This is a genomic window from Clostridium sp. AF35-15 (genome assembly GCF_003477745.1).
Lineage (GTDB): Bacteria > Bacillota > Clostridia > Lachnospirales > Lachnospiraceae > Otoolea > Otoolea fessa.
Window position 1 is genome coordinate 37681 of the sequence record NZ_QUDY01000010.1, and the last position, 57671, is coordinate 95351.

The 57671-nt window shown below is 51.0% G+C and carries 43 protein-coding genes, 1 tRNA gene, 1 riboswitch and 1 other annotated feature (1 of these 46 running past the window's edge); of the genes, 41 read left to right on the plus strand and 3 right to left on the minus strand.

Annotated features, from left to right (window positions below; all coding sequences use genetic code 11):
- Positions 1–467: 467 nt before the first annotated feature.
- The 9 genes from DWZ76_RS11550 (at position 468) to radA (ending at position 14205) form a co-directional block, all read left to right on the plus strand.
- Positions 468–1961, plus strand: a complete 1494-nt coding sequence (locus tag DWZ76_RS11550; protein WP_022358437.1) for an oxaloacetate decarboxylase subunit alpha — start codon at positions 468–470, stop codon at positions 1959–1961.
- A gap of 372 nt (positions 1962–2333) precedes the next feature.
- Complete coding sequence (locus tag DWZ76_RS11555; protein WP_118472747.1) at positions 2334–4868, plus strand: SH3 domain-containing protein; 2535 nt, start codon at positions 2334–2336, stop codon at positions 4866–4868.
- A 124-nt stretch (positions 4869–4992) separates the two neighbouring features.
- A complete protein-coding gene (locus DWZ76_RS11560; protein ID WP_118472748.1) occupies positions 4993–7374 on the plus strand; it encodes a cadherin-like beta sandwich domain-containing protein in 2382 nt (793 codons plus the stop codon).
- Positions 7375–7593: 219 nt separating this feature from the next.
- On the plus strand, positions 7594–7968 hold the full coding sequence (locus DWZ76_RS11565) for a GntR family transcriptional regulator (protein ID WP_022359631.1): 375 nt from the start codon (positions 7594–7596) through the stop codon (positions 7966–7968).
- A gap of 73 nt (positions 7969–8041) precedes the next feature.
- The gene (locus DWZ76_RS11570) at positions 8042–8608 is read left to right on the plus strand and encodes a UvrB/UvrC motif-containing protein (protein WP_107000012.1); all 567 of its coding nucleotides are present in this window, start codon (positions 8042–8044) and stop codon (positions 8606–8608) included.
- Complete coding sequence (locus tag DWZ76_RS11575) at positions 8592–9626, plus strand: ATP--guanido phosphotransferase (RefSeq protein WP_107000011.1); 1035 nt, start codon at positions 8592–8594, stop codon at positions 9624–9626. Before DWZ76_RS11570 ends, DWZ76_RS11575 begins: the two co-directional genes overlap by 17 nt.
- A gap of 28 nt (positions 9627–9654) precedes the next feature.
- Positions 9655–12102: an ATP-dependent Clp protease ATP-binding subunit gene (locus DWZ76_RS11580; protein WP_118472749.1), complete on the plus strand. Its 2448-nt coding sequence runs from the start codon at positions 9655–9657 to the stop codon at positions 12100–12102.
- 124 nt (positions 12103–12226) lie between these two features.
- Positions 12227–12640 carry a hypothetical protein gene (locus DWZ76_RS11585; RefSeq protein ID WP_022359635.1) on the plus strand — a complete coding sequence of 138 codons (414 nt, stop codon included), beginning with the start codon at positions 12227–12229 and terminating at the stop codon, positions 12638–12640.
- A 161-nt stretch (positions 12641–12801) separates the two neighbouring features.
- Positions 12802–14205, plus strand: coding sequence for a DNA repair protein RadA (gene radA / locus DWZ76_RS11590; protein WP_118472801.1), 1404 nt, complete (start codon positions 12802–12804; stop codon positions 14203–14205).
- Positions 14206–14456: 251 nt separating this feature from the next.
- Here radA and DWZ76_RS11595 read toward each other — a convergent pair.
- Positions 14457–14527 (minus strand) — tRNA-Trp (locus tag DWZ76_RS11595).
- A gap of 493 nt (positions 14528–15020) precedes the next feature.
- Here DWZ76_RS11595 and DWZ76_RS11600 point away from each other — a divergent pair.
- Complete coding sequence (locus tag DWZ76_RS11600) at positions 15021–15263, plus strand: HPr family phosphocarrier protein (protein ID WP_118472750.1); 243 nt, start codon at positions 15021–15023, stop codon at positions 15261–15263.
- Positions 15264–15618: 355 nt separating this feature from the next.
- Positions 15619–18003 (plus strand): ATP-dependent DNA helicase, encoded by a 2385-nt coding sequence (locus tag DWZ76_RS11605; protein WP_118472751.1) that lies wholly within the window; start codon positions 15619–15621, stop codon positions 18001–18003.
- Here the strand turns inward: DWZ76_RS11605 and DWZ76_RS11610 are convergent.
- Entirely contained in the window at positions 17939–18862 is a 924-nt protein-coding gene (locus DWZ76_RS11610; RefSeq protein WP_118472752.1) for a LysR family transcriptional regulator, read from the minus strand. The genes DWZ76_RS11605 and DWZ76_RS11610 overlap by 65 nt on opposite strands.
- Positions 18863–19001: 139 nt before the next feature.
- Between DWZ76_RS11610 and DWZ76_RS11615 the strand changes: the two genes are divergently transcribed.
- The 23 genes from DWZ76_RS11615 to DWZ76_RS11725 all read left to right on the plus strand — a co-directional run bounded on the left by DWZ76_RS11615 (position 19002) and on the right by DWZ76_RS11725 (position 48986).
- Positions 19002–19556, plus strand: a complete 555-nt coding sequence (locus DWZ76_RS11615) for a sigma-70 domain-containing protein (RefSeq protein ID WP_022359291.1) — start codon at positions 19002–19004, stop codon at positions 19554–19556.
- 6 nt (positions 19557–19562) lie between these two features.
- On the plus strand, positions 19563–20189 hold the full coding sequence (locus tag DWZ76_RS11620) for a histidine phosphatase family protein (protein WP_118472753.1): 627 nt from the start codon (positions 19563–19565) through the stop codon (positions 20187–20189).
- Positions 20190–20358: 169 nt separating this feature from the next.
- Positions 20359–24123 (plus strand): phosphoribosylformylglycinamidine synthase, encoded by a 3765-nt coding sequence (locus tag DWZ76_RS11625; RefSeq protein WP_118472754.1) that lies wholly within the window; start codon positions 20359–20361, stop codon positions 24121–24123.
- Positions 24124–24501: 378 nt separating this feature from the next.
- Positions 24502–25605 carry a hypothetical protein gene (locus DWZ76_RS11630; protein ID WP_118472755.1) on the plus strand — a complete coding sequence of 368 codons (1104 nt, stop codon included), beginning with the start codon at positions 24502–24504 and terminating at the stop codon, positions 25603–25605.
- Between the two features lie 263 nt (positions 25606–25868).
- Positions 25869–26369 carry a DUF3783 domain-containing protein gene (locus tag DWZ76_RS11635; RefSeq protein WP_118472756.1) on the plus strand — a complete coding sequence of 167 codons (501 nt, stop codon included), beginning with the start codon at positions 25869–25871 and terminating at the stop codon, positions 26367–26369.
- A 52-nt stretch (positions 26370–26421) separates the two neighbouring features.
- Positions 26422–27930, plus strand: coding sequence for a polyphosphate:AMP phosphotransferase (pap, locus tag DWZ76_RS11640; protein WP_118472757.1), 1509 nt, complete (start codon positions 26422–26424; stop codon positions 27928–27930).
- Positions 27931–28108: 178 nt separating this feature from the next.
- Entirely contained in the window at positions 28109–28525 is a 417-nt protein-coding gene (locus tag DWZ76_RS11645; RefSeq protein WP_227589675.1) for a VOC family protein, read from the plus strand.
- Positions 28526–28562: 37 nt separating this feature from the next.
- Positions 28563–29828, plus strand: a complete 1266-nt coding sequence (locus DWZ76_RS11650; protein WP_118472758.1) for an NAD(P)/FAD-dependent oxidoreductase — start codon at positions 28563–28565, stop codon at positions 29826–29828.
- A 23-nt stretch (positions 29829–29851) separates the two neighbouring features.
- On the plus strand, positions 29852–30529 hold the full coding sequence (gene cmk / locus DWZ76_RS11655; RefSeq protein WP_118472759.1) for a (d)CMP kinase: 678 nt from the start codon (positions 29852–29854) through the stop codon (positions 30527–30529).
- A 196-nt stretch (positions 30530–30725) separates the two neighbouring features.
- Positions 30726–31487 (plus strand): hypothetical protein, encoded by a 762-nt coding sequence (locus DWZ76_RS11660; RefSeq protein ID WP_147353137.1) that lies wholly within the window; start codon positions 30726–30728, stop codon positions 31485–31487.
- Between the two features lie 297 nt (positions 31488–31784).
- A riboswitch (cobalamin riboswitch) is annotated at positions 31785–31962 on the plus strand.
- A 41-nt stretch (positions 31963–32003) separates the two neighbouring features.
- Positions 32004–33233, plus strand: a complete 1230-nt coding sequence (locus DWZ76_RS11665; protein ID WP_118472761.1) for a sirohydrochlorin cobaltochelatase — start codon at positions 32004–32006, stop codon at positions 33231–33233.
- 5 nt (positions 33234–33238) lie between these two features.
- Positions 33239–34162 carry a hypothetical protein gene (locus DWZ76_RS11670; RefSeq protein WP_118472762.1) on the plus strand — a complete coding sequence of 308 codons (924 nt, stop codon included), beginning with the start codon at positions 33239–33241 and terminating at the stop codon, positions 34160–34162.
- A gap of 87 nt (positions 34163–34249) precedes the next feature.
- The gene (locus tag DWZ76_RS11675; protein WP_106999996.1) at positions 34250–34501 is read left to right on the plus strand and encodes a YlmC/YmxH family sporulation protein; all 252 of its coding nucleotides are present in this window, start codon (positions 34250–34252) and stop codon (positions 34499–34501) included.
- A 122-nt stretch (positions 34502–34623) separates the two neighbouring features.
- Positions 34624–35121: a transcriptional regulator NrdR gene (nrdR, locus tag DWZ76_RS11680; RefSeq protein WP_118472763.1), complete on the plus strand. Its 498-nt coding sequence runs from the start codon at positions 34624–34626 to the stop codon at positions 35119–35121.
- On the plus strand, positions 35121–35636 hold the full coding sequence (locus DWZ76_RS11685; protein ID WP_118472764.1) for a YqeG family HAD IIIA-type phosphatase: 516 nt from the start codon (positions 35121–35123) through the stop codon (positions 35634–35636). The genes nrdR and DWZ76_RS11685 overlap by 1 nt, the downstream gene beginning before the upstream one ends.
- A 238-nt stretch (positions 35637–35874) precedes the next feature.
- Positions 35875–36432 carry an elongation factor P gene (gene efp / locus DWZ76_RS11690; RefSeq protein WP_022358740.1) on the plus strand — a complete coding sequence of 186 codons (558 nt, stop codon included), beginning with the start codon at positions 35875–35877 and terminating at the stop codon, positions 36430–36432.
- 305 nt (positions 36433–36737) lie between these two features.
- Positions 36738–37502, plus strand: a complete 765-nt coding sequence (locus tag DWZ76_RS11695) for a peptidoglycan recognition family protein (RefSeq protein ID WP_118472765.1) — start codon at positions 36738–36740, stop codon at positions 37500–37502.
- Positions 37503–37534: 32 nt separating this feature from the next.
- Complete coding sequence (gene argS / locus DWZ76_RS11700) at positions 37535–39304, plus strand: arginine--tRNA ligase (RefSeq protein ID WP_022358738.1); 1770 nt, start codon at positions 37535–37537, stop codon at positions 39302–39304.
- A 22-nt stretch (positions 39305–39326) separates the two neighbouring features.
- Positions 39327–42554, plus strand: coding sequence for an SNF2 helicase associated domain-containing protein (locus tag DWZ76_RS11705; protein WP_118472766.1), 3228 nt, complete (start codon positions 39327–39329; stop codon positions 42552–42554).
- Between the two features lie 105 nt (positions 42555–42659).
- Entirely contained in the window at positions 42660–44342 is a 1683-nt protein-coding gene (locus tag DWZ76_RS11710; protein WP_118472802.1) for an ABC transporter ATP-binding protein, read from the plus strand.
- On the plus strand, positions 44339–46204 hold the full coding sequence (locus tag DWZ76_RS11715) for an ABC transporter ATP-binding protein (protein WP_118472767.1): 1866 nt from the start codon (positions 44339–44341) through the stop codon (positions 46202–46204). The genes DWZ76_RS11710 and DWZ76_RS11715 overlap by 4 nt, the downstream gene beginning before the upstream one ends.
- 181 nt (positions 46205–46385) lie before the next feature.
- Entirely contained in the window at positions 46386–47372 is a 987-nt protein-coding gene (locus DWZ76_RS11720; protein WP_118472768.1) for a diaminopimelate dehydrogenase, read from the plus strand.
- 195 nt (positions 47373–47567) lie between these two features.
- Positions 47568–48986, plus strand: coding sequence for a D-alanyl-D-alanine carboxypeptidase family protein (locus DWZ76_RS11725; RefSeq protein WP_118472769.1), 1419 nt, complete (start codon positions 47568–47570; stop codon positions 48984–48986).
- A gap of 113 nt (positions 48987–49099) precedes the next feature.
- On the opposite strand, the gene DWZ76_RS11730 is transcribed toward DWZ76_RS11725, so the two are convergent.
- Entirely contained in the window at positions 49100–50239 is a 1140-nt protein-coding gene (locus DWZ76_RS11730; protein WP_118472770.1) for a DUF362 domain-containing protein, read from the minus strand.
- Positions 50240–50547: 308 nt separating this feature from the next.
- Here DWZ76_RS11730 and DWZ76_RS11735 point away from each other — a divergent pair, with 308 nt between their 5' ends.
- The 7 genes from DWZ76_RS11735 to DWZ76_RS11770 form a co-directional block, all read left to right on the plus strand.
- Entirely contained in the window at positions 50548–51639 is a 1092-nt protein-coding gene (locus DWZ76_RS11735) for a glycosyltransferase family 2 protein (RefSeq protein WP_118472771.1), read from the plus strand.
- A 429-nt stretch (positions 51640–52068) separates the two neighbouring features.
- On the plus strand, positions 52069–53082 hold the full coding sequence (locus tag DWZ76_RS11740; protein ID WP_118472772.1) for an ATP-binding cassette domain-containing protein: 1014 nt from the start codon (positions 52069–52071) through the stop codon (positions 53080–53082).
- A 1-nt stretch (position 53083) separates the two neighbouring features.
- Entirely contained in the window at positions 53084–53749 is a 666-nt protein-coding gene (locus tag DWZ76_RS11745) for a methionine ABC transporter permease (RefSeq protein ID WP_118472773.1), read from the plus strand.
- Positions 53750–53860: 111 nt separating this feature from the next.
- On the plus strand, positions 53861–54742 hold the full coding sequence (locus DWZ76_RS11755) for a MetQ/NlpA family ABC transporter substrate-binding protein (protein ID WP_117795596.1): 882 nt from the start codon (positions 53861–53863) through the stop codon (positions 54740–54742).
- A 189-nt stretch (positions 54743–54931) separates the two neighbouring features.
- Complete coding sequence (locus DWZ76_RS11760; RefSeq protein WP_207663651.1) at positions 54932–55864, plus strand: type II secretion system protein; 933 nt, start codon at positions 54932–54934, stop codon at positions 55862–55864.
- Between the two features lie 270 nt (positions 55865–56134).
- Positions 56135–56431, plus strand: a binding site (T-box leader).
- A 186-nt stretch (positions 56432–56617) separates the two neighbouring features.
- The gene (locus DWZ76_RS11765) at positions 56618–56809 is read left to right on the plus strand and encodes a DUF6472 family protein (protein ID WP_118472774.1); all 192 of its coding nucleotides are present in this window, start codon (positions 56618–56620) and stop codon (positions 56807–56809) included.
- A 110-nt stretch (positions 56810–56919) separates the two neighbouring features.
- A protein-coding gene (locus DWZ76_RS11770) for a valine--tRNA ligase (protein ID WP_117795594.1) crosses the window boundary here: on the plus strand, positions 56920–57671 show its start. 1900 nt of this gene lie beyond the right edge of the window; the window shows 752 of its 2652 coding nt (coding positions 1–752); its start codon is at positions 56920–56922; its stop codon lies beyond the right edge, outside the window.

Sequence of the window (57671 nt, forward strand, 5' to 3'; positions counted from 1 at the left end):
GCTGTGTGTGGCTTCTTTTTTTCATAGGGCGAATGCCCGACAGCGAGGAAAAACGAAGTTTTTTCAAGCTGCTGCACTGCGGACTAGAAAGAGGTGACACACAGAAGCGTTGTGTTTACACAAAAGCAGCTGTGTGCGGCTTCTTTTTTTCATAGGGCGAATGCCCGACAGCGAGGAAAAACGAAGTTTTTTCGAGCTGCCGCACTGCGGACTAGAAAGAAGTGACCAAGAAATTTTTTTCCTCCAGCCGCCCCCACGCGGCGCAGAGGAAAGCTCCCTGACATCAGCAAAAATCACAACCCACATTTCCACGATATAGAATTTACTTATGAAATTATATTAAAAAAACTATCCAGAAATCGAGAAACTTGTGGTATAATGGATAAAAATATGGCTGTGAATTATTTAATCAGCCAGGTCGCAGATAGTTGACTCATAATAAAAGTGTATTGGGAGGTATCTTTAGAATGGCAAATGAAAAGAAAAAGCCGGTTAAGATCGTGGAAACTGTCCTTCGTGACGCGCACCAGTCTCTGATTGCAACCAGAATGACAACGGAGCAGATGCTTCCGATCATCGGAAAGATGGATGAGGTTGGATATCATGCAGTAGAATGCTGGGGCGGTGCGACATTCGATGCCAGCCTTCGTTTCCTGAAGGAAGATCCGTGGGAGCGCCTTAGAAAGCTGAGAGATGGTTTTAAGAAGACAAAACTTCAGATGCTGTTTCGCGGACAGAATATTCTGGGTTATAACCACTATGCAGATGATGTGGTAGAATATTTCGTACAGAAATCAGTTGCCAATGGTATTGATATTATCCGTATTTTTGACTGTTTAAATGATATCCGCAACCTGGAGACAGCGGTAAAGGCAGCCAACAAAGAAAAAGCACACGCACAGATAGCGCTGAGCTATACACTGGGTGATGCATATACACTGGATTATTGGAAAGACATTGCAAAGAGAATCGAGGATATGGGCGCTGATTCTCTGTGTATCAAGGATATGGCAGGTCTTCTGACCCCGTACAATGCAGAGATCCTCGTGAAAGCACTGAAAGAAGCAGTTGATCTTCCGATTGATATCCATACGCATTACACCTCCGGCGTTGCATCCATGACGTACCTAAAGGCAGTGGAAGCGGGCGCTGACATGATCGATACCGCGATGTCTCCGTTCTCGATGGGAACGAGCCAGCCGGCGACCGAGGTTATGGTTGAGACCTTCAAAGGTACTCCGTATGATACCGGACTGGATCAGGAAAAACTGGCGGAGATCGCAGATTACTTCCGCCCGATGCGTGAGGAAGCGTTAAAGAGTGGTCTGATGAATACCAAGGTTCTGGGCGTTGACATCAATACCCTGCGTTATCAGGTCCCGGGCGGTATGCTTTCCAACCTGGTTTCCCAGCTGAAAGAAGCGCGCGCAGAGGATAAATACTACGATGTTCTGAAAGAGATCCCGAGAGTCCGCAAAGACTTCGGTGAGCCGCCGTTAGTTACTCCGTCTTCCCAGATCGTTGGTACGCAGGCTGTATTAAATGTCCTGATGGGCGAGCGCTACAAGATGTTCACAAAGGAATCCAAGAAACTTCTGATGGGCGAGTTCGGACAGACTGTAAAGCCGTTCGACAAAGAAGTTCAGAAGAAAGCAATCGGCGATGCAAAACCGATTACCTGTCGTCCGGCAGATCTGATCGAGCCGCAGCTTGAGAAGATTGAGGCGGAGATGAAGCAGTGGAAGCAGCAGGATGAGGATGTCCTGACTTATGCACTGTTCCCACAGGTGGCAAAAGAGTTCTTCGAGTCCCGTCCGGCAAAGAAACCGCCGGTTGAGAAACGTGAGATCCTGAAAGCGGCTGCACCGGAAGTAAAGAAAGCACCGGTGTCCACTGAGGAGATGGATGGAAACGGCATCAATACCTGGGCTGGAAGAAAAAGCGAGTCTTACCAGATCTAAGCTAAAAAGAATTTAAGGATTTTGAGCCAAAAGGAGTGCCAGAATCGGTAGAGTGTACCGGGTTGGCACTCCTTTTTATGCTACTATGCATTCAAAAATCATATATCCGGAAAACATTTCAAAGCCAACTTATACTGCTTCTAAAAATTAAGGAAATCTTACAATTTCGCGCAAAGGCCCCAAATTTTGCGAAGTTTTTTCGGTAAGGTTGACACATATGGTCTTTTTTCATTATAATAGATACGATTGTAAAAACGTGAAAAAGATGGAAAACAGTCGAGCGGCTGTCTGGAAATACGGCGGCAGACAGAATAAGAATTCCGTTGCGGGGGATGAATTGCAGAAAACGCAGCAGAATGAGGAGATAGACGGATGAAAAAATGGAAGTTATTGGGGAAACGGGCGGCGGCGTTTCTGCTGGGTGCTGTGATGGCGGTCAACCCAGGGCTGGCAGGTACTGCAGCAGAGTCTTTGCTGGGGATCGTCAGCTATGCGGAAGAGAGAACCGCGTCGGTCAATGCGACAAACCTGAATGTCCGGAGTGGTCCGGGCACTTCGTATCAGGCACTAGCGAAGCTGTCCAAGGGCGCACCAGTTACAGTACTTGGTGAGCAGACGGGAACGGATGGCGTCGTATGGTATCAGATACGATATAGCGGAAGCGGCGGTGAGCAGACGGGTTATGTTTCGAGCAAATACATAAAGTTTCCGACTGCGATCAAATCGGATTCGGATTTTGAAAGCTATCTGACAAAGCAGGGATTTCCGGAGAGCTATAAACAGGGGCTCCGGGAATTGCATGCACAATATCCGAATTGGACGTTCACGGCGTTCCAGACAAATCTGGATTGGAACACAGCGTTGAAAAATGAAAGCGTGATCGGGCGGAACCTGGTTGCGAGCAGCAGCATTTCGTCCTGGAAATCGACCGAGACAGGTGCGTATGACTGGGGAACCGGAACCTGGCCGGGTTTTGACGGAAGCTCCTGGGTACAGGCGTCTTCGGATATTATCGCCTATTATATGGATCCGCGGAATTTCTTAAATGATAAATATATTTACCAGTTCATGAAACAGTCGTATGACAGTTCGCTTCACACGAAGACGGGGCTGCAGAACATGGTGAGCGGAACCTTCCTTTCCGGCACGGTGTCGGGCGGCTCGTCGGTATCGGCCGGTACGGGAAGTAGTTCAGGAAGCTCTTCTTCCGGTTCAGCGACGGGACCGGGAAGTTCGTCAGGTTCGAGCGGAAGCAGCGCCGGTCTGTCGTCTCCGATTGCTTCGATCAGCGATCATAAGACGGAGCGGGTGGCAGCGACCAATGGACCGGGCATGGCGGGAGATGGATTTTCTTCCAACAATGCAGACGGGGAGACGGCGCCGGTCAGCAGCGGCACATCGAATAAGTCATCGGGGACAACCAGCAGCACGGCTGGAACCACCAGTGGCAGTACAAGCGCACCGGGAAGCAGCACAACTGGAACAACTTCTGGTTCAACCAGCAGCGGAAGAACAAGTGCACCGGGAAGTGGCACTTCCAGCAGTTCGGGAACTTCCACGGGAGTGGCGCAGCAGTCTGCAATCGGCACTTCCTATGTAGATATCATCATGAATGCGGCATCCGAATCGGGAGTCAATCCATATATTCTGGCATCGATGATTCTGCAGGAACAGGGCAGCCAGGGAACCGGACGCAGTATTTCCGGAACGGTGTCCGGCTATCAGGGTTATTATAACTTCTTTAATATAGAGGCATATCAGTCCGGCTCGATGAGTGCGGTAGAACGCGGACTCTGGTGGGCATCCCAGTCGGGAACCTATCTGCGCCCGTGGAACAGCATCGAGAAATCGATCCGTGGCGGTTCGGTTTATTACGGCGAGAATTATGTAAAAAAAGGACAGGATACGCTGTACTTAAAGAAATTTAATGTGCAGGGCAGCAACCTTTATAAACACCAGTACATGACGAATGTGCAGGCGGCAGCTGCCGAAGGACTGACGCTTTCGAAGATCACGGCATTGGCAAATACAACACTTGAGTTCTCGATTCCGGTGTATAAAAATATGCCGGCGGGCGCCTGCGTCAAACCGACGCTGGACGGCAGCCCGAACAACAAGCTGTCGGCGCTGGGTGTCGATGGATTTGCACTGACACCGACCTTTAACCGAGATACAGAGTCCTACGATCTGATCGTGGATCCGTCGGTGGCAAGCGTGACGGTAGCGGCGAGCGCGATTGATTCCAAGGCAACGATTGCCGGAACGGGAACGGTCGATCTGCAGAGCGGTGTCAATGAGATCACCGTGACGGTCAAAGCGGCAAATGGAAATCTGCGAAATTACGTCCTTCACGTAGTGCGCCAGTCAGGCGGTCCGACCTACTCAAGCTCGATTGGAAGCGGCGTTTCCTCTGGAAGCAGCTCTAGCGGTCCGGCGACGGGACCGGGCATGTCTTCAGGAAGCAGTTCAGGAAATTCTTCCTCCGGCGGTTCGGATGTGCAGATTGTCGGTCCGACCTCTTCGGGAAGCAGTTCAGGAAGCTCTCCTTCCGGGCAGTCTGCACCGGGATCGAATGTGAATGGATTTGGGAGCGGCAGTTCCGGAACCCTGATTGCGCCAAATGGGGAGTCTGTCGGGAGCGCCGGCAGTCCGCAGGGGAGCCAGTCGCCGACCAGCGCGGCGGCACCATCCCAGTCCACATCGGGAACGCATGCGGCATCGTCGGTGCGCGGGGATGTCAACGGCGACGGTAAGCTGAACATCATGGATATCCTGCTGGCACAGCGGTCGATACTGGGACTTGGAAAGTTAAGAGCGGAGGAAATCGCGCGCGCCGACCTAAATGGAAATGGAAAAGTAGATATTTTGGATATTCTTCTGATGCAGAAGAAGATTCTGGGACTGTAGGGATATTTCACGTACCTGCGGCTGGTCTTGAGAGATGGCAGCGGGTACGTGAAAATTTGTAAAGAAAGGGAACGGTGCAGATATGGGACCGTTACCAATAAAGAATATAGGACAGGGCAGTTGAATGAAAAGGTTTAAAAATATCATATTAGGTATACTTGCGGCAGGTATGCTGACGGTGGCGGCGCCGGTTGGCGGGATCAGCGCCTATGCATCCAGCGCAAAAATTTCATTTTCCGATCCGAGTGCGACGGTGGGTCAGGAGTTCAGCGTCAATGTGAAGATCTCCTCTCAGGATGGAAATCTAGGGGCATCCGACGTGGTACTTTCCTATGATCCGTCGGTCATTGAGTTTGTGAGCGGAAATAACGCAAGCGGCGGTGCAGGTTCCGTCCGCCTAGTTGGAACGATGGATTCCAATTCGACGAAGGCATTTTCCTATACGCTGAAATTCAAGGCAGTGCAGGCGGGAAATACTTCGATCTCTGTGGGAAGTTATGAAGTCTATGACTCAGATGCACAGGCAGTCACAGTTTCTAAAACGGGGACGGCGAGCGTCAAAGTAAAAGCACCGGCAACCTCCTCGGCGGAAGCGGCGCTTTCGTCCTTGAAGATTTCTCCAGGAACACTTTCCCCTGCATTTTCGCCAAATGTGACTTCCTATACGGCGCAGGTAGGAGCCAGCGTCGATAAGCTGGCGGTCAGCGCGAGTGCGAAGGACAGCAAGGCGAAAGTCCTTGTCAGCGGTGATTCCGGCTTAAAGGTAGGTGCTAATACCGTTGTCTGCAAGGTGACGGCGGAGGATGGACAGACAACTAAGAGCTACACGATCACAGTCAATAAGCTCGATACGGTCGATGTGCCGTCAGAGGCGGAGACAGGGGCTGAAACAGAGGCAGTTGGGACAACGCCGGTTGTGAAAAACGGGCTGGATGTGGAAATAGACGGCGTTTCCTATACGGTGGCGACGGAATTTGATGCCTCCCTGCTTCCGGAAGGATATACGCAGTCTACCTGTACTTATGGCGGTTCAGAGGTCCAGTGTGGAAATGGCAATGACCTGACGCTTTTGTATTTGCAGGGTGCCGATGGAAATGGTGCATTTTATATTTATATACCGGAATCCGGTGTGTTATCGCCGTATGTGACGATCGATGTGACAGCAAAGTCGATTCTGGTGCTTCCACCGGATGAGTCGGTTCAGATTCCGGATGGATTTATGGAGACGACCATTCAGTTAAACGGCACGTATAAAGTGCAGGGCTGGGTGTGGAAGAGCGATGAACAGCAGAAGTATTGTGTCGTATATGGTATGAATGAGAGCGGCGAGAAGTCGCTGTATCGGTATGATATTGCAGAAAAGACCTTCCAGCGGTATTTTGAAGACCCGTCTCTGGCAACTAAATACGATGATGCACAAGTGGAAGAGATTGTAGATAAGTACAACGCACTTTGCAGGGATTATAATATCCGCTTTGTCATGCTTGCGGTTCTGGGCGTAGCGTGTGTAATCTTGTTCTTTATCGTGATCAATCTTCTGCTCAAGCGGAAAGAGTGGAGAGAGGAAGCGCAGGCAGCCGGAGGCAGACAGAGGTCCAAGCGTCGTCCGTCATCGCCGAATGCACGACCGGCGGCAGACGCACGGGTGAAACGAGGCACTGGGCGCGACAAGAGAGAAGATGGGGAAATGATGCCGGCAAGACCGGCAGCGCGGAGTGAGAAGGAGCGCATGGCAGCGGATGACAGACGCCGCCCGTCCGCAGAGCGGATGGAGGAAGGGCGTCGGAGTGCGCGCCGAACCCAAGAGACGCTGGAGACAAGACCGGTTCGCCGGGAGCGGGAAGAGGAGCGCGAGATGCAGCCGGTCCGCCGGACAAGGGAAGATGAGCGCGCGTCCCAGCCTGTTCGCCGAGAGCGGAGTATGGAGGCAGCATCGGCAGACCGCGCAAAACGGATGCCGGAGGAAAGACGTCGCCGGGAAGCAGGAAGCGAAAATCGTTCCGAACGCGTTCGTAGAGAAATGCCAGAAGAAAGCAGTCCGGCTTGTGTCCGCAGAGAGGCATCAGAAGAAGAACGTCTGCAGCGCACCCGCAGAGATGCGGCAGAGGAAAGCCATTCAGAGCGTCCGCGCAGAACTTCGGCAGACGGAAGCCGCGCAGAGCGGGAACGCCAGGCAGTGGCAGAAAGCCGACGCACAGAACGGGAACGTGCCGTTTCAGCAAAAGAAAGCCGCCTGCAGCGCGATTACACGCCTGCATCGGCGCATCGTGCGGCGAAAGAGTCTGCAGCATCGGGAGAACGCCGGAATGCGCGCCCGGCGATTTATGTGCGCCCGGCATCCCGCTCGGAGCTTTACTACACGCTGGAACGGGAGGAATACGGTGATCGCCCAACGAGATATGAGTCGGAATCAGAGCGATCCAGACGCGCCCGCGAGGCAAAAGCCCGGTTAGAGCGGGATCGGCGTGATGAGGATGGATTTGAGTATATCGATGATCCGAAGTAAATAAAAGAGGAAAAGATGGATATCTGTCCAGAAGATTTCTGGCGGGTATCTGTCTTTTCTTTTATATTGATTTTTTTTGTAACAAGTTCACACAATTAACACAGTTTTACAGTTGACGAAAACATCTGTTTGTTATACAATCTATATAACAAATGATAAAACAGGCGGCTGACTGTATTTAGAAACGGGGTCTGCCGTCAGAATGAAAGATGGTGGAGTATGATTGTAGAGATTGATTTTAACAGTGAGGAAGCGCTTTATATTCAGCTCATAAACCAGATCATCATCGGGATTGCGACCGACCAGATCCGGGAGGGCGATACGCTGCCATCCGTGCGCCAGTTAGCGGATAACATCGGAATTAACATGCACACGGTCAACAAGGCATATTCTGTACTGAAACAGGAAGGTTTTCTGCGTGTGGACCGCCGCCGCGGGGCAGTGATTGCACTTGACACGGATAAGATGCGGACGATCTCGGAGATGCGCCGGGATCTCAGTGTAATTCTGGCAAGAGGTGTCTGTAAAAATGTGAGCCGCGAGGAGGTTCACAATCTGGTGGATTCCATTTATGACGCATTTACAGCGGAATAGCAGGTTCCGGCTGCGGGCGATGGTTTTTGTGTATTGGAACCGTTGCGGGATGTGTATGTTGGGAGGATAAATTATGCTGTGTGAGAAATGTGGGATTCGCGAAGCGAATATTAAATATACAGAAGTGTTTAACGGCGTCAAGACAGAGCATAATCTCTGCGCCCAGTGCGCGAAAGAGATGGATCTGGGACCGTACTCGGCACTGATTGAGGGAGAATTTCCGCTTGGAAAACTGCTTTCGAGCCTTTTGGGACTGACGGATGCGTCTGCCAGCCAGGCACCGAAAGAGGATGTGGTATGCCCGACCTGCGGCACGACGTATGAAGAATTTATCAAGAACAGCCGTTTCGGATGCGCGGACTGTTATCATGTGTTTGATCCGTTGCTTGGAGAGAAAATTAAGAAATTGCAGGAAAATTCGAGCCATACCGGCAAACATCCGAAGATCCAGCCGCGCAGTCAGGCGGCTGCAGAGGTGACGAAGAAAGGAGAACTGGAATTCAGCCCGGAAGAGCAGATTAAGCAGCTGAAACGCAGGCTGGAAGCGGCGTTGCAGGAAGAAGACTATGAGACGGCTGCTGCCTGCCGGGATAAGATACACAGTCTGGAAGGAGAGATGAGACATGACGAAATGGTTTGAGGAAGTGGCGAATGATGCGTCCAATATCGTTTCCAGCCGGGTGCGTCTGTCTCGGAACTGGGAGGAATATAAATTTCCGAGCCGTCTGGAGCCGGATGAGGCGCGGACGATGATTGCCCGTTTAAAACAGAATTTCCGCGATCTGGGTGACCGGGACGGTCAGTTTTATGAATATGAAGATCTGGAATTGATGGAGAAGCTTGACCGCACCGCATTGCGGGAACGGCGGCTTTTAAACCGCACGCTGGCGGAGAAGACGACGCCGGGCGGGATCCTCTGTTCGGAGGATGAGCGGGTCAGCATGGTATTAAATGCGGACGATCATATCCGGTTACAGGTGCTGGCATCGGGACTCGATCTGCAAGAATGTTATGCAAAAGCGGATGCGCTGGATGATTATATCAACGAGAAGATTCCGTATGCATTTAATGAGAAATATGGATATCTGACGTCCTATCCGACGAATGTCGGAACAGCAATGAAGGCGTCCGTGGTCGTGCATCTGCCGTCTCTGACAATGAATAAGAAATTTCAGGAACTTCTGGGCGATATGGGACGTTTCGGCACGACCGTGCGCGGCGTTTATGGCAGAGGCAATGAAAACTACGGCGATTTGTACGAGGTAGTCAATCAGAAGACACTCGGCATCACCGAACAAGAGATTCTGGAGCTGGTAGCCAACGTGGCGGGGCAGCTCTCGGCGCAGGAAAATCAGTTCCGCGAGGTTTCTCTGTCGAGGCACCGCCTGGAGCGGGAGGATGAGGCGTACAAGTCCTACGGCGTTCTGAAATATGCGCGTCGGATGACGCTCAAGGAAGCGATGACATTTCTATCTCATGTCTGGGCGGGCATCGCGGACGGGCTGTTAAAACCGGCGGAATTTGTGAGCATTTACCGCCTGATGATCGGCATCCAGCCGGCAAACTTACAGAAACGTTCGAGCAAGCCGTTGGGACGTGAGGAATTGGAGGCAGAGCGGGCGCGGTATCTGCGGGAGGAACTGCCGAAGCTGGTGTAAAGTAAAAAGAAACAGGAGGAACAGTAAAATGATCGATCGTTTTACTCAGAAAGCCAGAGAAGCGATCCGTCTGGCAGTCGAGACAGCGCAGGAGCTGGAACACGGCTATGTGGGGACGGAGCATCTGCTTTTAGGACTGATAAAAGAGGAAACTGGCGTGGCGGCAGCGGTTCTGGCAGAACATGATGTGACAGAAGAGCGTGTCATGGAACTGATGGAGCGTCTGATAAGCCCGGCAGTGGCGACTCAGGTAGAGGGACAGATTGAGTATACGCCGGGGGCGCGCGCCGTGCTGCAGGCGAGTTATGATGAGGCGGTTTTTTTCAAAGCGCCTCTGATTGGAACGGAGCACATCCTGATTGCCATCATCAAGGATGGAAAATCAACTGCGTGCCGTTTACTCAATACAATGAATGTTAATATTCAGAAATTATATGTGGATCTGATGGGGGCTATGGGCGATGACGCGCCGTCCGAGGCAGCGGAAGATGCGGCAGCAGGACGGGTGCGTCCGGAGAAAGGCAATACACCGAATCTGGACAATTTCAGCCGGGATCTGACCCAGATGGCGCGGGACGGAAAGCTCGATCCAGTCATCGGCAGGGAACGGGAAATGAAACGTGTTATTCAGATTTTAAGCCGCCGGACGAAGAATAATCCGTGCCTGATCGGGGAACCAGGCGTCGGAAAGACGGCGGTTGTGGAAGGTCTGGCACAGTTCATTGTTTCCGGCAATGTACCGGAGACGATCGCGAAAAAGCGGGTTGTCAGTCTCGATTTGTCCGGCATGGTCGCAGGATCCAAGTACCGCGGTGAGTTCGAAGAGCGGATTAAGAAGGTACTTGCCGAGGTGCGGGAGAGTGGAAATGTGCTCTTGTTTATTGACGAGATTCACACGATCATCGGCGCAGGCGGCGCGGAGGGCGCGATCGATGCCTCTAATATCCTGAAACCGTCGCTGGCGAGGGGCGAGATTCAGCTCATTGGTGCGACGACGCTGGAAGAATACCGCAAATACATCGAAAAAGATGCGGCCTTGGAACGCCGGTTTCAGCCGGTTATGGTGGATGAGCCGACGGAGGCGGAATCCATTGAGATTTTGAAGGGGCTTCGCAGCCGCTATGAGGAACATCACAAGGTGACGATCCAGGATGAGGCACTGGTGGCAGCGGTGCGCCTGTCTGCCCGCTATATCAATGACCGTTTCCTGCCGGACAAGGCGATCGATCTGATCGATGAAGCATCCTCGAAGTTGCGTCTGACTGTATATACGGAGCCGGAGGAGATTAAAAAGCTCGAAGCGGAGATCAAAAAACTCGAAGGTCAGAAGGAAGAGGCGATCAAGGCTGAAGCCTATGAGAAAGCCGGTGAGATCAAGAAGAAGCAGCAGAAAAAGCAGGAAAAGATTGAAAAGATTCGTGAAAAATGGGAAAAAGAGAAAAATTCACGCAAGTTAGTGGTCGGTGAAAATGAGATTGCGGACATTGTTTCTGACTGGACGAAGATTCCGGTTCGCAAGCTGGCAGAAGAAGAGTCAGAGCGGCTGTTGAAACTGGAGTCCATTCTGCATGAGCGTGTGGTCGGACAGGAGGAAGCTGTATCCGCCGTGGCGCGTGCGATCCGCCGTGGTCGTGTGGGACTCAAGGATCCGAAGCGGCCGATCGGTTCGTTTCTGTTCCTGGGGCCGACGGGTGTCGGAAAAACAGAGCTTTCCAAGGCGCTCTCGGAGGCGATGTTTGGCACGGAAAATGCGATGATCCGCGTTGATATGTCGGAGTACATGGAGAAACACAGCGTTTCTAAGATGATCGGTTCGCCGCCAGGATATGTTGGCTACGAGGAGGGCGGACAGCTCAGCGAGAAGGTGCGTCGCAATCCATATTCGGTTATTCTCTTTGATGAGATTGAAAAAGCGCATCCGGATGTATTTAACATTCTGCTGCAGATCCTCGATGACGGGCACATTACGGACGCACAGGGACGGAAGGTGGATTTCAAGAACACGATTCTGATTATGACCTCCAATGCGGGCGCTGAAAATATTATTTCCCCGAAGCGGCTTGGATTCTCGTCGGAGAGCGGTGAGAAAGCGGATTATGCGTTTATGAAAGAGCGCGTGATGGAGGAAGTGCGCCGGATGTTTAAACCGGAGTTTTTAAACCGAATCGATGAGATTTTAGTATTCCATCCTCTGACGAAGGAGAATATCAAGACGATCGCGGGCATTCTGCTGCGCGGCATCAAGAAAAGGACGGAGGATCAGCTTGGAATGACGCTCACGATCACAGATGATGCGATCGATTTCCTGGCAGACAAGGGATATGATTCCAAATATGGTGCAAGACCGTTGCGCCGGACGATCCAGACGCAGATCGAGGATCAGCTTTCTGAGAAGATCCTGGAAGGCACGATCCGGAAAAAAACAGAGGTTCGGATTGAAAAAGATGGCGATCAGCTGAAATTTGAGACGGTCTAAAGGGCTGGAAGCGAAAAGACTGGTAAACCCGGTCGAAGTGTGTTAAAATGATACTACTGAGTAACTGTGTAAGTGCGGAGCAGTTGCGATATTGATTAAAAGGATACTAGGAGGATAAAGCATTATGCCAGTAGTTAGCGAGTTAATCCGCATCGAGGATGACGGAACCATCAGTTTTGGCAATTATATGTTAGCAGCAAAGTCCAAGCTGCAGGATTTTGAATTTCAGGGCGATCTTTATAAGGTAAAAACATTCGGCGAGATTACCAAGCTGGAGCGCAACGGAATGTTCGTATATGAGTCGGTACCGGGCACGGCAGTCAATCATTTCCAGGCGGGAGATACTTCCGTACAGTTTTCGGTTGAGGGCGAGAAGGATGCTCAGATTACCATTCAGTTAGAGGATGAGCGTGAGTATGAGGTATATGTAGACGGCGTATCGGTCGGTGGCATGAAGACCAACGTCAGCGGCAAACTGGTACTGAGCGTGGAGCTGAACCCGGGCAAGGCAACCGCAATCCGGATTGAAGCCAGATAAGGAAAAGAAAAACAAAACGTTACGTACAAGTTACAATGCATGAGATGAAAGCTGCTGCATGGCAGGAATGGCGGGCGTGTGCGCCGGAAGCCGGTTTCCGCCATGCAGCAGCTTTTTGTGTAATAAGAAATATGAGAAGAAGTGTTTGGAAAGGAATCAGCATGGCAAAGGCAAAATCAACGGGATTTTTCTGCAGGGAATGCGGTTATGAATCTTCCAAATGGATGGGGCAGTGCCCGGCGTGTAAGGCGTGGAATACGATGGTGGAAGCGCCGTCCGCATCGGCATCATCCGGTACGGCAGCAGGGCGGTATGCGGCAGCGGCTTCGCTGACGTCGGCACCGGGGAAACGGGTTGGCGCGCAGGCAAAGCCGGTCAGCTTAGATGAAATTGAGCTTTCCGATACGGATCGGACGAAAACTGGATTTGCAGAACTTGACCGGGTGCTTGGAAGCGGCGTGGTGCGTGGCTCCCTGGTGCTGGTCGGCGGAGATCCGGGAATCGGAAAATCAACCCTGCTTCTGCAGGTCTGCCGGAACCTGGCAGGACAGGAACAAAAGGTTTTATACGTCTCCGGCGAGGAGTCATTAAAACAGATTAAACTGCGGGCAAGCCGGATCGGGACGGTGCGCGGACCACTTTCGTTCTTGAGTGAGACGAACCTGGATACGATCGCGGAGGTGATCCGGGAGGTGCGCCCGGATGTGGTCGTGATCGACTCGATCCAGACCATGTTTATCGAGGCGGCAGGTTCCGCACCGGGCAGTGTCAGCCAGGTAAGAGAGTGCACCGGCGTCCTGATGCAGCTCGCAAAAGGACTGGGTGTGACAGTCTTTATCGTCGGTCATGTGACGAAAGAGGGTGTTGTGGCGGGACCGCGTATGCTGGAACATATGGTCGATACAGTGCTATATTTTGAGGGCGATCGCCATGCGTCCTACCGGATTCTGCGGGGAGTGAAGAATCGTTTCGGTTCGACCAATGAGATCGGCGTGTTTGAGATGCGGGAGGAAGGACTGGCGGAGGTGCCGAATCCATCCGAATTTATGCTGGAAGGGCGCCCGGCGGAGGCATCCGGTGCGGTGACTGCCTGCTCGATGGAGGGAACCCGCCCGATTCTTCTGGAAGTGCAGGCGCTGGTGTCAAAGACGAATTTCGGACTGCCGCGGCGGACGGCAGCGGGCGTCGATTACAACCGTGTGAACCTGCTCATGGCAGTGTTGGAAAAACGATGCCGTTATGCCCTGTCCGGGTACGATGCATATGTCAACATTGCAGGCGGCATGAAGATGAACGAGCCGGCGCTTGACCTTGCGATCGTGATGGCGCTGATTTCCAGCTATAAAGACCGTCCGCTGGATGAGAAAACGATCGTATTTGGCGAGGTCGGACTCTCCGGAGAGGTGCGCGCCGTCTCGATGGCAGAGCAGAGAGTCCATGAGGCAGTCAAGATGGGATTTACAAGATGCATTCTTCCGATGGTCAATGTCAGTAAATTGAAACCAAGGTCGGATATCCGGCTGGAAGGGGTGGCAAATGTGCGGGAGGCGATTGGGCTGCTGTAGGTTGCTTGGATTTTGGGAAAATTTAAGAAAAATAATATTAGCGTAATGTGAGTAACAGCAAATTTGTCTCAGTGGGAGTTGGGGCTCCGACTGAGATAAACGCTCCGTGAGGATGCGCAGTGATTCTGATAGGAATATGTCAGCTTCGCTGACCAGAATCACGCGTCAAGTCTCACGGACGTTCAACTTGAATGTTAAAAAAAACAAAAAACGCCAATGACTCATCTCTGAATCACTGACGCCTTTAGAAGCAGGGGAAGAGGGATTCGAACCCCCATTAACGGTTTTGGAGACCGTTGCTCTGCCATTGAACTATTCCCCTTCGTTGCTGACTCAGTTATAATATCATAGCCATAACGAAAAGTCAACAATTTTTTTGTGATTTTTCATTTTTTTTGATTTAATATATTTTTTTCCATTTATTAAGTATCATTCATCATTTTATATGGAAACTAGAGATCAGGATAATTTGGTAAAAGAGAATTTGTGTGCTCATGCTGGGTGGAAAATCACAATGAATATTTAGTTCAACTGCCCAAAACCAATCCGTTAAACCATTTGATGTATATAAATAATGACAATATATCATGAAATGAATACGACGATAGTTCTAGACGTCGGAATATTTTACTAAGAAACACTCTGCTTTTTTGGTAAAAATCATGTATTAAAAATATGCGGTATAAAAGAAATCAAATTGACATTCGACAAAAATCATGCTATAAACACTGAATAAATCTTTATGGTTTTAAATGTGCCTAAAAAACGGAGGAAAAAATTCTGTTGGTACATTCAGTAAAAAGGAGTTGTTTATTATGAAACAGAGAAAAATTATGCTGAAAACGATAGAAGATGCAAAGAAATTTGTCAATGCTTCTATGAAATGCGATTTTGATATTGATGTTTTTTATAACCGTGTTGTCATTGACGCCAAGTCGATTCTGGGAGTTATGAGCCTGGATCTGACACAGATTCTGACCGTTGAGTACATGGGCGAGGATGCAGAGTATGAGGCGTTTCTTGACACGATGGAAGCGAACAATGTGACAGCGGCATAAAAGGGCTGGAGGGCTGGTTCAAGCGGAACATAGATATCATAGATATTTTGGAAGGATATGTATGACCCGAATCGGTATGATGAAAGAAAAGTTGATAGTACGAAAATAAAGAAAGACTGCGGGTGCCGGAGAGAAGATGGTGTCTGCAGTCTTTTTGATAGACATATATATGTACTCTCGGAGTCTTTCTGCACGTGCTTTTGTGGCTGATTTTCCGCCAGCCGCACCCGAATTTCATCAACGTACGCGCCGCGTACGCCTCAGAAATTTGGGCACAACTGACAAAAAATCATTTCACAAAATCAAGCACAGAAAGATTCCGAGAGTACATGTATGGGGAAGGGAGGAACCACACATGGAGCTGACCGGCAGGCAGATACGGATCTCCGTCCGCAATCTGGTTGAGTTCGTTCTGCGTTCGGGGGATATTGATAACCGGCGCACGGCGGGTGCACAGAAAGAGGCGATGTTAGCTGGAGGACGGATGCACCGGAAGATACAGCGGCGGATGGGCTCAGGGTATCAGGCGGAGGTGTCGCTGCGCCATTCGGTGGAGGAGGACGGATTCCAAATCGTGGTCGAGGGGCGTGCGGATGGAATCATCCGGGATGGAAAAGATGTCACGATCGATGAGATCAAGTGTGTTTACCAGGATGTAAACTGTCTGGAAGAAGCGGTTGGCGTGCATATGGCGCAGGCGCGCTGTTATGGCTATATCTATGGATTACAGGAAGCGCTGGACGAAGTGACACTGCAGCTCAACTACTGTAATCTGGAGACGGAGGAGATCCGCCGCTTTCAGGAGATCCAGACGATGGACGAACTTTCTGAATGGTTTGCTGGTCTGATCCATGAATATGTCAAATGGGCGCGTTACCTCTATCACAACGGGCTGCGACGTGATGAATCAATCAAAGCGCTCGAATTTCCCTATCCATACCGAGCGGGACAGCGGGATCTGGCGGTGGCGGTTTACCGGACGCTGGAGCGCGGGCGCAGGCTGTTTGTCCAGGCCCCGACCGGGATTGGAAAGACTCTTTCGACGGTATTTCCGGCGCTTAAAGCGATCGGGGAAGGGCATGGGCAGAAACTCTTTTACCTGACGGCGAAGACGATCACGCGGACGGTGGCGGAAGAGGCGCTGGCGATTTTGCGGGAACGCGGGCTGTATTTTCGTTCGGTCACGATCACGGCAAAGGAAAAGTTGTGTATTTTGGAAAAACCGGTGTGCAATCCGGAAATGTGCCCGCGTGCGAAAGGGCATTTTGACCGTGTCAACGATGCGGTGTATGAAATTTTGCATCAGGAATTTGGAATCACGCGTTCGGTAATTTTAGAGTATGCGGAAAAATTTCAGGTCTGCCCGTTTGAGTTCTGCCTCGATATTTCTTCGTTTGTGGATGGGATCATCTGCGATTATAATTATGTCTTTGACCCGGATGTGCGCTTGAAACGTTATTTTGCGGATGGGGCGGAGGGAGACTATTTCTTCCTGATGGATGAAGCTCACAATCTGGTATCGCGCGCGCGGGAAATGTATAGTGCTTCTATTATAAAGGAAGAAGTGCTTTTGACGAAAAAGGTACTGGGACATCGTGCGCCGGCGCTGGGGCGGCAGCTTACAAGGTTAAATAAGGCGCTTCTGGAGATGAAGCGGGAGTGCGACGGCTACCAGGTGCTTAAGGATGCCGGACATCTGGTTTCAGTGTTAAACAGTGTTTTTGGAGAAATGGAAAAGTATCTGGAAAAGCCGGGTGGGGAAGATGGACGGGACACGATTCTGGATTTTTATTTTTCGGTGCGACATTTTTTAAATATGTATGAGCGGGTCGATGAGCATTACAGGATTTATACGGAACTTCTGCCGTCCGGCGAATTTGTCATCCGGCTTTATTGTGTCAATCCGATTGAAAATCTGGCGCAGTGCCTGTCGCAGGGGAAAGCGGCGGTCTTTTTCTCGGCAACGCTTCTGCCGCTCCGGTATTACCGGATGCTTCTGTCGGATCAGGAGGAGGACTATACGGTCTATGTGCCGTCCCCGTTTCCGCAGGAGCGGCGTCTTCTGCTGGCGGCGACGGATGTGACGAGCCGGTATACGCGGCGCAATGAGACGGAATACCGGCGGGTGCTGCACTACATTCAGGCGATGGCAAGTGCAAAAAAAGGCAATTATATTGTGTTCTTCCCGTCGTACCAGTATATGAACCGGGTGCGGGAAGTGGAAAAACGTTTTGGGAAAACCGGAAAAAGTATGGAAGTTTTGATCCAGGATTCTCACATGACCGAGGAGGAACGGGAAGCATTTTTACAGAAATTTTCTCCCGAACGAACAGCTGAACGTGATACCTCCCTGGTGGCGTTCTGCGTGATGGGCGGTCTGTTTTCGGAGGGAATCGATTTGACAGGCAACCGGCTGATCGGCGTGATCGTGGTCGGAACCGGGCTCCCGATGGTATGCACGGAGCAGAAAATTTTGCAGGGATATTTTGAAGAAGAGGGAAAAGATGGATTTGCATATGCCTACCAGTATCCGGGCATGAATAAGGTACTCCAGGCGGCAGGGCGGGTCATCCGGACCGCGTCCGATCAGGGCGTCATCCTTTTACTGGATGACCGGTTCTGGCGTCGGGAGTACCGGGAATTATTTCCAAGGGAATGGAGCGATGTCAAACGAGTCAGTCTTTCGTCTCTGGAGCAGGAGCTCCAGGCGTTTTGGAGCCGTTTTCCAGAAGTTCAATAAATTCACGCGATGCCTGTGAGATCGGCATTGTCTCATTGTGGACGACGACGAGCTGGCGCGGCGGCAGGGCTTCAGTCAGGGTCAGGGCATAAAGCTCCTTTTCGCCAGCCGGGAGACAGAAATCCGGGACAAATGCGATGCCGAGACCGATGCGCGCCAGATCGATGAGCAGATCGTTGCTGCTTAATTCAATCTCCGGTACGAGGTCGAGCTGGTGCTTCTGGAACATGTTGTGCAGAAATTCGCTGGTGGTACTCTTGCGATCCAGCATGAGGATTGGGAGCGCCTGCAGCTCGCGCAGTGTAACCGGGCGGTCTTTCATCGGAAAATAGGTCTCATTGGCGACGAATATATCGTTGAATTCGCGCAGCACATGGATATTCTGCGTTCCACCGAGCCCGGAGTTTGGATAGTTCGTCAGAATAAAATCGACCTGACCGTTGTCCAGAAGCCGCGCACATTCGATGGAGGTACGGTTGGTAACCTTGATGTGGATATTCGGGTAGCGCTTGTGAAATTCGCTTAAAAATGGCACCAGATAATAGCGGCAGATCGTATCGCTTGCGCCAATGCGGAGCTGACCGCCGTTTAAGCTGTTAGAGTCGAGCAGTTGGTTTTCGCCCTGACGGATCAGGTTCATTGCCGGTTCCACGTGCTTGAGTAGGATCTCGCCTTCAGGGGTAAGCTGTACTTTTTTTGTGCTGCGGATGAAAAGAGTCTGGTTCAGTTTCTTCTCCAGTACCTTGATCGACTGGCTGACCGCCGACTGGGAGATGAAAAGCTGCTTAGATGCCTCGGAGAAACTTAACGTCGAGGCTACGTGGTAAAATACTTTATATAATTCATAGTTGATATCCATTTATTAGTCCTCCTTATAGAACTGTATTCAGTGTAACATGATTGAAGGGCGGAGTCAATAATGATTGTATCTGTGTCTTGTTTGTGATAAAATGACGGAATCATCTTAGAAGTATGTATTTTTTAGGAGGGAATACCACATGGAATCTAATACATTTTATGATATTTACTTAGAGGAACTGAAAAATCTCCCGCAGGGCACGCCGGAGGAGGAAGCGGCGCTTCTGAAAAAACTGACGGAGGGGGACAAGACAGCGGCTTCCCGTCTGACGGAGTTAAAACTGGCGAAGGCGGTTCAGATCGCGGAGGAGTACCACGATCGGGGACTTCCGGCGGGCGATCTGGTGCAGGAGGCAAATATGGCGCTGTTTCTGTTCGCAAGTGAGTACGAAAACGGTGATTTCGACGCGCAGATGGAGAAAAAGGTGCGCGCGGCGATCGAGGATGCGCTGCAGATTCAGAACCGCGAGACGAAGATCGAGGAGGAGATGGCGGCGCGTGTTAATGTCCTCAAGGATATTTCTGCGAGCATGGCGCGGGAGCTGGGACGTGAAGCGACCCTTGCGGAATTGGCGGAGCGCATGAAGATGAGCGAGGATGAGATCCGTGACATCATGAAGCTGACGATGGACGCGATGAAGGTCAGCGGTCAGGCGGCAGAGATGGCTCAGAAAGAGATAGATGAACAGGAGTAATAGAAAATGCTGTTTTATTTGGTACGCCACGGTCAGACCGACTGGAACCGGGCGGGAAAGATACAGGGAACGACGGATATTCCGCTGAACGAAACAGGACGGCAGCAGGCGGAGCAGCTTGCCACTGTCCTGAAAGAAAGGAGCGGCTATCCGGCAAAAACGCGGATCGATGCGGTCTATGCCAGCCCGCTTGCGCGTGCATTCCAGACGGCGGAGATCCTGGCCAAGGAAGAAAAATTACCGCTCCGCCGACTGACGGGGCTGCGGGAGCGCGATTTTGGATGCTGGGAAGGCAAAAGCTGGCAGCAGGTGGAAGCAGAGTACCCGGATGAATTTCATCTGTGGAGGGAACAGCCGATGGTCGGCATCCCGTCCGGCGGAGAATCAAGAAAATCCTGCGAGGCGCGGAGTGAACGGGCGATCCGACAGATTTTGGAGGAGACAGCCGGGGATGCGGTGATCGTGGCGCACGGTGGGATCCTCGTCTTTTTGATGAATTATCTGCTCCGTTTCCATCGGGAGCCGCAGGAGATCATTGTGGCGAATGCCAGTCTGTCGGTTGTTTCGTATGACCGTTCGACGGGGATGGGAAAGCTGCTTGCACTGAATGAGACAGGGACGTTGGAACAGTAACCAATAAGATATGTTAATAAAAAATATTAAATATATTAATTTTACTAATCTATAAAAATTGTGTATGATAAAGGCAGATGCTAGAAGAAGGCATTTGCCTTTTATGCTAAAAAATGAATGTATTTTACAGAACATGAAACATTAAAATACGAAAAAACAGGAGGAAAACATGAGCGTAAGACGTATTTTCGTTGAGAAAAAACCGGAATTTGCCGTATTGGCTCACGATCTGAAAGAGGAGATCGCAAGCTATCTGGGGATCGACACGATCACCGATGTCCGCGTACTGATCCGCTATGATATTGAGGATGTATCGGAGGATGCATATCAGAAAGCGCTGATTACTATCTTCTCTGAGCCGCCGGTTGATTTTGTCTATGAGGAGGCATTCCCGTCCAAGGAAGGCGATACGATCTTTTCCGTTGAGTTCCTGCCGGGACAGTTCGATCAGAGAGCCGATTCCGCAGAACAGTGTGTGAAACTTCTGAATGAAGAGGAAAATCCGGTGATCCGTTCCGCGACAACTTATGTTATTTCCGGAACACTGACCGCGGAGCAGATCGAGGGCATCAAGTCCCTGTGCATTAACCCGGTGGATTCCCGTGAGAATAACAACGCAAAGCCGGAAACGCTGGTAACGGTATTTGAGCAGCCGGAGGATGTCAAGATTTTCGATGGTTTCTGCGGTTATGGCGAGGCAGAGTTAAAAGAACTCTACGATTCCCTGAACCTTGCGATGACGTTCAAGGATTTCGAGCATATCCACAACTACTTTAAAAACGAAGAGAAGAGAGATCCGTCTGTGACCGAGATCCGCGTGCTGGATACATATTGGTCCGATCACTGCCGTCATACGACCTTCCAGACTGAGTTAAAGGACGTTACCTTTACAAAGGGCGATTACAATGAGCCGATGGAAGCTTCCTACAAACAGTATCTGGCAGATCGCGAGGTTCTCTACAAAGATCGCGATGACAAGTTTGTCTGCCTGATGGATCTGGCTGTTCTCGCTATGAAGAAGCTTCGCCGTGAAGGCAAGCTGGAGGATCTGGAGGAGTCTGAGGAGATCAATGCCTGCAGTATCGTAGTTCCGGTTACCATCGACGGCAAGGAAGAAGAGTGGCTGGTAAACTTTAAGAATGAGACCCACAACCATCCGACCGAGATTGAGCCGTTTGGCGGCGCTGCCACCTGCTTAGGCGGTGCTATCCGTGACCCGCTTTCCGGACGTACCTATGTATATCAGGCTATGCGTGTGACCGGTGCGGCTGATCCGACCCGTCCGATGTCGGAGACACTGCACGGCAAACTTCCGCAGAAGCGCATCGTAAAGGATGCAGCACATGGCTACAGCTCCTACGGTAACCAGATCGGTCTTGCTACCGGCTATGTAAAAGAGATTTATCATCCAAATTATGTGGCAAAACGTATGGAGATCGGTGCTGTTATGGCAGCAGCTCCGCGCAAAAACGTCATCCGTGAGACTTCCGATCCGGGCGATGTAATCATCCTGATGGGTGGACGTACCGGCCGTGATGGTATTGGCGGCGCAACCGGTTCTTCCAAGGTACATACCGAGGAGTCCATCGAGGTCTGCGGCGCAGAGGTTCAGAAGGGCAATGCACCGACCGAGCGTAAATTACAGAGACTGTTCCGCCGCCCGGAGGTCAGCCGTCTGATCAAGAAGTGTAACGACTTTGGCGCCGGCGGCGTGTCGGTAGCGATCGGTGAGTTAGCTGACGGACTTCAGATTGACCTTGATAAGGTTCCGAAGAAATATGCAGGTCTGGACGGAACGGAGATTGCGATTTCCGAGTCACAGGAGCGTATGGCTCTGGTGGTAGACCCGAAAGATGTTGATAAGATGCTTGCTTATGCAGCAGAAGAGAACCTGGAGGCAGTTCCGGTTGCCGTTGTTACCGAGTCCCCGCGCCTGGTTCTGAACTGGAGAGGCAAGACGATCGTAGATTTAAGCCGTGCATTCCTGGATACCAACGGTGCTCATCAGGAGACAACCGTTACCGTTGAGGTTCCGACCAGGGAAGGCAATGTATTTGATAAACAGGAAGTAAAGGATGTCAAAGGAAAATGGCTGTCCATGCTTTCTTCCTTAAATGTATGCTCCCAGAAGGGTCTGGTTGAGATGTTCGACAGCACCGTGGGCGCAAGCAGTGTATTCCTGCCATACGGCGGTGTCCACCAGATGACCGAGACACAGGCGATGGTGGCAAAACTGCCGATGAGCGAGGGCAAATGCGATACTGTTACCATGATGAGCTACGGCTATGATCCGTACCTGTCCAGCTGGAGCCCGTACCACGGCGCTACTTACGCAGTGCTGGATTCTGTTGCTAAGATCGTGGCAAACGGCGGTGATTTCCACAAGATCCGCTTTACCTTCCAGGAGTACTTCAAACGTATGACGGAAGATCCGAAGAGATGGGGCACACCGTTCTCCGCTCTGCTCGGTGCTTACAGTGCGCAGCTCGGATTTGGACTTCCGTCCATCGGCGGCAAGGACAGCATGTCCGGCAGCTTCTATGATGAAGAGCACGGCGAAATCGATGTACCGCCGACACTGGTTTCCTTTGCAGTTGATATTTCCGATACCAAACACGTGGTATCTCCGGAATTTAAGAAAGCGGGCAGCAAGATTGTTCTCTTTACCATCGAGAAAGATGCACATGACCTGCCGGTATACAGCCAGATCATGGATGGTTACGAGAAAATCTACCGCGATATGGAGTCTGGAAAGATTATTTCCGCATATGCGGTTGAGGGTGCAGGTGTGGCAGAGGCTGTCAGCAAGATGGCATTTGGTAACCGCCTGGGCGTAAAGATTGAGCACAATGTAGATCCGAGAGACTTCTTCGCTGCTGGCTGGGGCAATATTGTCTGCGAGGTTCCGGACGGCAAGGTAGGCGAGCTGTCCATTCCGTACACCGTGATCGGTGAGGTAACCGACAAGGGAACCTTCGAGTATGGCAGTACCGTGATCTCCATGGAAGAGGCTCTGAAAGCATGGACCGGAACCCTGGAGAAAGTGTTCCCGACCGCTTCCGGCGCACCGATGAAGGCAGCAGAAGAGACACTTTACAATACCGATAAGGTATATGTATGTAAACATAAAGTGGCAAAACCAACTGTATTTATTCCGGCAATGCCGGGTACCAACTGCGAGCTGGACAGCGCGAAAGCGTTTGAGGCAGCCGGAGCGGAGACGATTGTGCGTGTATTCCGCAACCAGAATGCATCCGATATCCGTTCTTCCATCGAGCAGTACAAAGAGGATATCAAGAAATCCCAGATCATCATGTTCCCGGGTGGATTCTCCGCAGGTGATGAGCCGGATGGTTCGGCTAAATTCTTCGCTACGGTATTCCGCAACGAGGCGATGATGGAGGAGATCGACAAACTGCTTCATGACCGGGATGGCCTGGTACTGGGTATCTGCAATGGCTTCCAGACATTAATCAAACTGGGACTTTTAACCGGAGGCAAGATTGAGCCTCAGAAAGCAGATTCCCCGACTCTGACAACCAACAACATTGGACGCCACATTTCCCGCATGGCATACTTAAAGGTTGTATCTAACCTGTCCCCGTGGCTCAGAAAAGCAGAGCTGGGAGGCGTATACTGCAACCCGATGTCCCATGGTGAAGGACGTTTCGTAGCCAACGAGGAGTGGCTTGCAAAACTTCGCGCAAATGGTCAGATCGCGATCCAGTACAGCGATCCGAACGGAAACTTATCCGTCAGCGAGGAGTGGAACCCGAACGGTTCCTACCAGTGCATCGAGGGTATCACAAGCCCGGATGGACGTATTCTTGGTAAGATGGGTCACAACGAGCGCTGCTGGAGCGATACAGGCATGAATATCTATGGAAATCAGGATATGCAGCTGTTTGCTTCAGGTGTGGAGTATTTCAAATAAAATGAACACCTGCTTTTAAGTAAGGTAGAAATAGACCGGATCGCAGAAATCTGCCCCGGTCTATTTTTTGTGTGATAGAAAATTCCTTGGAATTCCCCATCACACAAAAAGGTACATTCTTTTTTATGTCACAGGAAATATCAATTATGATATAAATTCTACCATTGACGAAAATGTCAGAAAACCTTAAACAAAAAGTTATTCTCAGGTAATAAAAGTGTGGTATCCTGTCAATAACAGAAAGCAGACATCTACTTCAAAAAAACAAGGGGAAAATTTTGAAAATACCGACAGTTTATTTTGACGCAGGCGGATATGTTTGTTATAATGAAAACAAGATTTTGTACGCGAGAGTACATTAAAAAAGGAGGATGGGATATGAGACATAACCTGAAGGCAGCGGCGGTTTCCGTTCTTGCTATCATGGCGGCACTGGCTATGAGTATTCCGGCATACGCGGCTGACAAAAAGATCTCGGAAGTTAAGTTCCGTGTCAATGCGAAACCGGAAGCGGGCGACAGCATCGGGGATCCGGATGTACAAGTTACGAAGGGTAATGTTGAGATTACCGAGCAGGAGTTTGACAATGACGACAGCGAGTGGGAGAGAGGTGATAAGCCGGTCATCTACCTGACGATCGAGGCAAAGGACGGTTATCAGTTATCCGGCACAAAGCTTTCTGCAACCAAGTCGGCTTACAAAGTTACGAAGCGATCTGGCGATAAGAGCGAGTGGAAAGTTAAGATTACGATGTCAGCTGTTGACGGCGATTTGGATACGGTCGAAGATCTTAGCTGGAGCAATCGTACCGCAACCTGGGACAGCGTATCGGATGCAAGCAAGTATGAAGTTAAACTGTACCGCAACAGTTCTACCGTAACGACTGTTACAACTACAGGCACAAGCTACAATTTCTACCCATACATGACGAAATCCGGCGATTATACCTTTAAGGTGCGCGCGGTTGACGGAAGCGATAAGGGTGAGTGGAGTGACGAGTCCGATGAATATTATATGAATTCTTCAGATGTGTATACAGGTACACCTCCGACCGATAATTCTTCTGGTGGTTCCACTCCGGCAAATGCGAATGGTCAGTGGGTAAACAGCATTTACGGCTGGTCTTACTACATCAATGGTGTACCGGTTAAGAACAACTGGGTATATGTTGATAATGAGTGGTATCATCTGAATGCAAACGGATTCATGGATACAGACTGGATCTATACTGATAATAACTGGTTCTATTTAAACCCGGTATCCGATGGTACGAGAGGCAAGATGCTGACCGGCTGGCAGCAGATTGGACCGTATAAGTATTATCTGAATCCGGTATCCGACGGTACCCGTGGTGCAAGAAAGACAGGCTATCAGTTCATCGATGGCGCATGGTATCTGTTTGACCTGAATAGCGGAGCACTCTGGACTAACATGGTAGCTCCGAACGGTATGATAGCGGATGCAAATGGTGTTCTTCACTAAGGAGATATCTGGCTGCAGATCCAACTCCCACTGAGACAAATTTGCTATTAATCACCACCTGAAGAGGTGGGAGTCTTCTCGACTGAGATAAAAATCAGACAGCGGCAGACAGCGGACGAGCGAAAGCAAGTGGCTGATGCCGCTGCTTTTTTGTTTTTCTTGCACAGAAGGGGGGAAAAAGGATATAATAGAGAATCATATTGAGAAGCCGGAGAATTGATGAGGCGGGAATAAGAAACAGAGAGGAGAATCGATAAATTACGATGAAACCAACTGTATTATTGTATAGTTTTACTGATTCCAAAAGAAAAATGAAGGTGCAGCAGGCGCTTATGCCGCTGGGATTCCGTTTAAGGGCAGTGAAAAAGGAGGAGTACGGGCTGCCGGTGGGCGTGCTGGCTGGTGTGAAAGGACTGAATGAGGATGTCCTCAAGGAAGCCGGACAAGCAATAGAGGCTGGGGAGGAAACGCAAAAAGAAGAGTCCGCTCAGAAACAGGCAGACGGGAGGCTGCAGCGAGAAGTGCCGGAGAACGATTCTTCCAGGAAAATGGATTTCTCAGATGAGATGGCGATCATGGCAGGCTTTTCTTCCGCCCAGATCGATGCATTTATCCATGCACTCCGAAAAAAGGGAGTCGGACGGATTGATTATAAAGCAGTCCTGACACCGTATAATATGAAGTGGGATTCGGTACAATTATACGAAGAGATCAAAAAAGAGCATGAGATGATGACGGGGAAAGGTAAAGACGAAGCATTGTGATGCCAGGAGATTGGTGAAAGGTCATTTTACTGCTTGATGTGGAGGTGGAAAGATGCTGGAAAAAGTAGATTTGAATAAATCAGTGGATAAGGAAAACTACAAGAAGCTTCGGGAAGAGATGGATGTGAAGCTGGGAGAATTGCAGCGCGCCTGTAAGGCGGAAAAGATCCCGGTTGTCATCGTATTTGACGGCTTCGGGGCAGGCGGTAAGGGAACGCAGATCAACCGCCTGATCCAGCCGCTGGATCCGCGCGGCTTTGATGTTTATGCGAGCCGGGAGACGGGAGAAGAGGAACGGATGCGTCCATTTCTCTGGCGGTATTGGACGAAGACACCGGAAGATGGACGAATGATGATCTTTGACAAGAGTTGGTACGATAAGGTTACCGTTGACCGGTTTGACAAAGAGACGAAGCGGCAGGAGCTAAACGGGGCGTTCCGGGATATCCTTTCATTTGAAAAGCAGCTGGCAGATTCCGGCATGATTCTGATCAAATTGTTTCTGTATATTTCCAGGGACGAGCAGAAAAAGCGCTTTAAACGGCTGGAAGAAAGCAAAGAGACTGCGTGGCGTGTGACGGAGGCGGACTGGAAGCGCAACAAGGATTACGATACATTTCTGGAGATGAATGAGGAAATGCTGCAGCGGACGGATACCGGGTACGCGCCGTGGACGATCGTGGAAGCGACTGATAAAAATTATGCGGCGGTCAAGATTTTATCCACCGTCACAGACCGGCTGGAGTATGAGCTGAACCGTCGCCGAATGGAACGCGAGGAAGGGGCGGTGCATCCGCCGGTCAAACTTCCAGATGAGCGGTTTAAAAATGGCGTGCTTTCCGGCGTGGATCTGACGAAAACGCTGACACGCGAGGAATATAAGGAACGTCTGGATAAGCTGCAGAAAAAGCTGGAGGTGCTGCACGGCGAGCTGTACCGGCTGCGGATTCCGGTGGTGATCGGCTTTGAAGGCTGGGATGCGGCGGGAAAAGGCGGTGCGATCCGGCGCCTGACAAGCCACCTGGATCCACGCGGCTACAAGGTCAATCCGACGGCGGCACCGAATGATGTGGAGAAGGTACACCATTATCTGTGGCGTTTCTGGCGGGAGATGCCGAAAGCGGGGCATATTGCGATCTTCGACCGCACCTGGTACGGGCGTGTGATGGTGGAGCGGATCGAGGGTTTCTGCGGTGAGGCGGACTGGAAACGGGCATATCAGGAAATCAACGAGATGGAAGAGCACATGGCGAATTTTGGCGCGGTGATCGTGAAATTCTGGATTCATATTGATAAAGATGAGCAGGAACGCCGCTTTAAGGAGCGCATGGAGGATCCGGCAAAACAGTGGAAAATCACGGACGAAGACTGGCGCAACCGTGAAAAATGGGACGCATACGAGCAGGCAGTCAATGAGATGCTGGTGCGGACCTCTACTACCTATGCCCCGTGGACGATCATAGAAGGAAATTCCAAATATTTCGCGCGCGTCAAGGTGCTGGAAACGGTTGTGGAGGCGATGGAGGAGAAGATCCGTGAGGTAAAAAAGCTGCGTAAGTGATAGAAAGAAGCGGACGGCCGATTTGGTAATCATGTGTGGAAATATGAAGAAGCGCGGTTGCAATTCTTCGTAAGATACAGTAAAATCAATATTTAAAGAAAAAGACGGCAATTTTGAAAAATACAAACATTTGTGTAAACTTTGCGTTAAATGTAGCGATAGAAAGGAAGCGGACAAAATGGAGCAGACAGCAAAAGAGCGCACACTAGCATTTATGGCAGAGCATGCGGGGGATCCAACCCCGATGGAACTATTTCATATGCACGTAAAACACGTGGGAATCAATACAAAATCGGAAGACGAGGCCTGGGAGGTTGCTGAGACACTGGCGCGCCTGATGGGGCTGATGCCGCGCGAGACGGAGAAAGCGGTGTTCAGCGGTGACCTGACGGAAAATATGAAGGTGGAGAGCCACGGAACCTACGGTCATATTGGCTTTGGCGTAAATGATTGCGAGGCGGCGATCCGATACTTTGTGAACCGCGGTATGACGCTTCGGGAAGAGACGAAGCGCTTTGATGAGCAGGGTCGCTGTATTTTCGCCTATTTTAAAGAAGAAGTCGGCGGATTTGCGATCCACCTGGTACAGGATTGATAGCACCAGGAGATATAAAAACGAAAAGGATAGCAATATGAAAAAAATAATCGTGATCGGCGGCGGGGCAGCCGGCATGGCAGCTGCGATTGCGGCGGCGGAAAATGGCTGCGCGGCAACGATCTATGAAAAGAATGAGAAACTGGGAAAAAAGATCTATATCACGGGAAAAGGGCGCTGCAATGTGACGAATGACTGTGATATGGAAGGTCTGTTTGACAGTGTTGTGACAAACAGCCGCTTTTTATACAGTGCATTTTACGGTTTTAGTAACCAGGATATGAAGGATTTTCTGGAGGCGAACGGCTGTCATGTTAAGGTGGAGCGCGGCAACCGTGTCTTTCCGGTGTCTGACCGGGCATCGGATGTGACATCGGCGTTTGCAAGACGGCTGCGGGAACTGCGCGTGAAAGTAGAATTGAATCAGGGAGTTCGGGAACTGTGGCTGGAGGATGGTGTATTAAAAGGTGTGATTCTGGCGCAGGGCGGTAATGAGCGTGGGAAAAAGGACTCCTACATAGCTGCGGATGCAGTGATCGTGGCGACGGGCGGTCTGTCCTACCCAACGACCGGCTCAACCGGCGATGGTTACCGGTTTGCGGAGGCAGCAGGGCACAAGGTGACGGAACTTTCGCCGGCGCTTGTTCCGTTTGAGACGAAGGAAGATGTGAAAGAGCTGCAGGGGCTCTCCCTGCGGAACGTGGAAGCTGCTGTTTTAAATGGAAAGAAAGAGGTTTACCGTGAATTTGGTGAGATGCTGTTTACCCATTACGGCGTTTCGGGTCCGGTACTCTTGAGTGCCAGCAGTTATGCGGCGAAAAAACTGAAAAAGGGTCCGCTGACTCTGATGATCGATCTGAAACCGGCGCTTTCCATGGAACAGCTCGATGCGCGGATTCTGCGCGATTTTGAGGCGGAGAAGAATAAACAGTTTAAAAATGCGCTGAACCATCTGTACCCATCAAAACTGATACCGGTCATAATTCGCCGCAGCGGCATTGAGCCGGACAAGCAGGTCAACGCCGTGACGAAGGAAGAGCGGAGACGGCTGGCGGAGGTGACAAAGCATTTTACCCTGACGCTGACCGGGCTGCGAGGTTTCAATGAGGCGATCATTACCCAGGGCGGTGTGACGGTAAAAGAAGTGAATCCATCCACGATGGAGTCGAAGAAGCTTCCAGGGCTTTATTTTGCAGGGGAAGTGCTGGATCTCGATGCAGTCACCGGCGGCTACAACTTACAAATTGCGTGGTCGACTGGCATGCTGGCGGGACGGAGCGCAGCGGAAAATCATGAATTATAACGATATGAAAAAGGGGAAACGAAATGCCGATTAATATAGCGATTGATGGACCAGCCGGGGCTGGAAAGAGCACAGTGGCAAAGAAGCTGGCGGAAGATTATGGATATATTTATGTTGATACGGGGGCGATGTACCGGGCGATGGCATTGTATTTTCTGCGCCAGGGCATCGACAGCCATGATGAGGCGGCGATCGGACGCGCCTGTGAGACGGTTTCCATTTCACTGGAATATGAAAATGGGATCCAGCAGGTTTATTTAAATGGGGAGAATGTCAGCAGCGAGCTTCGGACGGAGGCGGTTGGAAATATGGCTTCGAATACCTCTGTCTATGCGCCGGTCCGCAAAAAACTGGTGGAGCTGCAGCGTGAATTAGCCGGACGCCGGGATGTCGTGATGGATGGCCGGGATATCGGAACGGCGGTTCTGCCGGATGCGACCCTGAAAGTATATCTGACCGCGAGCAGCCGTGTGAGAGCTGGACGCCGTTATAAAGAGCTGACCGAACGCGGGGAAAGCTGTTCCCTGGAGGCGATCGAGCAGGATATTATCGAGCGCGATTACCGCGATATGCACCGGGAATTGTCGCCTCTCAAGCAGGCGGAGGACGCCATTTTACTGGATACTTCTGCGTTGGATTTTGAAGAGGTAATGCGGGAGATGGAGAAGTTGGTTGAGGCGGCGAAGAAAAAGCAGGCATAAGACTTTGCTGAAAATGTGTAACAGTTTAGTAGGTCTGCGCATTTACTGCGCTGACCGTACGAAAACATGGGCCAGCAGGCAAAAATCCCATTGCCGTAGGCAATTTTTGATGGATTTTTGTGCGTGACTGTGAAGGTACTGAACAGTTACGAAAATGCCAGGAAAAAGGAGAAGCCGAAAAGGGGCGGCAGCAAACATGAGACGATTGAAACAAACATGGATCGCCGCAGCACTTGGGATGAGTGTATGGATGACTGCCTGTGCGGGCGCGGCATCGGAGACAGCCACACAGGAAGGGGCTGTCGATGAGGAGAGCCAGGGGGCGATCCGTGAGGCTGTGGCTGAAAATGATCAGGCGCAGGAGCAGCCCGAACGGGATAAAATGCAGGAAACTGAGCGGACGGAACCGCTCACGGTTGAACCAGTCCGGGAAACCCTCAATATGACGCATTTTGACAACTGTACCTTTGCAGCTGGGTTCAAACCGCAGCAGATCCATCAGGATGAAAGCAATGTTATCATCACATTGACGGTCTATGACTATGAGCATTTTCATAAGGCAGATATCGATGAACTGCAGGCGGGAGATACGCTGCTCATCGATGGGAAAGAATGTCTCATTACTTCGATTGACCGACAGGAGTCTGGGCGGATCGAGATCAATGGCGGTCCGGCACAGGGGGGAGAAGAGCTGAGAATGGTAGAGGAGGATTCCTTTTATGGCTCGGAGATGGCAGTCGGGAGAAGTTACCATAAGCTGGGAGAGGTTACGCTGCAGATGGATGAGAACTTTGTCTTGACAGATGATTCTGACCCGGATACACCGCCGCAGGTGTATACCGCGGAAGAATTATTCGCGATCCGTGATCGGCTGATCGGGGAGTTTAAGCCATACAACACGGCTGTGACGGTGAAGAATGAGAAAATTATTTCGATTTACCGGAAATTTATGCCATAAAAAATATAAAATCATTAAGAGGTAGAGAGCACCTTTTATCCGGAGGAGAGGTGCTTTTTTGTGTAACAGGAAATTCCTTGGAACTCCCTGTTACACAAAAAGGCACTAACGTGCCAATGATGCGCACTCGCGCGAAGCAGAAACATGTCGCAAGCGACCGCGCTCGGCGCGAGAATGTGCCAAGGCACATTCTTTTTCAATATAATTTCCGGGATAAATTGACTTTTAAACATACCCCATCTATAATGAAACAAGCTGATATGGGCAGTGGGTGCCGCTGTTTGTGCCAGATCAGTCAGATTGCTCGGATTGGCAGGCGTGGACAGGGGGTAAAAGGGAAACAGGTGCAAAACCTGTGCGATCTCGTCACTGTGAACCGGAGAGTGGCGCCGCAGATGCCATTGCGAAAGTGAGAAGGCGCGGCGTGCATGATGACCCGAAAGCCAGGAAACCTGCCGGCTGTCGTGAACATATCGGTTAAAACTATTTTTGTGCGAGTCACACAAGGAGGAAAACATGAGAAAAAACAAAAAAGTAGTTGTAAGTGCAGCGGCAGTTACGATGTCCGTATTGCTTGGAGCCTGCGGCGGCAGTACATCCAGCCAGGCAACCTCGACGGAGGCGGCTTCTGAGGCAGAGACCGAGGCAGCTGAGAGCGCCGATTCCGATCAGGAAGCGGCAGATAAGGTGGCAAAGCTGATCGATGACATCTATGTACAGGAGCGCACCGATGACACGGATGAGCAATGCAAGGCAGCCAAAGAGGCATGGGATGCCCTGACTGACGAGCAGAAGGAGCTGGTAGAAGGCGAGAACGCAGATCCAGATTATTTTGGTCGTGATACCGGCGACGCGAGCCTGGACGATCCGCGCAATCAGGATGAGATTGGCGACAAGGAGATCCTGGTAGTCAGCTTTGGTACTTCCTTCAACGACAGCCGTGTGAAAGATATCAAGAGTATCGAGGATTCCATCCAGGATGCATTCCCGGATTGGGCAGTCCGCCGTGCATTTACCGCACAGATCATTATAAACCACGTTGAGGCTCGTGACGGCGAGTGCATCGACAATATGGATCAGGCACTGGAGCGAGCCGTGGAGAACGGAGTTAAAGAGCTGGTTGTCCAGCCGACCCACCTCATGCACGGTGCTGAGTACGACGAGATGGTTGAGGCGATCGAGAAGTATCAGGATAAATTCGAGCAGGTAGCTGTCGCAGAGCCGCTGTTAGGTGAGGTTGGCGACGATGCAGCCGTTATCAATGCAGATAAAGAGGCAGTTGCAAAAGCAGTTGTAGCAGAAGAAGCTTCGGAAGCTGGTTTTAAAGATGCAGCTGACGCAGCCGATCAGGGAACCGCATTCGTTCTGATGGGTCATGGTACCGCACACGTTGCAAAGGTAACCTACAGCCAGATGCAGACCCAGATGCAGAATCTTGGATATAGCAACGTATTTATCGGTACCGTAGAGGGCGAGCCGGAAGAGACTTCCTGTGAGTCTGTTATCGAGGCGGTGAAGGCAGCTGGTTATAAGAACGTCGTTCTTCGTCCGCTGATGGTAGTTGCAGGTGATCACGCAAACAACGATATGGCAGGCGATGATGATGATTCCTGGAAGAGCCAGTTTGAGGCATCAGGTGCGTTTGACAAGGTAGATACTCAGATTTCCGGTCTGGGCAGAATTAAAGCGGTAGAATCATTCTATGTTGCTCATACACGGACAGCCATTGAGTCTATTTCGGAATAATGTATATGAAAAAGAAATTAAATTTAGCGGCGCTTCTGCTTGCTGCCGCTCTTCTCGGAGCGTGCGGAGGACAGAAACAGGACGCAGCCGACACCGTGGCGCAGACAGAGAGCGCAGAAACCGAGAATGCCGAACAGAAAAGCAGCATTGACCTTGCAGACGGCGTCTACACCGTCGATTTTAAGACGGACAGCAGTATGTTCAAGGTCAATGAATCGAAAAATGGAAAAGGTGTCCTGACGGTCAAGGATGGCGAGGCGACACTTCATATCAGCCTGACCTCGAAAAACATCGTGAATCTGTATCTGGGTACTGCGGACGAGGCAAAGGAAGATGAAGCCGGTTGGTTGCAGCCAACCGTAGACACGGTTACTTACAGCGACGGTCTGAGCGAGGAGGTCAACGGCTTCGATGTGCCGGTTCCGGCGCTCGGAGAAGAATTTGACCTGGCTCTGATTGGTAAGAAGGGCACCTGGTACGACCACAAAGTAAGGGTAGAAAATCCGGTTTCCGGAGAGGCAGAGGACGCGGAAGCGGCATCATCCGAGACGGAGAATAGCGATGATGCGGCAGATGCCCAGAAACCGGCAGGGCAGACTGCAGATGTGGCAGACGGCACTTATACCTGTGAGGTAACCCTGCAGGGAGGTTCCGGCAGAGCATCGGTGGACAGCCCGGCGATCATTATCGTCAAGGATGGAAAGGTGACTGCCGATATTGTCTGGAGCAGCCCGAACTATGAGTATATGCTGGTGGATGACGCGCAGTATGATCCGATCCAGACCGAGGGCAATTCCGAGTTCCAGATTCCGGTAACGCTGGATGAGGATGTGGCGGTCAGTGCCTTGACGGTGGCGATGAGCCAGCCGCATCTGATAGATTATACGCTGCATTTTGACAGCGTGACGTTATCAGAAGTTACGAAATAAAAGTAGATAGAAATACCTGTCCAGGAAGAACCTCCCGGTCCTTTTGTACATATTTTGATTACAGAAGGATCCGGGAGGTTTATGTCTATGCGTATCTGTGAACTCAAACAGCGGGAAGTTATAAATGTAAAAGATTGCAAGCGCCTTGGTTTTGTGGGCGACGTCGATTTTGACATCAGCACGGGAAAAATGCTTGCGATCATCGTGCCGGGACCGGGCTGTGTCTGGGGCTTTCTGGGGCGGGAAAAAGAGTACATAATTCCATTCTGCGACATCTGCCAGATAGGGGATGACATTATTCTGGTGAGGCTGAAAGAAGAGAGAGAAAAGAAGGAATAAAGAAGGAATAGCGGAAAACTTCTGCTTGCAGAAGCGCACTTCCTGCGATATTATAATAAGTATGATATGTTATGAAAACCTGGCGGGGGCATATCAATAAAACCAGAAAAGGGGAAGAGCGATTGAAGTGTCCATTTTGCAACGCGGCTGACACGAAAGTAATCGATTCACGGCCTGCGGATGACAACAGTTCTATCAGACGCCGGAGACAGTGCGAGACTTGTGGAAAGCGTTTTACCACATATGAAAAACTTGAGACGATCCCTCTGATGGTTGTCAAAAAGGATAATACCCGGGAGATGTACGACCGGGCGAAGATAGAGGCGGGAATCCTGCATTCCTGCCACAAGCGCCCAGTCTCTCAGGGACAGATTTCGGCGTTGATCGACGATGTGGAAAACAATTTATTTAACCGGGAAGAACGGGAGATCTCGACCGCGGTGATCGGGGAACTTGTGATGGAGCGGTTAAAGGATCTGGATGTGGTTACCTATGTGCGGTTTGCATCGGTATACCGGGAGTTTAAAGACGTCGATACATTTATGGAGGAACTGCAGAAGATACAGCAGCGGAATGTGCCGTCGTATGAGTCTGGAAAGAACGGGGAAGAGACCAGATGATGGGAAATGCGTTTTATCCGGATGAATGGCTGGATTCTGCGTATGATATCCCGTATGAGCAGTTTTACCAGAAGGGAATGCGGGGTATCATATTTGATATTGACAATACGCTGGTGCCGCACGGTGCCCCGGCGGACGAGCGGGCAGTACAGCTGTTTGAACGTTTGCGGGCGATAGGGTTCCACACCTGTCTGCTCTCGAATAATAAGGAGGCGCGGGTCGCCCCGTTTGCCGGACAGGTAGGTTCGGATTATATTTACAAGGGCAGAAAACCGAAGCGCAGCGGATACAGACAGGCGATGCGCCGGATGGGAACGGGCGAGCGCTCGACGATGTTTGTCGGGGATCAGCTCTTTACGGATGTGTACGGGGCGAGGCGGACAGGCATCTATTCGATTCTTGTAAAGCCGATCAATCCGAAGGAAGAGATCCAGATTGTGTTAAAGCGGTATCTGGAGAAAATTGTCCTGTGGTTCTATGTGAGAAGACAGGAAAAAAATAGCGGAAGGTTGTAGCCGGGTGTTTTTGAACGGTTTGAAAGAGCTTGCCAGGCGGCAGAACCGGATGCTGACAGGAGTGCCGGAAACGGTGGAAAATCAGTTGTTTTCAGAAAAAATATCGGCAATTTTAGAAAAATAAGGGGCGGAATTGACATGATGTGCCCTGCGTTTTCAAAAAAGTAGTTGAAAAAGAAGATTTTATAGTATAAAATAAAAAAGATAAAGCGAGTATTTTCAAGGAGGAGCATCATTTATGATATCAGCGGGCGATTTTAGAAACGGCATCACACTGGAGATTGATGGCAACGTATACCAGATCATGGAATTTCAGCACGTAAAACCGGGAAAGGGAGCTGCGTTCGTTCGTACTAAAATTAAGAACGTAATGAATGGCGGCGTTGTAGAGAAAACCTTCCGTCCGACCGAGAAGTTCCCGTCTGCCAGAATCGACAGAGTTGATATGCAGTATCTGTATTCCGATGGCGACTTATACAACTTCATGGATGTAAACACATATGAGCAGGTAGCTTTAAACCAGGAGACAATCGGCGACGCACTCAAGTTCGTAAAAGAGAACGAGATGTGCAAGATCTGTTCTTACAACGGCAAGGTATTCTCCGTAGAACCGCCGCTGTTCGTAGAGCTTGAGATCACAGATACAGAGCCGGGCTTCAAGGGCGATACTGCTACAGGCGCTACCAAACCGGCAGTTGTAGAGACTGGCGCTACTGTATATGTACCGTTATTCGTAAACCAGGGCGATAAGATCAAGATCGATACACGTACTGGTGAATATCTGTCCAGAGTCTAAGTTATAACATATACGTCAGAAAGGTCTTCACGATACCGTTTGTACCCTTGTGGGGAGGCAGTCGTGTCACTGACAGGTTTCTGACTGGAAACAGAGATTACTGTTTGTGGCAGGCATTTTCCTTTGCTGGTTATGCAGCGCATGAACAGTAGCAAGCAGAGAAACTGTTGTAAGATCCGGAGGAAACGTCGAGATTTTACAACAGTTTTTTTGCTTAACATATCGGGGAGGCGTCTATGACGCGTCCGTTGGTTCATCTCAGAGAGCAGGTTCGGAGTGAGCGGTGCTCATGGGGAGTGATAAATATGGAGAACGGAAGAGAAGACCGTCTGCGTCTGGGGGAAGAGGATGAGCCGGGGCGCAGATCTGGTGGCAGGAAGAGGCGTACATCCGGCAGGCAGACGGCAATCCGCCGGGAGCGGACGAGGCAGCAGAAGAAGCGCCGTGTGATGATGCGGCTGTTTTTGTGTCTGCTTATTTTCCTCCTGGGTGCGGGAACAGGCTGGACGCTGCGCGGGAAAATGATCCGCAAGCTGATCGATCCGTCCACGATCGAGATGCCAAACTGGGTTGATGAGCAGCTTCTCACGGTCAACCGATATTCCAGACCGGGGACGAATATCCCGGTCATCAACGGGATCGTGATTCACTATGTGGCAAATCCTGGGACGACGGCACAGCAGAACCATGATTATTTTGAGGGGTTGAAAGATCAGAGCGGCAGTAACACTGTTTCCGTCAGCAGCAATTTCGTGATCGGTCTGGACGGCGAGATCATTGAGTGCGTTCCGGTCGGGGAGAAGGCATATGCCTCCAATGAGAGGAATGCGGACACCGTTTCGATTGAGTGCTGCCATCCGGCGGCAGACGGAAAGTTCACAGACGAGACGTATGACTCGCTGGTAAAACTGACTGCATGGCTGTGCAAGCAGCTCGATTTAAGTACGAAAGACGTGATCCGTCATTATGATGTGACTGGAAAGGCGTGCCCGAAGTATTTCGTGGATCATGAGGATGCCTGGAAGCAGTTCCGCAAGGATGTGAAAAAGGCAATGCGGAAGGATATATAATATACGATATAAATTATGAAAGGGAATCTAGTATGAAAACGATTTTAGATTTGATCGTGGAAGAACTGAAACCGGCGTTTACCGGCTGCGGGTACGATGAGAAGTATATCCGCGTGACGGTATCAAACCGCCCGGATCTCTGCGAGTATCAGTGTAACGGCGCGATGGCAGCTGCCAAAGCGTATAAAAAGAAACCGATCGATATTGCCAATGAGGTGGTGGAAAAGACAGCCGGAAGCAAGATGTTTTCTGAGATCAACGCCGTGATGCCTGGATTTATCAATATCCGCCTGAATCCGTGCTACCTGGCATCCTATGTACAGCAGGTGGCAGAGGATGAAAAGCTGGGACTCAACGCAGCTAAGAAGCCGGAGACGATCATCATCGATTACGGCGGAGCCAATGTAGCAAAACCACTGCATGTTGGACACTTACGTTCCGCGGTCATCGGAGAGAGCATCAAGCGCATCAGCCGCTATATGGGACACCATGTCATCAGCGATGTGCATCTGGGTGACTGGGGATTGCAGATGGGACTGATCATCGAGGAGCTGCATGACCGTCAGCCGGATCTGGTATATTTTGACCCGGATTATACCGGCGAGTATCCGTCGGAGCCGCCGTTTACGATTTCCGAGCTGGAGGATATTTATCCGGCAGCGAGCGCGAAATCCAAGGTAGATGCGGCATTCCGTGAGCGGGCACAGCAAGCAACCTTCAAACTGCAGAGTGGCTATGCACCGTTCCATGCGATCTGGAAGCACATCATGAACGTGTCCTTGAAGGATCTGAAAAAAAACTATGGCAATTTAAATGTATCGTTCGACCTCTGGAAGGGCGAGAGCGATGCGCAGCCATATATTCCGGGACTGATCGAGGATTTACAGAAAAAAGGTCTCGCCTATGAGAGCGATGGCGCGCTGGTTGTCGATATCGCACAGGAAGGGGATGCGAAGGAATATCCGCCTTGTATCGTCCGCAAATCCGATGGTGCGGCGCTGTATGCGACTTCCGATCTGGCGACGATCATCGAACGTGAGCAGGATTTCCATCCGGACCGCTATATTTACGTCGTAGACAAGCGCCAGGAGCTTCATTTTATCCAGGTATTCCGTGTGGCGAAGAAGGCGGGCATCGTCAAAGAAGATACGCCGATGATCTTCTTGGGCTTCGGTACGATGAACGGCAAGGACGGTGGTCCGTTCAAGACACGTGAGGGCGGTGTTATGCGTCTGGAGCACCTGATCAAGAATATCGATGAGAAGGTATATGAGAAGATTCAGGAGAAGCAGAAAGTTCCGGCGGACGAGATGACACGCACGGCGGAGATTGTCGGTCTGGCGGCACTTAAATATGCCGATCTTTCGAATCAGGCGACCAAAGATTACATTTTCGATGTAGACCGCTTTATTTCCTTCGAGGGAAATACAGGTCCACATATCCAGTATATGATCGTCCGCATCAAGTCCATTCTGGAGAAATACAAGGAACTGCGCGGTGCGGATGCTAAAGTGGTTCCGATCCGTCCGGCTGAGAGCGAGACAGAGAAAGCACTTCAGATGGCGCTCTGCCGTTTCGGTGAGGTGACAGAATCTGCATTCTACGAGACGGCGCCGCATAAGCTCTGCCAATACATGGCGGCAGTGGCGGATGCGTTTAATGCATTTTATCTGGAAAATAAGATCCTCTCCGAGGAGGACGCAGCGAAGCAGGCAGCCTTTATCAGTCTGATCACGCTGACCAAGCGGGTGCTGGATACCTGTATGGATCTGCTCGGAATGGAATCGCCGGAACACATGTAATCTGTAATATGGAGGAATCCTCATGAAAATAATAAAAATGTCCGTAGATACCTTCTGGAAGGGCGAAGTACGGGTACAGGGACAGATTGAGGATGAGACAAAGGTATATCAGACAAGAATTTTTATCAAGGGTAGTCAGATCTATGACTACTCTTGTTCTTGTGCGGAGGGAAATTCATTCCGGGGTCCCTGCGTGCATGCAAAAGCGCTTCAGGAGGCGTTTGCCCGCCAGCAGAAAGCCGAGCATACACCGCCGGTTTCGACTTCGCCGGAGATCCGGATGATGATCCGGGAGTACACGAACCGGGAAGTAGCGCGGATTCTGGGCGAGGAAGAGCGGGAACCGGTCTATCTGCATCCCTATTTACAGATCCGGCGCGGCGAAGTGCTTTTGGAGGCACGGATCGGACGGGAAAAACGGTATATTGTGAAAAACCTGCTGGAATTTGCACAGGCGGTTCACAGCGGAAAACGGGTGGAATACGGAAAAGGCATGGCGTTTGAACACGTCCCGTCTGCCTTTGCGCCGGAAAGCCGCCCATTTTTAGATCTTCTGCTGGAGGAGGCGGACGCCTACATACGCCATTATGAGGAGATGCGCGGTCATGCGGGGCTGCCGCTTCCGGTGATGCGGGCGTTAACGCTGGGATCTGCAGCGAGGGATCGGCTGTTTGATCTTTTAGAGGGAAAAGAAGTCCAAACGGAGGACGAGAAAGGTGCTGAACGTGTGTGCCGGGTTGAGCGTAAGGATCCGCGTTTCCCGGTGGAGGTGGAAGCAAGGGGCGATGGAATTGCGGTTACGGTTCCATCGGCTCTAACTTCGTTCCGGGGAGAACAGCGTCTGTATGTGGCAGATGGATTGCATCTGTTTGGATGCAGTGAACTGTATACAGAAACGATGGGCGTTTTTCTGGAGCAGATGGAACAGGGCGGAAGAGAGTGCGGAAGCCGGAAAGAGAAGCGGGAGCTGCTGGTTGGAAGCCGGGATATTCCGCTCTTTTATGCGCGGGTGCTGGAAGGCATGGAGGCACTTGGGATCTTGCAGAGCCCGGAGATCGATTGGGAGAAATACCGCCCAGAGGCGTTGAAAGCCCGGTTTGAGTTTGACAGTGATTCGCCGGACGAGCTGCGTCTGCGTCCGACGCTTTCCTACGGAGATTTTACGTTTTCGCCGCTGGCGGACGAGCATGTTCCGCGGGAGATCTGCCGGGATGTACCGGCGGAATTTTATATCAGCCGCCTGATCACGCGGTACTTCTCTTACTGGGAGGATGAGAGCGGCGAGCTGGTGATCCGCGGGGATGAAGAAGCGCTGTACCAGGTTCTGAGCGAGGGAATGCCGCAGTTTCAGGAGGTGGGCGAGGTATGGCTGTCAGAGTCTGTTCGCCATCTGCGCGTCCTGCCCCCGCCGGAAGTGTCGATGGGGGTTTCTCTTGGAGGCGGCTGGCTGGATCTGAAGATTGAGACGGCGGGAATCGACCCGGCGGAGCTTTTGCAGGTACTCAGTGAATACCGCCAAAAAAAGAAATATTACCGCATGAAAAATGGCGAATTTTTGCAGCTTTCGGGCGGCGGCCTGCAGGCGCTTGACAGTCTGACTGCGGATCTGGGACTGACAAAGAGTGAATTTCAGGCGGGGGAGGCGAAGATACCTGCCTACCGTGCTTTTTATCTGGACAGTCTCTCGGGCGACGGCAGGATGAAACTGTTTCAGCGGGATGAAGCCTACGGGATGATGGTGCGCGATCTAAAAACGGCGCAGAGTGTCAGCTATGCGGTTCCGGCGGTTCTGGAAAAGACGTTGCGGGAATACCAGAAGATCGGATATACGTGGATGCGGACGCTGGCGCGGTATCATTTCGGCGGGATCCTGGCAGATGATATGGGACTGGGAAAAACGCTGCAGGTGATTGCGCTTCTGACGGCATTTTATCAGGAAAAAACCGAGCAGAAAGCGGCTGGAAATGAAGGCAGTGGGTCAGAATTACCTCTTCCGTCTTTGATCGTCTGCCCGGCGTCGCTCGTCTACAACTGGGGACAGGAATTTGCCCGGTTTTCGCCGGAGATCCGCGTGCTTTTGATTGCCGGGACGGCGAAAGAACGGCAGGAACAGCTGGAGGAGCAGATGCGGATGGAGGCGTCTGAGGGGGCGCAGGTGATCATCACGTCCTATGATCTGTTGAAACGGGATCGGGCAGCGTATCTGGGACGCACGTTTGAATATGAGATTATTGACGAGGCGCAGGTCATTAAAAATGCAAAGACACAGGGAGCGAAGGCGGTAAAGGAGATTTCGGCGAATGTCCGTTTCGCCCTGACGGGAACGCCGGTGGAAAACCGGCTCAGCGAGCTTTGGAGCATTTTTGATTTCCTGATGCCGGGATTTTTATACGGTTACCGGAAGTTCCGTGAGCGGTATGAGCTGCCAATCGTGAAAAATCAGGATCCGGAAGCATTGACGGCATTGCGGCGGATGACGGGACCGTTTGTCCTGCGCCGCTTGAAAAAGGATGTGCTGCGGGAGCTTCCGGGCAAGGAAGAGAGGATCGTTTATTCGGCGGCGTCGGGGCGGCAGCAGAAGCTTTATACGGCGTCGGCGTTGAAACTAAAAGAGGCGCTGGCTGGTGGCGCGTGGTCGGGTAATGGAAAATTGGAAGTGCTTTCCCAGCTCATGCGGCTGCGCCAGATCTGCTGCGATCCGGCACTCTGTTTTGAAGATTATACGGGGGAATCGGCGAAGCTGGAGACCTGTGTTTCGCTGATCGCATCGGCGTCTGCGGCGGGACATAAGATCCTGCTCTTTTCCCAGTTTGCCTCGATGCTGGAGCGGATTCAGGAACGCCTTTTACAGGAGGGTATTTCGTCCCATCTTCTGGTCGGCGCGACCCCGAAGGAAGAACGCAGCCGGATGGTGCAGGCGTTTGCCTCGGATGAGGTCCCGGTGTTCCTTATTTCCCTGAAAGCCGGGGGAACGGGACTCAACCTGACGGCGGCGGATATCGTGATTCATTACGATCCGTGGTGGAATGTGGCAGCGCAGAACCAGGCGACCGACCGCGCGTACCGGATCGGGCAGGAAAAGCCGGTCACGGTATACAAACTGATCTTAAAGGATACGATAGAAGAAAATCTTTTGAAGCTGCAGAATGCGAAACTTGCGCTGGCGGCGCAGGTGGTTTCAGAGGGAATGGTTTCACTGGGCGATTTGAGCCAGAATGAACTGATGGAGCTGTTTGAACAGAATCCATAAAAAAATTTGCAGAAATAACGGGCAGGAGGAAAAAGCGTGAAGCAATGGAAACGATACAAATCATATATACTGCCATATAAGAGCGCCTTTATTCTGGGACCGCTCATGATGGTAACGGAGGTGCTGGGTGAGATTTTGCTGCCCAAATTTATGTCGATGATTATTAACCATGGCGTGGCGCAGAAAGACGGCGGATACATTCTCAAAATGGGACTTGTGATGGCGATTACCTCCTTTTTGATGGCGGCAGGCGGCATTCTGGGGGCATATTTTGCAGCGAAGGCGTCGATTTCCTTTACCAGTGATCTGCGCCGCGACTTATTTGCCAGAGTGCAGCAGTTTTCATTTAAAAATATCGATACGTTCAGCACGGGATCGCTGGTAACCCGTCTGACGAACGATATCCAGCAGGTACAGAACCTGATTATGATGGGACTTCGGATGATGCTGCGCGCGCCGGGCATGTTCCTGGGGGCGCTTGTGATGGCATTCTGGATGAATGCGGAACTGGCAGCTGTCATCCTGGTGGTGATTCCGCTTCTGACGGCGGCGATCGTCTGGATCCTACGGACTGCCTACCCGCGGTTTACAGCCATGCAGAAAGCGCTGGATACGCTCAATAGCGGCATCCAGGAGGTGCTGACGAACGTGCGGGTGGTGAAATCCTTTGTGCGGGAAGACTACGAGGAAAAGCGGTTTGCCGACACGAACCGGGAGCTCAAGGAGGCAGGGCTGCGGGCGCTGAAGATCGTAATTGCGACGATGCCGGTCATGATGTTCGCGATGAATGTGACGACACTGGCAGTTGTCTGGTTCGGCGGAAACCTGATTATCGGCGGACGGATGGCGGTCGGGGATCTGACGGCATTTACGACCTACATTGTACAGATTCTGATGTCACTTATGATGCTCTCAATGGTATTTTTGCAGAGTTCCCGCGCGATGGCGTCCATCCGGCGAATCGATGAGGTGCTGGATGAGCCGATTGATCTGAGCGATGAAAATGCATCACAGAAGGACCGGAAGGTTGAGAAAGGACGCGTGGAATTTAAGGATGTTTCCTTTTCCTACCGCGAAGGCGGTGAGCCGGTTCTATCCCACATCAGCCTGACGGCAGAGCCGGGAGAGACGATCGGCATCCTCGGTGCGACCGGAAGCGGAAAAACGTCGCTGGTACAGCTGATTCCCCGCCTCTATGATGTGACAGAGGGGAGTGTGCGGGTGGATGGTATCGATGTGCGGGAGTATTCCCTGAAAAATCTCCGGGACGGCGTTGGCATGGTTTTACAGAAAAACGTCCTGTTTTCCGGCACGATCGAGGAAAACCTGCGCTGGGGTGATGAGACGGCGACGGAGGAAGAAGTGCGGCGGGCAGCAGTGTATGCGCAGGCAGATTCCTTTGTGAATTCGTTTGCCGAAGGCTACAAAACGGAGATGGGACAGGGCGGCGTCAATGTATCCGGCGGTCAGAAACAACGGCTGTGCATCGCAAGGGCACTCTTAAAGAAGCCGAAGATCCTGATTCTCGACGACAGCACCAGTGCGGTCGATACGGCAACGGAGGCGGCGATCCGGACGGCATTCCGGGAAGATTTGAAAGATACGACGAAATTTATTATCGCACAGCGGCTGAGTTCGCTGGAATACGCGGATCGGATTCTCGTCCTTGAGGATGGCAGGATTATCGGAGAGGGAACGCAGGAGAAGCTGCTGGCATCCTGTGAGGCGTACCGGGAGATCTATGAGACGCAATATGGAAAACGGGCAGCCGGGGAGGGGATGGCATGATGGATGAAAAACAGATTGAAAGCCTGAAACGCCGATATGGCAGCCGCATAGCCGACGCGCCGAAACGCCGCCGGGGACCGGAACGGATGGCGGTCATGAAGGGCGGAAAGCCCAAGGCGGGCGGTCAGACGATGCTGCGCCTGCTTTCATACTTAAAACGCGACCGGATGGCGATGACAGTCGCCTTTTTCTGTGTGATCCTGGGGACGGTGACGAATCTGGCGGGCGCCTATATGCTGCGCCCGATCATCAACCGGTATATTGTGCCTTTAGATGGCAGCCGGGGCGATGTGGCGGGGCTGTTCCGTTCCCTGTGCGTGATGGGAGCGGTTTATTTAGCCAGCGTTGCCGCTTCCTATATGCAGTCGCGCATCATGCTGCAGGTGGCGCAGAACGCGCTGCAGCGGCTGCGGGAAGAGCTGTTTAACCATATGCAGACGCTTCCGCTCCGGTTTTATGATACCGGCAGCAACGGCGATCTGATGAGCCGTTTTACAAACGATGTGGATACGATCGGCATGATGCTCAGCAGTACGCTGGTGCAGCTTTTATCCGGCGCACTCAGTATTGTGGGAACGCTGGTGCTGATGATTTACACGAACGTGTGGCTGACGGTGATTACGCTTGCCATGATGCCGGTGATGCTGAGTGCCGGTAAATTTGTTGCCGGACGGAGCCAGAAATATTTCTCTGCCCAGCAGGCGGCGCTTGGCGCGATGAACGGCTATATTGAGGAGACCGTGCAGGGGCAGAAGGTCGTCAAGGTATTCTGCCATGAGGAGATCGCAGAGGAAGAATTTGGATGGCTCAATGCGGATCTGAAAGAAAAACAGATCCGGGCACAGTTTTTCGGCGGTGTGATGGGACCGGTCATGAACAATTTAAGCCAGTTAAATTATGGACTGACAGCCTGCATTGGCGGTCTGCTCTGTGTGTTCCGGAATTTTGATGTTGGTGGACTGACCGTATTTTTAGGTTTTTCGCGGCAATTTTCCAGACCGATCAACGAGCTTTCCATGCAGGTTGGAAACGTATTTTCGGCGCTGGCAGGCGCGGAGCGCGTGTTTGCTGTGCTGGATGCGGAACCGGAGGCGGCAGATGCGCCGGATGCGGTTTCGATCGCGCCGATCCGCGGTGAGGTGGTGCTTGACCATGTGACGTTCGGCTATGAGCCGGGGCAGGTGATTTTGAAGGATATTTCGCTCTATGCGAAGCCGGGACAGAAGATCGCCTTTGTCGGTTCGACGGGAGCCGGAAAAACGACGATCACGAATCTGATCAACCGTTTTTATGATATACAGGGCGGCTCGATCACGGTGGACGGCGTCGATGTCCGCCGGATGCACCGGAAGGAGCTGCGGGAAAATATCGCGATGGTTCTGCAGGATACGCATCTTTTTACCGGCACGGTACGGGAAAATATTCGATACGGGCGGCTGGATGCCACGGATGAAGAAGTTGTTGAGGCGGCAAAAACGGCATCGGCGCATTCCTTTATCATGCGTCTGCCGGATGGGTATGACACGATGCTGGAGGGCGACGGTGCAAACTTAAGCCAGGGACAGCGCCAGCTATTAAACATTGCGCGGGCAGCAGTTTCTAAAGCACCGATCCTGATTCTGGATGAGGCGACGAGTTCGGTCGATACGCGGACGGAGAAGCACATCGAGCACGGCATGGACCGGCTGATGGCGGACCGGACGACCTTTGTCATCGCCCACCGGCTTTCGACAGTCCGCAACGCCAATGCGATCATGGTGCTGGAGCACGGGCAGATCATTGAGCGCGGCGACCATGAAGATCTGCTGGCGCAGAAAGGGCGGTATTTTGAGCTGTATACCGGAATGAAGGAGCTGGAATAAGGCTTTCGTTGAGAATTAAATGAGAATTTGTTTCCTGTACGCGTGAACTCACCTATATTGAAAAACGGATGGATCTAGTGTATAATGGGAACACTTGAAATTTTTAAGTAAAATCGGATCGCGTAAGCTGGAAAATAGAGCCGGATCCGTGGCAAATTTTGTACCGTTAGGAGGAATATCTATGAGTATCCGAGTTGGAATTTTAGGATATGGAAATCTGGGACGCGGCGTGGAGTGTGCGATCCGCCAGAATCCGGATATGGAACTGAAAGCAGTATTTACACGGCGTGCGCCGGAAACGGTCAAGATCCTGACCGAGGGCGTACCGGTTTATCATGTAAATGAGGCAGAGGCGAAGAAAGACGAGATCGACGTTTTGATTCTCTGCGGCGGTTCGGCTACGGATCTGCCGGTTCAGACCCCGAAATATGCACAGTGGTTTAACGTAGTGGACAGCTTCGATACCCATGCAAAGATTCCAGAGCATTTCGCAGCAGTCGATGAGTCCGCACAGAAATCCGGAAAGGTTGGCATCATCTCCGTTGGCTGGGATCCGGGTATGTTCTCCCTGAACCGTCTCTATGCAGCTGCATGCCTGCCGGAGGGCGAAAATTATACATTCTGGGGCAAGGGCGTCAGCCAGGGACATTCCGATGCGATCCGCCGGATCGAGGGCGTCAAGGATGCCAGACAGTACACAATCCCAGTTGAAAGTGCACTGGAGGCAGTCAGAAGCGGCAGCAGCCCAGAGCTGACCACCCTCGAAAAACACACCAGAGAGTGCTTTGTTGTGGCAGAAGAGGGAGCGGATCAGGCAAAGATCGAGAATGAGATCAAGACCATGCCGAACTACTTTTCTGATTATGACACAACGGTTCATTTCATCACCGAAGAAGAACTGAAACGCGATCACAACCGTCTCCCGCACGGTGGTTTCGTACTCCGCAGCGGTAAGACCGGCTGGAACAAAGAGAACCACCATATCATCGAGTACAGCTTAAAGCTGGATTCCAACCCGGAATTTACTTCCTCCATCATCGTGGCATACGCACGCGCGGCATACAAGATGAACCAGGAAGGCCAGAAGGGCTGCAAGACCGTCTTTGATGTGGCACCGGCGTATCTGTCGGCAGAGAGTGGGGCAGATCTGCGGAAGAAGTATCTGTAATAATTTCAAATTTTCCTTTCAACTTGTATTGTCGCTTAAAATGAAGTAAAATGTAAGACAGATTTGCATGATTTGTACCTGCGCAGCACTGGCAAAATCCGTTAAAGTCCGCGCAATGAGTGAACGTAACTTTACGTTTGCGGGAGCTGGCGGGTAGCAGAAAAGCGAAAATACATACAGGAAGGACAATATACGATGAATAAATGGAAAAAATCCGTGCGTTCCCTCTGCCTGGGAATGGCACTTATGATGTCTGTGTCATGGACTGCATTTGCTGCGACAGACGGGGCGACCGGTCCGGGACAGGCGGCAGGAGGCACGGTCTCCGGCGCAGTTCCTTCGGGAGCAACGGTTACTTCACAGAATGCAGCTCAGCCGACGGTGGCAGCGCAGGGCGCAGTGCTCTATGATGCGACGCACAACCAGTTCCTGTTTTCCAAGAATGCGGATACGCAGTATTATCCAGCCAGCATCACGAAGCTGATGACGGCGCTTCTGGTAGCGGAAAACTGTAATCTGAGTGATACGGTAACCTTTTCCCAGACGGCAGTTTCGAATCTGGAATCGGGCGCGGTGACGCTGCAGGTCAAGGCGGGTGATACCTTTACGGTTAAGGACTGTCTCTATGGTCTGCTTTTAAAATCGGCAAATGAGGTGGCAAACGGACTGGCGGAGCATGTGTCCGGCAGTGTCAGCGCGTTTGCGGATAAGATGAATGAGAAGGCAGCGTCCTTAGGATGCACGCATACGCATTTTGCAAATCCGAATGGTCTGAACAATGCGAACCATTTTACAACCGCACATGATATGGCGCTGATTGCAAATGCTGCATTCAATAATGCGACGGTGCGTCAGGTTGCATCGACCCTGCATTACGATTTCCCGGCGACTGCCAGCGTGCCGACGGTGCGGACGCTTACGATGGGACATAAGATGCTCAATCCGGCAAATTCCCAGTACTATGAGGGAATCATAGGCGGAAAGACCGGTTATACCTCCCTGGCAGGCAACACGCTGGTAACGTGTGCAGAGCGAAATGGCGTGCGCCTGATTGCAGTTATTTTAAAGAGTTCGCAGACCCATTATGACGATACGAAAAAGCTGCTGGACTATGGTTTTGCAGTGGCGGGAAGCGCATCCGGCACACCGGCTGGCACGAACACCTCGGTATCGGATGCGGCGAACAACAGTACGTCAAATTCCAGCAAGCCGTCCGGCAATACGACCAGTACAAATACCTCGTCTTCCGGCAGCCAGGGTGGACCGGGTAGCTCTGGAGCTGGCAATACAGCTGCTCAGGGCGACGGTGCGTGGCAGCAGTTTGGAAATGAATGGAAATACCTGAAAGCAAACGGAACCTACGCGGCAAATGAGAGTCTACTGATCAAGGGAGAGACATACTATTTCCATGCAGATGCGTGGATGGCGCGTGACTGGCAGATGGTAAACGGCTCCTGGCATTATTATACCGAAAGCGGGGCTATGGCGAAGAGCCGCTGGATTCAGACGAATGGATACTGGTATTATGTGAGTGCTGACGGAGCATTGTTTGTCAATGGAACGACACCGGACGGATATAGAGTCGATGCGAATGGTGTCTGGATTCAGAAATAAAGAAGAGCATAAAACGGAGCCGACCGGCAGAAAAGACCGGGGCGGCTCCGTTTTTCACAGCTCTGCGGTCGCAAAAAGACCGGCGGCACAGCTGGCAGATGGGGGTGATGTTATTATAGTGTGATCAATTCATACTCCCGGCTTCCCAGACCGATCTTCTCCGCGTGTGCCAGGCAGCTTTTCCACTCAGATTCTGGTGTGGAATTTGTGAAATGGTCATGGTGATCGTGGAAATCCGGATCGGCAAGATGTTTTGCAAGCTGGCTGCCCGGCATCGGAGCAGCGGCCAGACAGGCGTCCACACAGGCCTGATCGAGTGCCAGCGGATCGAAAGAAGCAAACATACCAAGATTTGGAAGGATCGGTACGTCATTTTCACCGTGGCAGTCGCAGTTCGGGGAGACGTCAACGACCAGGGAAATATGGAAGTTTGGACGTCCATCCACAACGGCTTTTGTGTATTCCGCCATACGGCAGTTTAACAGCTCGTTGGCTGCGTTGTTGTCAAATTCGATTGCGTCAAAATTGCAGGCGCCGAGACACCGTCCGCAGCCGACGCAGTGCTCAGAATCCACGTGCATTTTTCTGGAGGCTTCATCGAAAACGAGACCGCCGTTGGCACATTCCCTCTGACAGCGGCGGCAGCCCCGGCAGAGCTTTTCCTTGACGTGTGGTTTTCCACTGCTGTGCTGATCGGTCTTACCGGCGCGAGAACCGCAGCCCATGCCGATATTTTTGATCGTACCGCCGAAGCCGGTCATCTCATGTCCCTTGAAATGGGTCAGGCTGATAAAGACATCGGCGTCCATGACGGCGCGGCCGATCTTAGCTTCTTTGATGTATTCGCCTCCGGCCACCGGAACAGCGATGTCATCGGTGCCTTTTAATCCATCACCGATGATGATTGGACATCCAACAGTCAACGGGGTAAATCCGTTTTCCCAGGCGCATTCCAGGTGCTCGAGCGCATTCTTGCGGCTGCCTGGATACATCGTATTGCAGTCTGTTAAAAATGGTTTGCCGCCCAGCTCTTTGATGACATCAACAACGGCTTTGGCATAATTCGGACGCAGATAACTGATATTTCCAAGTTCACCAAAGTGCATCTTGATAGCGACAAATTTACCGTCCATATCGATGGAACCGATCCCGGCTTTACGGATCAGTTTTTTTAATTTGGCAGGGAGACCGTCGCCAAATGCAATGGTGTGGAAATCTGTAAAATATACCTTTGCTTTTTCGCTTTTTGACATATGAATACCTCCTGATAGATGGCTTTTTTTGATTTTTTTCTCAGTCGAGAAGACGCCCACCTCTTTAGGTGGCGAGTAATGGTAAAGTGATAAAAATATCAATTCTATTATACCGGAATCGGGTGGATGTGTCAAAAATTTACTTTTCTTTTTAATGTGGTTCCTATATAATAAAACAATATGGAAAAAGCAGATTTCAGCTGCAGGGAGGATTCTGGCAAGATACCTGTATCTGGAAACCTGCTTTTGAAAATACGAGGGGACTTGTCTGCATAGAAGGGACAGTGACCCGGGCAGGAGATGACAGTATGAGAAATGCACCGGTTATCTATATCGTGGTGCCTTGTTACAACGAAGAGGAAGTTCTGCCATTGACGGCAGAATTTTTAGGAAAAAAATTAGATGATTTAACCCGCAGCCGCCGGATTCATCCGGGAAGCCGGGTGCTGATGGTAGATGACGGTTCGAGGGATAAAACGTGGAAGATGATCGAAGAATTCCATGAGAAGGATGAACGGTTTGCAGGTGTGAAGCTGAGCCGCAACCGCGGGCATCAGAATGCGCTTTTAGCAGGACTTTTTGAGGCGGCGAGACGGCGGTGTGATGCGGCGATCTCGATGGATGCCGATCTGCAGGATGATGTGGACGCATGCGACGCGATGATCGAGCGGTATATGGCTGGCTGTGACATCGTGTACGGTGTGCGTCGCCACAGGACGACGGATACATTTTTTAAGCGTACAACCGCACTGGGATTTTATAAGATTATGAATGCGTTGGGAGCGAACACCGTGTATAATCATGCGGATTACCGACTGATGAGCCGGAGGGCGCTGGAAGGACTGGCGGAATTTTCGGAGGTCAATCTGTTTCTGCGCGGGATTGTCCCGATGATCGGCTATCCGTCCGATGTGGTATATTATGACCGTAAAGAGCGGGCAGCAGGGGAGAGCAAATATCCGCTGAAAAAGATGCTGGCTTTTGCCATCGAGGGCATCACTTCGCTGAGTACAAAGCCGATCCGGATGATTACGTTCATGGGAATTGCGGCATTTTTTGTCAGTATTGGATTCCTTATCTGGGCAGTGGTTGATTTCTTCCGGGGCAATACGATCACCGGCTGGGCGAGCATGATGGTGTCGCTCTGGTTTATCGGCGGACTGCTCCTTCTCTCGGTCGGAATCGTCGGAGAGTATGTCGGAAAGATTTATCTGGAGTCGAAGCACCGCCCGCGCTATATCATTGAGAGCCGCACGCCGGATCGCATCCGAGAACGTGAGAAAGGGCGCAGCCGGAGGCAGGAGATGCCGGGAGAAAATTTGCGCCGCAGCCGTGCAGAAGCACGGGAACTCCAGACATCAAAAAGAAGAGAGGCTGTGCAAAAACCGGAGCAGGAGTGAAAGAGCTCTTAAAAATAATAGTTCTTAAAAATTCAGGAAACACTTGACAAACCTGGAAAATGGGTGTATCTTCATAAACAAATAATTCCTATCAGGAATAAGGGAATATAAGCTGAAAGGGGACAGATCCGATGCGTCAGAGTAAAGCCATGCAGATGAATATGATGATGAACGGCATGTGTATGATGTGCTGTCATATTTGTGTGCATGAAAGACGGAACGGGCTGGTCGGATAGACCTGTAAGTATAGCATAGGAAGCCGCGATCCGTACTGGATTCGCGGCTTTTTTGTGTCATAAGAAATTCCTTGGAATTCCTTATGACACAAAAAGGCACTAACTGCTTCCTGTGACAGAAAAACAGTAGTGGCATCTTTTATGCGACAGGATATCAATGCTGTATATTCGAAAAAAGAGAGGGGAAAAGACAATGGAGCAGAGAAAGAAAGCGATCATCTGCCTGGAAGGGCTGGGAAAGCAATTCCAGACAACTAACGGAACGGTGACCGCGTTAGATGATATTAACCTGGAAATCCTGCAAGGTGAGATTTTTGGAATTATCGGTCTGTCAGGTGCAGGAAAGAGTACGCTGGTCCGGTGTATCAATTATCTGGAGACACCGACGGCGGGACGGGTTATTTTTGAGGGACAGAACCTGTCGATGATGAAGGAGGCGGAGATTCGGAAAGCCAGACAGTCGATGGGAATGATTTTCCAGCAGTTTAATCTTCTGGCACAGAGAAATGTACTCCAGAATGTGTGCTTTCCGATGGAGATTGCCGGTGTCCCGAAAGCAGAGGCGAAGAAACGGGCGGCTGAGCTTTTAAAATTAGTCGGTCTGGAAGAACGGATGAAGGCATATCCGGCACAGCTCTCCGGCGGACAGAAGCAGCGTGTGGCGATTGCACGTGCGATGTCCACGAACCCGAAGGTGCTGCTTTGCGATGAGGCGACGAGTGCCCTCGACCCAAACACGACAAAATCGATTTTGGAGCTTCTCAAGAAGATTAATCGCGAACTCGGCATTACTGTGATCGTGATTACCCATGAGATGGCGGTGATTGAGTCTATCTGCGACCGTGTGGCGATCATCGACCACAGCCACATTGCAGAGTCTGGCAAGGTATCAGAGATTTTCTCCGGTCCGAAGTCGGAGATTGGGCGGCAGCTGATTCTCGGTGAGACGGTAGGGCAGAAGACAAGCTTTGCCAGAGCGCGCCAGATCCGCGTTATTTTCAATGGACAGGAATCTTCGGAGCCAATTATTTCCAATATGGTATTAGCCTGCAAGGCTCCGGTCAATATCCTTCTCGCGGATACCCACGATATCGGGGGCAAGGCGATGGGACAGATGCTTCTGCAGCTCCCGGAGGACGAGGTGGATGCAGGGCGTATCTGCAATTATTTAAAAACGGTCGGTGTGACCTATGAGGAGGTGCGCTAAGATGATATTTGATGCGAGGACAGTTAGTATGCTGGTAAAAGAGACCTGGAGAACCTTATATATGGTGGGTCTTTCTTCCCTGATTTCTTATTTGATCGGCATCCCGCTCGGCGTGGCGCTGGTTGTAACCGATAAAGACGGCATCCGTCCTGTGCCGCTGTTTAACAAAGTGGCGGGTGTGATTGTCAACCTGCTCCGTTCGGTGCCGTTTATCATCCTGTTAGCGATGGTAATGCCGCTGACCCGCGCGATCGTGGGAAAGACGATCGGAGCAAATGCGGCAGTTGTACCGCTGGTAATCGCGGCGTTCCCGTATATCAGCCGTATGGTAGAGGCATCGTTAAAGGAAATTGATGCAGGCGTGATAGAAGCAGCAAAATCAATGGGCGCTTCGACCTGGCAGATTATTTTCAAGGTGCTGCTTCCGGAGTCCAAGCCGTCCCTGTTAGTTGGCGCGGCGATTTCAATCACGACGATCCTCGGATATTCCGCGATGGCAGGCTGCGTCGGCGCCGGTGGTCTGGGCGATGTGGCGATCCGATATGGATACCACCGTTATCAGGCAGATATGATGCTGGTTACCGTTGTGATTCTGGTTATTATCGCACAGCTGATTCAGGAGATCTTTACGCGGAGTTCGAGAAGAAGTGATAAGAGAATCCGTTAATAAGATATTTACAGAAATGAAATGCAGCCTATCGTCTGTGGCAGATGCAGGACATTTCTGAAATATAAATTTAAAGGAACTGTTTAAACCCACAAAGAGGAGGAAATCACTATGAAAAAATCATTCTTAGGAACCACATTCCTGGCACTGCTGGCAGCTGCATCCTTAGCAGGCTGCTCTTCCAGCTCGAATGAGACAACTGCTGAGACCGCTGCAGAGGCAGCAGAGGAGACTACCGCAGAGGCAAAAGAGGCAGACGGCGATCTGGAGAAGCTGGTAGTAGGCGCAAGCCCGGCACCGCATGCTGAGATCCTGGAAGCTGCAAGAGACCTTCTGGCAGACAAGGGCTACGATCTGGAGATCGTAGAGTATACTGATTATGTACAGCCGAACAACGCACTGGAGTCCGGCGATCTGGATGCAAACTACTTCCAGCACAAACCATATCTGGATACCTTCAATGAGGAGAATGGCACTCACCTGGTAAGTGCAGGTGCAATCCATTATGAGCCATTCGGCATCTACGCAGGCAAGAGCGATTCTTTAGATGAGCTGGCTGACGGCGCAGAGGTTCTGGTGCCAAACGATGTAACCAACGAGGCAAGAGCACTTCTGCTTCTTCAGGATCAGGGTCTTCTGACACTGAAAGAGGATGCAGGTCTGACCGCAACTATCAATGATATTACAGAGAACCCGAAGAACCTGGATATCGTAGAGCTTGAGGCAGCACAGCTTCCGCGTTCCTTACAGGATGCTGATATTGCAGTTATCAACGGCAACTACGCAATCGAGGCTGGTTTAAAGGTAACCGATGCTCTGGCAGTAGAGGCTTCTGATTCTCTGGCAGCCCAGACATACGGAAATGTCGTAGCAGTCCGTGAAGGTGACGAGGAGAGCGACAAGACAAAAGCTCTGATGGAAGTCCTGACAAGTGATGATATCAAAGAGTTCATCGAGACGAAGTATGATGGAGCGGTTGTTCCGCTGTTTTAATTGACGGCAGGGACCTGATTACAGCAACGAAATTGGGAAGAGGCGGATGCTTTGCGGTGAAAACCGCAGGCGGAGGTCTCTTCTTTCAATTTATGGGAATGTGCGTCAGATGAAAAATGTTTTGCGTGAATTTTTTTGAATCATGTGATAGAATAAGAAAAAGATAAAGGTGACAGGCGGGTGATAAGAATGGAAATTCATATGCAGAACAGGAAAAAGGGCTTTACGCTGGCGGAGCTTTTGGTAGTCGTTGCGATAGTTTCCATTTTAGCTGCAATTTCTATTCCTATTTTTACCAGGCAGCTGGAGACCAGCCGGGAGGCCACGGATCTTGCCAATGTCCGTTCTGCATATGCAGAGGTTATGGCAGCGGTCATGATTGAGGATACAGAGAATGAAGTGAAGGTTGTAAAGCTGAAGCAGAAAAAAGAAAAATGGCAGTCGCATGACCCGGTGACGATAGGTGGAGTGATGCATTATAATGATCAGGGTGATACGGCCAACTGGATTGGTTATCCGGTTCCGGGTGGGGAGTGCGAAGTTTCCTATCGGCCTGATTCGGGAGTGCTTTTTAACTGGAAAAGCGGAAATGGTACAGGCGGTTCGGAACAGAAATACGCGTTTAATATCAATTGCGATGTACATGCGCCCTTGAATGACAGCGGCATATTGAAAATGCTGGGTAATAACAACAATTTTGAAATTGATTCCAACTGTACAAAATCCAATATGCTTCCCAAGATACAGGCGAAGATTGAGGGGGACAGCCTGTTAAAAAAGGGAACCTGGGCCTATCTGGGAGATGCAACGGATAAGTCGAAGCGATATTTATTTTGGACATCTGTAGATATATCCTCAGATTCGGTTGGTGCAGGAAAGAAGATACCGGTTATTATCAGTACAGCAGATGGAAGGTTTTATATTTCAGAAACAACTACCGCTATTCGAAAGAATACAGCTGGTAATTATGTAGCAATCGCCGATCATCTAACTCCACAACAGTATAGGGAATGTCTTTCGGAGGATAAAAAGTATAAGAATCTGCAGGAGGCATATGATGCATACGCAAAGCTGGTGACAGATGGGACGTATCCACAGTATAAGGATACGCTGCCGAAGTAGGGGCTGTGCAGCTGTTACAGGTGGGCGTCTTTAAAGTGGGGGGAGCCAGGGCATATGTTACTGTTCACGCATACGTGCCCAGTAACGGAATTTGCCGTGGCTTCGCATTTAAATACGGCAAATTCCTGCTGCCACCACGTTTTCTTACGGCACTTTCGGTTCCAAAAGTGCCTACCTGTGAACAGTAACGGGCATATATCATTTACCAACCTGTGCCGAAAACCTTGACATTTTCCTGAAAAACCTCTATGATAACAAGGAACTGAAAAATGAAAGGCAGTGAAGAAGAGGAGTACACATAGAAGCCCTGACAGAGAGAACCGCGCAGGTTGAGAGACGGTTCCGGGAAACGGATGTGGAAGGTAGCTTCGGAGCCGGATTTCTGAAAAACTGCGTTCTGCTATGACTTAGGAATGGTGTGAAAGAGAGTGGTGGATAAGAGATCCCGGGAGTTCCCGTTATAGAATCAAGAGGATTGGGATAAAATCTGAATGTGTGCAAAGAAAACACCGACAGATGGAAATCCTGATTGAATTAAGGTGGTACCGCGTATATGACGCCCTTTGCAGATGATATGTCTGCAAGGGGCTTTTTCATTTCATAGGAAATTACGTCCTATGAAACAAAAAACGCTCCGCGAGGATGCGCACTCGCGCGAAGCAGAAACATGTCGCAAGCGACCGCGCTCGGCGCGAGAATGTGCCAAGGCACATTCTTTTTCATAGGAAACGCGCTTCGGAAAGGACAAAACAGATGAAAAAACAGGGTCCGCTGACAAGCTGTGATACGTGCGGTAATTATGTCTATGACGATGATTATGGGTATTATCTGTGCGAGGCAGATCTGGATGAGGACGAGATGGCGGCATTTTTAAACAACCAGCGTTTTGTCTGCCCGTACTACCAGACGGATGATGAGTACAAGATTGTCCGGAAACAGATGTAAGAAACTGCATCGGAAATTACACAAAATGAAGGTAAACAAGATGCGGTTCATGATAGAATGCGAGGATAAACAGCATTTGATGAGTTAAAACACAAAAGGAGAATCGATCAATGAAAGAACTGGAAAAAACATATAATCCGGCAGATATTGAAGATCGCCTGTATCAGAAATGGCTGGACAGCAAATATTTCCACGCCGATGCAGAGCGCGGACGCAGAAACGGCAAGAAGCCGTTCACGATTGTGATGCCTCCGCCAAATATTACCGGACAGCTTCATATGGGACATGCGCTGGATAACACCATGCAGGATATCCTGATCCGTTACAAGAGAATGCAGGGCTATGAGGCACTGTGGCAGCCGGGTACCGACCATGCGGCGATCGCAACGGAGGTTAAGGTTATCAATAAGCTGAAAGAGCAGGGCATTGACAAGCATGATCTGGGTCGTGAGGGCTTCCTGGAGAAAGCATGGGAGTGGAAAGAAGAGTACGGCAGCCGTATCGTAAAACAGCTTCACAAGCTGGGTTCCTCCGCTGACTGGGACCGCGAGCGTTTCACGATGGATGAGGGCTGTTCCGAGGCGGTTCTGGAAGTATTTACCAGACTGTATGAAAAAGGTTATATTTACAAGGGATCCCGTATCATCAACTGGTGCCCAGTCTGCCAGACTTCCATTTCGGATGCCGAGGTAGAGCATGAGGAGCAGGACGGCTTTTTCTGGCACATCAATTACCCGATCGTCGGCGAAGAGGGACGTTTCGTCGAGATCGCAACCACCCGTCCGGAGACGCTGTTAGGCGATACTGCGGTAGCTGTCAACCCGGAGGATGAGCGCTACAAGGATATCGTAGGCAAGATGTT

Coding starts and splice junctions, on each gene's coding strand:
- DWZ76_RS11565 (WP_022359631.1), top strand. CDS start 7,594: ATGATTGTAGAGATTGATTTTAACAGTGAGGAAGCGCTTTATATTCAG.
- DWZ76_RS11575 (WP_107000011.1), top strand. CDS start 8,592: ATGACGAAATGGTTTGAGGAAGTGGCGAATGATGCGTCCAATATCGTT.
- DWZ76_RS11705 (WP_118472766.1), top strand. CDS start 39,327: ATGAAAATAATAAAAATGTCCGTAGATACCTTCTGGAAGGGCGAAGTA.
- DWZ76_RS11660 (WP_147353137.1), top strand. CDS start 30,726: ATGAGACGATTGAAACAAACATGGATCGCCGCAGCACTTGGGATGAGT.
- DWZ76_RS11685 (WP_118472764.1), top strand. CDS start 35,121: ATGGGAAATGCGTTTTATCCGGATGAATGGCTGGATTCTGCGTATGAT.
- DWZ76_RS11665 (WP_118472761.1), top strand. CDS start 32,004: ATGAGAAAAAACAAAAAAGTAGTTGTAAGTGCAGCGGCAGTTACGATG.
- cmk (WP_118472759.1), top strand. CDS start 29,852: ATGCCGATTAATATAGCGATTGATGGACCAGCCGGGGCTGGAAAGAGC.
- DWZ76_RS11555 (WP_118472747.1), top strand. CDS start 2,334: ATGAAAAAATGGAAGTTATTGGGGAAACGGGCGGCGGCGTTTCTGCTG.
- DWZ76_RS11645 (WP_227589675.1), top strand. CDS start 28,109: ATGGAGCAGACAGCAAAAGAGCGCACACTAGCATTTATGGCAGAGCAT.
- DWZ76_RS11600 (WP_118472750.1), top strand. CDS start 15,021: ATGAAACAGAGAAAAATTATGCTGAAAACGATAGAAGATGCAAAGAAA.
- DWZ76_RS11650 (WP_118472758.1), top strand. CDS start 28,563: ATGAAAAAAATAATCGTGATCGGCGGCGGGGCAGCCGGCATGGCAGCT.
- DWZ76_RS11560 (WP_118472748.1), top strand. CDS start 4,993: ATGAAAAGGTTTAAAAATATCATATTAGGTATACTTGCGGCAGGTATG.
- DWZ76_RS11730 (WP_118472770.1), bottom strand. CDS start 50,239: ATGTCAAAAAGCGAAAAAGCAAAGGTATATTTTACAGATTTCCACACC.
- DWZ76_RS11570 (WP_107000012.1), top strand. CDS start 8,042: ATGCTGTGTGAGAAATGTGGGATTCGCGAAGCGAATATTAAATATACA.
- DWZ76_RS11760 (WP_207663651.1), top strand. CDS start 54,932: ATGGAAATTCATATGCAGAACAGGAAAAAGGGCTTTACGCTGGCGGAG.
- DWZ76_RS11740 (WP_118472772.1), top strand. CDS start 52,069: ATGGAGCAGAGAAAGAAAGCGATCATCTGCCTGGAAGGGCTGGGAAAG.
- DWZ76_RS11550 (WP_022358437.1), top strand. CDS start 468: ATGGCAAATGAAAAGAAAAAGCCGGTTAAGATCGTGGAAACTGTCCTT.
- DWZ76_RS11695 (WP_118472765.1), top strand. CDS start 36,738: ATGGAGAACGGAAGAGAAGACCGTCTGCGTCTGGGGGAAGAGGATGAG.
- DWZ76_RS11630 (WP_118472755.1), top strand. CDS start 24,502: ATGAGACATAACCTGAAGGCAGCGGCGGTTTCCGTTCTTGCTATCATG.
- DWZ76_RS11725 (WP_118472769.1), top strand. CDS start 47,568: ATGAATAAATGGAAAAAATCCGTGCGTTCCCTCTGCCTGGGAATGGCA.
- DWZ76_RS11735 (WP_118472771.1), top strand. CDS start 50,548: ATGAGAAATGCACCGGTTATCTATATCGTGGTGCCTTGTTACAACGAA.
- DWZ76_RS11670 (WP_118472762.1), top strand. CDS start 33,239: ATGAAAAAGAAATTAAATTTAGCGGCGCTTCTGCTTGCTGCCGCTCTT.
- DWZ76_RS11765 (WP_118472774.1), top strand. CDS start 56,618: ATGAAAAAACAGGGTCCGCTGACAAGCTGTGATACGTGCGGTAATTAT.
- DWZ76_RS11615 (WP_022359291.1), top strand. CDS start 19,002: ATGGAATCTAATACATTTTATGATATTTACTTAGAGGAACTGAAAAAT.
- DWZ76_RS11715 (WP_118472767.1), top strand. CDS start 44,339: ATGATGGATGAAAAACAGATTGAAAGCCTGAAACGCCGATATGGCAGC.
- DWZ76_RS11585 (WP_022359635.1), top strand. CDS start 12,227: ATGCCAGTAGTTAGCGAGTTAATCCGCATCGAGGATGACGGAACCATC.
- DWZ76_RS11610 (WP_118472752.1), bottom strand. CDS start 18,862: ATGGATATCAACTATGAATTATATAAAGTATTTTACCACGTAGCCTCG.
- DWZ76_RS11675 (WP_106999996.1), top strand. CDS start 34,250: ATGCGTATCTGTGAACTCAAACAGCGGGAAGTTATAAATGTAAAAGAT.
- DWZ76_RS11710 (WP_118472802.1), top strand. CDS start 42,660: ATGATGGTAACGGAGGTGCTGGGTGAGATTTTGCTGCCCAAATTTATG.
- DWZ76_RS11605 (WP_118472751.1), top strand. CDS start 15,619: ATGGAGCTGACCGGCAGGCAGATACGGATCTCCGTCCGCAATCTGGTT.
- DWZ76_RS11580 (WP_118472749.1), top strand. CDS start 9,655: ATGATCGATCGTTTTACTCAGAAAGCCAGAGAAGCGATCCGTCTGGCA.
- argS (WP_022358738.1), top strand. CDS start 37,535: ATGAAAACGATTTTAGATTTGATCGTGGAAGAACTGAAACCGGCGTTT.
- DWZ76_RS11620 (WP_118472753.1), top strand. CDS start 19,563: ATGCTGTTTTATTTGGTACGCCACGGTCAGACCGACTGGAACCGGGCG.
- DWZ76_RS11635 (WP_118472756.1), top strand. CDS start 25,869: ATGAAACCAACTGTATTATTGTATAGTTTTACTGATTCCAAAAGAAAA.
- radA (WP_118472801.1), top strand. CDS start 12,802: ATGGCAAAGGCAAAATCAACGGGATTTTTCTGCAGGGAATGCGGTTAT.
- efp (WP_022358740.1), top strand. CDS start 35,875: ATGATATCAGCGGGCGATTTTAGAAACGGCATCACACTGGAGATTGAT.
- DWZ76_RS11625 (WP_118472754.1), top strand. CDS start 20,359: ATGAGCGTAAGACGTATTTTCGTTGAGAAAAAACCGGAATTTGCCGTA.
- DWZ76_RS11755 (WP_117795596.1), top strand. CDS start 53,861: ATGAAAAAATCATTCTTAGGAACCACATTCCTGGCACTGCTGGCAGCT.
- pap (WP_118472757.1), top strand. CDS start 26,422: ATGCTGGAAAAAGTAGATTTGAATAAATCAGTGGATAAGGAAAACTAC.
- DWZ76_RS11745 (WP_118472773.1), top strand. CDS start 53,084: ATGATATTTGATGCGAGGACAGTTAGTATGCTGGTAAAAGAGACCTGG.
- DWZ76_RS11720 (WP_118472768.1), top strand. CDS start 46,386: ATGAGTATCCGAGTTGGAATTTTAGGATATGGAAATCTGGGACGCGGC.